Origin of the sequence: Amycolatopsis sp. M39 (genome assembly GCF_001651785.1) — a bacterium.
Taxonomy (GTDB): Bacteria; Actinomycetota; Actinomycetes; order Mycobacteriales; family Pseudonocardiaceae; genus Amycolatopsis; species Amycolatopsis rubida.
Window position 1 is genome coordinate 136,640 of sequence record NZ_LWSF01000013.1, and the last position, 47,320, is coordinate 183,959.

The window sequence follows — 47,320 nt, forward strand, 5'->3', positions numbered from 1 at the left end:
GATCGGGCTGGTCGCGCTGCTGAACCCGGAGATCCTGCGCCGCGTGCTCAAGGTCGCCGGCGGCATCGCGTTCAACCTGGTCGTGCTGTCGGTGCTGGCCGGTGTGCACGCGCTGCTGCTGCAGGCGATCTTCGCCGCGGGCGACGGGCTCAACCTGCTCACCAAGATGGTCCTCGCCGGGCTCATCACGGTGCTGCTGTTCCTCGTCGGCCGCCCGGTGCGGCGGCTGTGGCAGATGGTCGAGATGTCGGTCAGCATGGTCGGCGGCGCGGTGCCCTCGCCCGGCGGCGGGCTGTTCTCCCGGTTCCGCCGGAAGAACGACCCGACGCCGCAGGACCAGTTCTGGCAGAACGTCCGCGACACCGACGACGTCGTGGACGGCGATCAGCGCGGACCGATCGGCGCGACCGTCGGCGGCGGTCGGTACCGGCCCGAGGCGGCGGTTTTCGCCAGCTCGCAGCGGCTCGACAACGGTTCTCGGGCGGCTCGGCCCGCCGCGGCCTGGTCCGGTGCGCCGTGGCCGGGCGCGGTCGGTCCCGCGCAGTCCGCCGCGGGTGCGCTGCCCGCGGGCGGCGGGGGCGGTGCGCCGGTGTTCGGCCAGTACCACCCGGTCGCCGGTGCGCCCGGCGACTACGTGATGGCCGGCGCGCGGTGGCCGGTCAAGGAAAGCCGCCAGGTCGACACGTCGCCGGTGGCCGACCGGCGGTGGAGCGACGAGCCGGAACCGGTGGTCGTCCCGTCGCGGATGAGCGCGCCGGACCGCGGGTACTCGGCTCCGGCCCCGGACCAGCCGGGGTTCACCGTGCCGACGCAAGGCATCCGGGCCCAGCCGCGCCGGGTGGATCCCGAGGTCGTGGCCGGGAAACCGGTATTCGTGCTGTACCGCCCGTCGCGCGGCATCGAGGTCCGCGACACCGACCAGGCCATGGGGCGGTGACCGATGCCGATCCGCACCAACCGCGGCCGGACCGCGGTCTACCGCCGCCTGTGGGGGTTCCCGCTCCGCTCGCCCCGGCATCTCGTGGGCACGCTGGTGTTCCTCGCCGTGGTGATCACCGCGCTGGGCGTCGGCCTGCCCAAGATCCTGGGCAAACCGGCGTCCGCGCATCCGGGAGCGACTCCGCCGAACTCTTCGGCCGGGCCGCACACCGGCGTCGCGGCCCCGGTGCCGAGCACGGAAACGCTGCCGACCCGGTTGTCGCAACCGCTGGTCACCCCGACGTCGGCGGCACCGAGCCCGGAGGCGCTGAACGTCGCGAAGCAGTGGGCGACGGCCTGGGTGCGCCATCCGGCGGGAATCTCGAACGCCAACTGGCTCAACGGGATGCGCGGGCTCACCACCGACGAGTACCTCCCCGTCATGTCCACTGTGGATCCCGCGAACATCCCGGCGACCAAGGTCACCGGCGATCCGACAGTCACGCAGTCCTACTCCAGTTCGGTCAAGGTCGTGGTCCCCACCGACGGTCCGAAACTCAGCATCACCGTGGTCCTCACCAGCGCGGGGTGGCGAGTGTCGGACTATGACCAGGCGAGCTGACCGTGAAGCTGGCCATTCTCGTCTCGGTGGTGATCGCCGCCGTTTTCGCCACGGTGCTCACCACCAACGTCGTGCAGAAGGCGGTGACCGACCAGCAGCAGGCGGCGGCCGGCGGGATCGCGCTGACCTCGTGCGACGCCGCGATCGGCCCCACCCAGCCCGGGCAGCCGGAGCAGGGCGGGGCGGATGCCGCCGAGCTCGACCAGGAGTCGCGCAACACGGTTTCGCTGATCATTTCGATCGGCAAGCAGCGCAGCCTCGCGCCGCGCGCGTGGCAGGTCGCGATCCAGGCCGGGATGACCGAATCGCGGCTGCACAACGTGAGCTACGGCGACCGCGACTCGCTCGGCATCTTCCAGATGCGCCCGTCGATGAACTGGGGCAGCCCGGCCCAGGTCACCGATCCGAACTACGCGATCAACAAATTCTTCGACGTCCTGCTCGGCGTCCCGGACTGGGAAAACCTGCGCCCCGGCGACGCCGCGCAGCGGGTCGAGCGGTCCGGCTTCCCGGACCGTTACCACCGGTGGGAGGCCATGGCGGCCTCGCTGGTGCAGAACCTGGGCCAGATCGCCGACGTGGCCGGCTGCGGGCAGGGCATGGGAGCCGCGCTGCCGCCGAGCCAGGCCGCGGCGCAGGCGATCAAGTTCGCGCTCGGCGAGCAGGGCAAGCCCTACATCTGGGGCGCGACCGGCCCGGATTCGTATGACTGTTCCGGCCTGATGCTGCGCGCCTACGAGTCGGCGGGCGTGATCCTGCCGCGCGTGTCGAAGGACCAGTACAAGGCAGGCGCGATGCTGCCGGTGCGCGAAGCACAGCCCGGCGACCTGATTTTCCTCGCCACCGACCCGGCCGACCCGACGACCATCCACCACGTCGCGATGTACCTGGGAGACGGCAAGATCGTCGAGGCCCAGCAGACCGGCGTGCCGGTGCACGTGCGCCCGTTCTCGTTCGACGAGCACGAAGTCGTGCCGCAGGCGGTGCGCCCCGGCGTCTAGCATGGGTGCGGGAGGCACCGGCTCTTGACCCGCGGGCGCCCAGTACCGCGGGTCCGGATTCACCCCGAAGTCGCGGCCTGTCCACGAGCACGTGGCCGCGCGCTGGCAGAGGATGGCACACGTGGCACGGAAATTCGGCAAGCGAGGCAAGACCGGCCAGAGCGAGCCCCAGGACCCGGCGGCGCTGTTCGGCGCACCGCAGCCGCCGCGCCAGTCCGCGCACCCCGCGTCCAGCACCCCGCTGGCGGACCTGCTGAACCAGGGAATGCCCGGCGTCGACGGCGGGTACGTCGTCCTGCCGCGCTCCCTGGCCGAGGCCATGTCGCTCCCGTGGCAACAGCAGATGGCGGCTTTGCTGGCCCAGTTCCACGCCGAGCACGCCCGGTTGTCGTGGCCGGTGTACCGGGTGGTCCCGTCCCGCTACGAGCGCCTGGTGGATCTCGACGAGGAGCAGCTCGCGGAGGCGGGTTACCTGGTGGAGATGGACGCCGAGGGGGAGATGGTCTACCGGGAACGGAGCGGCCGCAAGGTCAAGGACCCGGACCGGACGACGGTGCTGGTGTCCTGCCTCGACCCGATCCCGCGGCCGGCTGCGGCCGGCCCGGCGCCTTCGGGGGAGGCGCCGCCGGTGGGGCCGTTGGCCGCGGCGGTGCCGATGAACATCGGACCGGCACCGGTGTGGCGGTCCTCGGCTCCTCCGGAAACCGAGGGCGCGGCACGCCCTTCAGAAGCCGTGGCAGCTCATGGCCAGACCAGCTCGACCCAGGCTCCGCCCGCGGTGCCTTCGCCGCCAGAAGAGCCGATTTCGCCCCCGGCGGCTGACCAGGTTCCGGAACCGGCTTCGATCTCCGCGGATGAGACCCCCCAGCCCGGCCCGGACCTGGCTGCCGAGGCGTCAGCCACCGCGGACTCGGTCGAGACCGCCCCTCAGCCCGCGGCGGACGAGCCAGCACCGGCCATTCCGGACTCTGCCGCGCCCGATGTCAACGTGACGGCGGCGGTGCCGCCACCCGGGCAGCCCAGCGCTCCCCGGCAAGCCCCCGCTGGCGGTACGGCCCCAGCACCGGTCGATCCGCAGTTGCAGGCGAGGCAGGCGTGGCAGCCGAAGCCGTACGTGCATGAGCCGCGTCAACCCGCACGCCCGGCGGAACCGTTGCCGCAGCAGGGAAATCCGGTGGCTCCGCCGCACGGCCGGCATGAGGCAGCCCCGCCGTCCGGATGGCATGGCCAGAACCCGGCGGTCCAGCAGAGTCAGGTTCCGCAGTCCGGGGCGCAGCAGCATGGCCCGGGTTCGCCCCCCGCGCAGCCCGTACCGGCGACCCGGCCGATGCCTGCGGCGCAGACCTCGCCCGTGCCGCAACCCCCGGTTCAGCCAGCGACGCCACAACCGGTCACTTCGCCGGTGCCCAATGCGGAGCCGGTAAAACCGCCTGCACCTGGTGTGGCGCAACCGGTTCCGCAGCAGCCTGCTCCTTCCGTGCCCGGTGCGGAGTCGGCGAGTCCGTCTGCCCCTGCCGCGCCGCAACCGGTTCCGCAGCAGCCGCCGGCGGCCCCTGTCGTGCCCGGTGCGGAGTCGGCGAGTCCGCCCGCCCCTGTCGCACCGCAACCACCCCCGTCCACGAATTCCCCGGCCCAGCCGCCGCCAGCACCTCCCGCGGCGGGTGCACCGTTCCAGTTGCCGCAGCCCAGCGGTCGCCGTCGGCCGGCCGAGACCGGGCCGGACGGGCGGCCGTTGCCGGTCTTCCCCGGGCAGGAGACCGGTCCGTCCGGGCTGCCGCCGTCGCGGACGTATCGGGATGATCGGCCGGTCTTTCCGGGCAAGGAATCAGCGGTGCCGCCGGTGCCGGATTACGGCGCTCCCTCCCCGGCGGACGACACGGCGACCCCGCCCCGCGGCATTCCGGTCGGGGACCCGCGCGGCTGGTTCGACGAGCACCCCGACCACGAGGACGACGGACCGGCCGACTTCGGGCCCACCGGGCATCCGACGGAGGTTCCGTTCCGCTGGCGCAAGTGAGCGGGCAGGTGTCAGGCTGAACCCATGTCTGACGACCCGAGCCCGGACCAGGGCTGGTACTACAACACCCGCACCCACGAAGTCGAGCACCTGGAACGCAGCCGAGGGGTCGACCTCCTCGGCCCGTACCCGGACGAGGCCACGGCCCGCCGCGCGCTCGACATCGCCCGCGAACGCACCCGGCAAGCCGACGCCGCCGACCGTTCCTGGGACGGCGACTGACGAACCGGGCCGGTCTGGCGAGGGGGCGGAGCCGCGGCTTGCTGCGGGGCTGCCCCCACAGCTGCAGCAGGCAGCCGGGATCCGCGGCGTGGAAGCGGATCCGGTAGTCGCCGTGCCCGGCGGGCAGCGGCGGCAGTTCCCGTTCCCGTCCGGCCAGCTCCCGCACGACGACGTTTCCGGAGTGAAAGCGGCAGCTCAGCTCAGCGATCCGGGGATAGGACCGGTCGGGGCCCGGGTCCGCGGGGCAGAGCAGCAGGGTCAAGGCAAGCTCGCCGTCGTGGATCGGGGGCCAGAACAGCGCCGCGCCGGGGACCGCGTCGATCAGGTCCGCGGACTCGGCCGACGGCGGTACCGGCAGGACGTCGCCGAGCGGACGGCCTCGGTCGAGGAGCATGAACTGGCCTGCCCGGACGTGCAGGACAAAATCGAGGCGTTCGGTCTGCGCGGTGGCGAGCCGGTAGAGGGCGAAGCCCTCGGGGACGCCGTCCGGGAAGCCGTTCTTGGCAAGGAATTCGGCGAGTTCGGCGTCGGTCACCTGGCGGGCGCGATCGGCGAGGCCGGGCACGTCTCCCGGCTCTGGTCGCTCGTATGTGCTGACGACCGCGATCTGGCCGGGGCCTTCGGGCAAGGGGCCTTGCCATTGGGTTACCGAGACGGTCCCGCAGGTTCGGCAGGCGACCCGCCTGAAGCAGACGGTTCCGCCGGAGGCGTCGGTCCGGGTTTCGGTCGCTTCCAGGGCGAAGTCGGGGAAGTCGTGGGGGCTGCCGCAGGCGCGCAGGATGCGTTCCATCGCGACGTCTTCCCGGGTCGGGACGGGTCTCATCGGTCACCTCGGGGCTGTGTCGGCAGTGCGCGGCCGCGCTCGGGGGTGAGCGTCGTGGCCAGCACCGGGTCGGCGAGCAACACGACCGGCGCGACGTGATCAGCGCTTCGCGGCCGCCAGCGCTCCATTGCCGCCAGCACGGCCCGCCACAAGGCGTCCGGGTCGCCCGCATGGTCGTCCAGGACCTTCCTGACCAGCCGATCGAACGCTGGGTCGCCGAAGTTCGGCCGCGGGCTTGGCCCTCGCCGATGGCGAGCTGGATCTCCGGCCGTTCGCGGATCATCGCCGTCCGCAGTACCGAGCGGCGGTAGTTCGTCGCCGAGCTGGCGTGCTCGGCGAGCAACCACGGCAGGAATTCCTCGGTGAACAGCGGATCGGCGAGAAAGCCTTCGGGCGCATCCGGCAGCAGGCCGCTGAGCGACTGGCTGGCTTGATACTCCCGGCCGAGAAGCGGGTAGAGCTGGGCGAGCAGAATCGCGGCCGAATTCCCCGGCCTCATCGAGAACCGCCGCGACGGCGTCGACTTCGCCGGCGAGCGCGTCGAGCCTGGCCTGCTCGCCCTTGGCGTCCCACGAGTCGCGAGTTTCGCCTCCCGGCCGACACCTCCGGTGAAATTCGGCGTACCGGCTTTCCCTCAGCTCGGCGAACGACACGAACCGGGTGGGCGGCTCAGCTCTCCAGGAGAACAAGCTGTAAGCCGCCCACTCGCCGGACTCGTCGACGTCGCCAGGATCGAGGAACAGAATCCCGGCGTCGGCCTCGCGCGAGATCAGCAGTCCTCGGCTGAATTTGCTGGTCTCGGCCGGTTCCTCGTCTCCGGAGAGGTCTTTTCACTGCTCCCAGTGCGGTTCGAGGTCCCGCAGCCAGCCGCGAGTGGCGGTGTCCCGCATGCGCCAGACGAACGATCCGGCGTCGCGCCAGCCGTCTGTCGTCAGCAGGAAATCCCGGTAGGACGGCGGCAGCGGCAGGCCCAGCCGCCGCGACCGCCGCCGCGCTCGCCGGGGCGAAGCCGAGCCATCGAGCGCGCAGCACCTGTGGGTCGAGGTCGGCGGGCTTTGAGCTTTGGACCCGCTCCGCGCTCCACCGAGACAGCCATGGTCCCCAGTCCATGGCCGCCATTACGTCGGCGCGTCTCCGCCTCAGGCGGCCAATTCGGCGAGGTTTCCGGTTATCCCGCCACCAAGGCCGGATCCAGTACGAATTCCGGATCCACCTGCTCCTCCAGATCCGCCCCCGTGCGCCCGTTGCCCCACGCCCGCGCGTTCCGCAGGTGGAACTCCACGCCCTGCCGCTGGTACCGCGCCCAGTCTCGTGGCGTCGTGTCCACCAGGTCCCGCATCGCGGCCAGTGTCGCCAGGTTGCGCGGTTCCAGTTCGCCGATCGGCCGGGTCGTGCCGCGTTCGGCGGCTCGGACGTGGCCGGACGTCGTCATCCAGCCCAGCAGTGCCGAACCCAGCTGCTCGGTCAGAAAGTCGACGTCGTCGCCGTCGGTGACCTTGTTTCCGACCGCTACCAGGTGAACTCCGAAATCCCGGGCGTGATCCGCGTACTGACGGTAAACGCCGACGCTGCGCAGGGTCGGTTCGCACACCAGGAACGTCACGTCGAAGCGCGTGAACAGGCCCGAGGCGAACGCGTCGGCACCGGCGGTCATGTCCATCACGACGTACTCGTCCGTGCCGTCGACCAGGTGGTTCAGCAGCAGTTCCGCCGCGCCGACCTTCGAGTGGTAGCAGGCCACGCCGAGGTCGTCCTCGTCGAACTGGCCGGTGACGCCCAGCCGGACGTCGCCGAGCGGGCGGAAGCAGGTGTCGAAGATCGGGTTGTCCTCAAACGGCCGCACGAGCCGCGAGCCGCGGCCGGGCGGGGTCGTTTTGATCATCGCGTCGGCTGACGGGATCCGCGGGTTGTCGCCGCGCAGGTATTCCTTGATCAGCGGCATGTTGTCGTCGAGGGTCGGCCACGCGAGCGCTTGTTCCTCGGTCGCGCCTAGGGCCACCGCCAGGTGCTGGTTGATGTCGGCGTCGATCGCCAGCACCGGTTTGCCCGCAGCGGCCACATAAGAGACGAACAGCGACGAGAGCGTGGTTTTCCCGCTGCCGCCCTTGCCGACGAACGCGATCTTCACCGATCCGGCCCCTTCTGAAAATGAAGACGATTATCAATGCCAGGCAGGCTACACCCGACCGGCCCGCGCCCGAACGGGCGATCACCGGCGGTTCGGCGGGATAGTGTTGGACCGTGCCGCCACTCGTGCTGAGGACGCCAGCGTCGGGAGGGGACTTCGGTCGTCTCCGGGCGGAGTTCGCGCTGCCGGAGTCGTTCGGGTCCGCGGTGCTCGCGGAGGCCGAAACGGCGGTGCTCGATCCGCTCGCGTCGGCGGGCGGTCGCGAGGACGCCACCGACCTGCCGTTCGTCACGATCGATCCGCCCGGGTCCAAGGATCTCGACCAGGCGATGGTGATCGAGCGCAGCGGCAGCGGGTTCCGGGTGCAGTACGCGATCGCGGACCTGGCGGCGTTCGTCCCGCCGGGCGGGGCGCTTGACCACGAGGCGCGGCGGCGGGGGCAGACGCTGTATCTCCCGGACGGCAACGTCCCGCTGCATCCGCCGGTGCTGTCCGAAGGCGCGGCCAGCCTGCTGCCCGGGGAAATCCGGCCCGCGGTGTTGTGGACGATCGACGTCGACGACGCCGGAGAAATCGTCGCCACCCGGGTCCGGCGGGCGCTGGTGCGCTCGACTGAGCAGCTCGACTACGAAGGGGTCCAGTCGTCGCTGGACGCGGGACGGCCGCATCCCTCGGTGGCGGCGCTGCCGGAGCTCGGCCAGTTGCGGCGCAGCCTCGCGGTGCAGCGCGGCGCGGTCGAGTTGCAGTTGCCCGAGCAGGAAATCAGCGGCGACATCGACGGCGGCTGGATTCTCGCCCGCCGCCCGCGGACGGTCGTCGACGCGTGGAATGCCGAAATCTCGTTGCTGACCGGGATGGCCGCGGCGCGGATCATGATCGACGCCGGGATCGGGGTGCTGCGAACGCTGCCGTCGCCGGAGCCGGACGCGGTGGAATGGCTGCGCCGGTCCGCGGCGGCGACCGGGCTGGCCTGGCCGGTCGAGCTGACGGTGTCCGAGTTTCTGTCTACTTTGGACCCTGGGCAGCCCGCGTCGATGGCGTTGTACGCGGATACCACGCGACTGTTGCGGGGTGCGGGTTACACGGCCTTCGCCGGGGAATTGCCCGCGGTCACTACGCACGCCGGGATCGGCGGGGCGTACGCGCACGTCACGGCGCCGATTCGGCGGCTGGTCGACCGATTCGGCACCGAGGTGTGCCTGGCGGTGACGGCTGGCCGCGAAGTGCCGGATTGGGTGCGTGAGGCGTTGTCCGAGGTGCCGGCACAGATGTCCGCTTCGGACAGTCTGGCCGCGCGGGTCGAGCGCGCGTGCATAGATCAGGTCGAGGCGTGGGTACTCGCAGAGCATGTCGGTCATGAGTTCACCGCGGTGGTGCTGCGCGCGGACGAGGCGCGGGCGGAGATCCTGGTCGAGAACCCGCCGGTGATGGCGAAGTGCTCCGGCGAGAAGTTCCCGGAGGGCGAGCGGATCGCGGTGCGGCTGACCGAAGTGGACGTCGAGCAGCGGAAGGTGTCGTTCGAACGAGTATGAGGAACGCGGAACTGGTCGATGATCTCGGCGAGCCGGTGCCGATCGAGGGCTCGCCGCGGCGGGTGGTGTCGCTGGTGCCGTCGCTGACCGAAGCGGTCGAGGTGAGCGCGCCCGGGCGGCTGGTCGGGGCGACGGATTACTGTACGCATCCGGCCGATCTGGACGTGGAACGGGTCGGCGGGTCGAAATATCCGAAGCTCGACCGGGTGCTGGCGCTCGAACCGGACCTGGTGCTGGCGAACTCCGAGGAGAACCGGCCCGACGACGTGGAAACCCTGCGTGCCAACGGGATTCCGGTGTTCGTGATGGCCGCGGCGGAGTCCGTGCCCGCCGCGCTCGGGTCGTTGCGGCGGATTTTCGGCCAGGTGTACGGCATCGACGAACCGGAATGGCTCGACACCGCGGACGAACTGTGGCGCGAAGTGGCACCGGTGCGCCACCGCGCGGTGATTCCGGTGTGGCGCAAGCCGTGGATCGTCCTGGGCCGCGACACCTTCGCCGGAGACGTGCTGCGCCGCGTCGGGGTCGAGAATGTCTACTCAGGACACTCCGAGCGGTATCCCCGGCCTTCGCTGGAAGAACTCCAGAAGACCGGGGCCGACCTGGTCGTACTGCCCGACGAGCCGTACGAATTCACCCAGGACGACGGCCCCGGCTTCTTCCCGGAGATGCGCCCGGTACTGCTCTCCGGGCGCTACCTCACGTGGTACGGACCGTCTCTCGTCGACGCCTACGCGGCGCTCAGAGAGTCAGTCCGGTAAGGACAGTCACGCGCTCCTCGGTGAAGTCCGCCATCGCCGCGGCCGGGCCTTCCCGGCCGACACCGGAGTCCTTCACGCCGCCGTAAGGCATCTGGTCGGCGCGGAAGCTCGGTACGTCGCCGACGAGCACGCCGCCCACCTTGAGCCGTGCCGAAACGTCGAACGCGGTCGGCAGGTCGCGGGTGAAGACGCCGGTCTGCAAACCGAAGCGGGACGCGTTGATCCGCTCGACCCCGTCGTCCACAGAGGACACGCGGACCAGTGAGACCACGGGACCGAACACCTCGTCCGCCATCACCGAAACGTCCTCGGGAACTTCGGAGAGCACGGTCGGCTCCACCGTCGCACCCGAACGGCCGCCGCCGGCCAGCAGCTTGGCACCGGCGACAACCGCGTCGGTGACCCAGGTTTCGACCCGCGACGCGGCCGCCTCGTTGACCAGCGGACCCACGTCGACGCCGTCCTCGCGCGGGTTTCCGGTGCGCAGCGCGGCGACCTGCTCCAGCACCTTCTGCTGCAGCTCGTCGTAGACGTCGGTGTGCGCGTACACTCGCTGCACCGAAATGCACGACTGTCCGGCCTGGTACATGGCGAACGTCGCGATCCGCTGCGCGGCGAAGTCCAGGTCGGTCCAATCCGGACAGACAAGCACCGCGCCGTTGCCGCCGAGTTCCAGCGCGACATGCTTGCGCGGCACGGTGTCGCGGATCGTCCAGCCGACCGGCACCGAGCCGGTGAACGACACGACCGGCAGCCGCGGGTCCTTGACCAGTTCGGCGGTGGCCTCGTTGCCCAGCGGCAGGATCGACCAGCTGCCCGCCGGAAGATCGGTCTCGGCGAGGATTTCGCCGAGCAGCAGCGCGGTCAGCGGCGTCGCCGGGGCGGGCTTGAGCACGATCGGCGCGCCGACCGCGATCGCCGGGGCGACCTTGTGCGCCACCAGGTTCAGCGGGAAGTTGAACGGCGTGATGCCCAGCACCGGACCGCGCGGCACGCGCCGGACGAGCGCGAGCCGTCCGGTGCCGCCCGGGTCGGTGTCGAGGCGCTGCAGTTCGCCGGAGAACCGGCGGGCCTCCTCGGACGCCCAGCGGAACGTCGACACCGCGCGGCCGATCTCGCCGCGCGACCACTTCAGCGGCTTGCCCGATTCGGCGGTGATCAGCTGCGCGATCTCCTCCGCCCGCTCGGAAAGCCGCCGCGAGATGTGGTCGAGCGCGCTTGCCCGGACGTGCGCGGGCAGCGTCGCGAACTCGTCGGCGACGTCGGCGGCGGCCTGGACCGAAGCCTCCACTTCGGACGGTCCGGGCACGTAGTGCGAACCGGCTTCGGAACCGTCGAACGAATGCCGAACGATGGTCGTTTCGCTGCTGGTTACCGGCTTTCCGGCCACCCAGAACGGAAAAGTCACTTGCGGGCCTCCGTGGCGATCGCGTACTCGAGAACGGCGAGGCCTTCGTCGAGCAACTCGTTGGACAGGGACAGCGGGGGAAGCAGCCGGACGACGTTGCCGTACGTGCCGCAGGTCAGCACCACGACGCCCTGTGCGTGACAGGTCGCGGCGATGCGCTTGGTGAGATCGGCGTCGGGCTCGTTCGTGCCCGGCTTGACGAACTCGGCCGCCAGCATCGCGCCGCGCCCGCGGATGTCGCCGATCACGCCGGTTTCCGAGGCCAGCGCCCGAAGCCGCGGCAGCACCAGTTCCTCGATGCGCTTCGCGGAACCGGTCAGGCCGTCACCCCGCATGGTCTCGATCGCGCCCAGTGCCGCGGCGCACGCGATCGGGTTGCCGCCGTAGGTGCCGCCGAGCCCGCCCGGGCCGACCGCGTCGAGCAGGTCCGCGCGACCGGTCACCGCGGCGAGCGGCAGACCGCCCGCGATGCCCTTGGCCGTGCACACCAGGTCAGGGATGACGTCCTCGTGCTGCGAGGCGAACCAGTTTCCGGTGCGGCAGAAGCCGGTCTGCACCTCGTCGGCGACGAACACGACGCCATTCGCCTGGCACCACGTGGAAATCGCGGGCAGGAAGCCGGGTGCGGGCTCGATGAACCCGCCCTCGCCCTGGATCGGTTCGAGCACGACGGCCGCGACCTGGTCGCCGCCGATCTGCTTCTCGATCCGGTCGATCGCCTGCCGCGCGGCCTCCGGACCGGCCAGCCCGTCGCGATACGGGTACGAGCCCGGCACGCGGTACACCTCGGGCGCGAACGGGCCGAAACCGTGCTTGTAGGGCACCGATTTCGCAGTCATGCCCATGGTCAGGTTGGTGCGGCCGTGGTAGGCGTGGTCGAACACGACGACAGCTTGGCGGCCGGTCGCGGTGCGGGCGATCTTCACCGCGTTCTCGACCGCTTCCGCGCCGGAGTTGAACAGCACCGACTTCTTCGCGTGGTCGCCCGGCGTCAGTTCGGCCAGTGCCTCGCACACCTCCAGGTAACCCTCGTACGGGGTCACCATGAAACAGGTGTGGGTGAACAGCGCCGCCTGCTCGCGCACCCGGTCGACCACCTCGGGCGCGGAATGCCCGACGCTCGTCACCGCGATCCCGGAACCGAAGTCGATCAGCACGTTGCCGTCGGCGTCGGTGAGCAGGCCGCCGCTGGCGGAGGTGATGTAGGCGGGCAGCGTCGACGCGACCCCGGCGGCGACCGCGTTCGCGCGGCGTTCTTGCAGCGCGCGGGAGACGGGCCCGGGGATCTCGGTCTGCAGCCTGCGCTGCCGGGGTGCCGGAGCCTGCGGCTCGGCGGCGGTGCTGGTGGTCACGGGCGCTCCTGCGTCGCGGGTCGTGAGTGCTGATCCCGGTTGGAACCGGCGTAGGCACTCACGAGCTTTCAGGTGGGTCGCCCTCAGGATGGGGCCTGCGCCGCCCGCCGTCAGCTGGCCATTCTGTCTAACTTGGCAGCTATACTTGGCCGTTATGGCACTCACCCTGCGCGCGCTGGCCGCCGAACCCGCGCTCGGCCTGCGCGTGGTCGCGGGCGAGGCCGGGCTGGACCGCCCGATCGGCTGGGTGCACCCCACCGAGCTGACCGACCCGCAGAGCTTCCTCGAAGGAGGGGAACTGCTGCTCACGACCGGTCTGACGCTCTACAGCGCCACGTACGCGGCGTACATCCGGAGGCTGGTCGACGCGGATGTCGCCGGCCTCGGCTTCGGTGTTGGGCTGAGCCACGCGAAGGTGCCGGATGCGTTGGTGGCGGTCGCCGACGAAGTCGGATTGCCGGTGCTGGAGGTGCCGCGGAAGACGCCGTTCATCGCGATCACACGCGCGGTCTCCCGGTCGGTCGCGGCTGACGAGTACGCCGCGACGGTGCGGATCGGCCGGGCTCAACAGGAGCTGACCCGCACCGCGGTCGGGAGCAGCGGTGCCGGGGGAGTGGTGCGTCGGCTCGCGCGGCTTATCGACGGCTGGGTCGTGTTGTACGACTCCGCCGGACGTGTGCGCGAGGCGTCGTCGGCCAAAGCGCGCAGTGTCGAACTGGACGTCACCAGTCTTCGCGCGGGCACGCGTGTGGTGTCTCGTGGCGACGACGAGGTCGTGATCCAGACTCTGCACACGCGGGGCGCGCTGGCGGTCGGTACCGCAGAACCGCTGGACAGCGCCGGACGGCACATCGTCAACACCGCGGTTTCGCTGCTTTCCCTTGCTCTGGAACAGGATCGCGCGCAGCGACGTTCGCTTTCCCAGCTGCATACCGGCGTGCTGGAGCTGCTCGCCGCCGGACACGACAAGCTGGCCCGCGAGGTGGTATCGGATCTTCCGCGGGAACCGTGGACGGTGCTGGCGGTAAAAGGGAGCAAGGCTGCCCGGAACACGCTGTACGAACGGCTGGAAACCCTTGCCGGGCAAGTGTTCCCCGCGCATCGCGGGGACAAGCTGATCGTCCTGGCGGAGAACGGCGAGGTGGGCGCGATTGTCGCGGAAACTGGAGAGTTCCACAGTGGACTGTCAACGGGGGAGTTCCCGGCGGCGTTAAGGCAAGCGGAAGAAGCGGCCGAGGCGGCACGGACCCAGCGCGTGCCGTTGCTGCGCTATGCCGACCACGCCGGGGCCGGATTGCTCGGCCTGGTCGATCATCAAGCCGCGCAAGCTTTTTCCGGCCAGCTGCTCGCTCCGGTAAGGGAATTCGACCGGACCGGCCGCGGCGACCTGGAGCTGTCGCTGCGTTGCTGGCTCGAACACCACGGCCATTGGGACCTCGCCGCGACGAAGCTCGGCGTACACCGGCACACCTTGCGCAACCGGGTCACCAAGGCCGCCGAACTGCTGGGCCGGGACCTCGGCGCACCAGGCGTCCGCGCGGAACTGTGGTTCGCTCTCCAGATCAGGTCGTGACCAGCAGCGTGATCGGCGAATCCCCGCACCGCCGCAACGTCATCCCGCCCGGCGCGGTATACGGTTCCGCGCCGGACGCCCACCAGGCAGGCACGTCGATCTCGCGCACCAGCGACCCGGTCGCCTTCCGCACGCTGTTCGACACGATCACCCGCCCCTGCGCGTTGAGCAACGCGGCGGTCCGGCCGAGCGCGCGCAGCCGGCGACTCACCGTGCGCTCGAACTCGCGCACATACACGTCCGCACCAACGACTCCGGCGAATTCCTCACCGCGGGTAACAGGAACGGTGAAGGTCAGCGTGTACTCGTCGGTGCAGAGATAGTCCACGTATGGCCCATTGACATGCCGCCGCCCGCTGTCGCGCGGGACGGTGAACCAGGATTGCCGCGTGTAGTCAAGGAAATTGGGGCTCTCCGGGTCGAGGCTGATGAACAGCTGTTCCGGCGAACCGTCGTCGGTGCGGCAGGAGGTCCACCATTCGAAGCCGAGCTCCTGATCGGCAAGGACATTCGGCGCGGTCACGAAGCCCGCGCCGACCACGAGGCCGCCGAGCGCCTCGACGACCTGCGGCCGGATCGTGTGCAGCGCCTCGGCGGACGGGTCGGCGGACTCGGCGAGCAGCGTCTCGGCGGCGGCCAGAACCGGCTTCAGGCGCGCGAAAATCTCCTCGACGAGGGCGGAAACCTGGGTCACTACCTCTTCGCCGGTCAGCGTGTGGGTGTCGGTCACGATGCTCACCTCGTGATGCGGGTCATCGGAGCTTACGGCGTTTCGAGGGTCAGGTGCAGATCTGCGAGCCGATCAAGCGCGCCGAGGAGGTGCTCTTCGGTCAGGGCGCGCGCCCGATCGCCGTCGGCCGAGGCGATCGCCGAGACGATCGCCTGGTGCTCAGCGTAAGACCCGCGGCAGGTTTCCTTGTCGCCGAGGGGCGCCCAGAGCAATACGCCGTGTTCGCTCTGCAGCTGAACTTCCTGGTTGGTGAGCCGCGGGGACTGCGCGGCGGCGGCGACTTCGAGGTGGAAGTGCCGTTCCGCGCGGGTCGCGTCGGGGCCGCTCGCGCCGAGGAGGTCTTCCGCGGTGAGCCGCAGCCGTTCGAGATCTTCGGGAGTGCTGCGTTCCGCGGCGAGTTTCGCGGCCGAGCCCGCGACGGCGAGGTAGTGGTCGCCGAAGTCGCGAAGTTCAGCCATTGAGACCAATCGCAGGCGTTCGGCCCAGGAACTCTGCGCGGGCCAGTCCGGGGTGCGCACGAAACTGCCGCCGCCGCGCCCGCGCCGCGTTTCGACGAGACCCTGCTGCCGCAGCACCGCGAGCGCCTCGCGCACGGTGACCGTGGAGACGCGGAACTGCGCGGCGAGTTCGGCCTCGCTCGGCAACTGCTCTGCGTCGTCGAGGAGACCGAGCGTGATGGCGTCGAACAGCCTCGCCGCGACTGCTTCCGCGCGCCCCACCTGTTCCAGCGGGGCGAACATCGCCAGTCGTGCGCTGTTCGACATCTCCTTGCGCATCGTTGGTCCACCCGTCTCGGCATCCGTTGGAGCCAATCCTGCCCCAGGGCCTTGTCATTTGAAATATGGAGTTATATGTTTCATCCTGCCACGGAGAGTCAGGAGGCGCACGCGTGCAGGAGTTGAAGCACTACGTCGGCGGGACCTACGTCGACTCGCTGTCCGGAAAGGTCGCGGAAATCGTCGACCCGGTTACTGGACGTGCGTACTGCACCGCGCCGGTGGCCGGCGCCGAGGACGTGGACCGCGCACTGAAGGTCGCCGCGGAAGCGTTCGAAAGCTGGCGCGAGACCACCCCGGCGCAGCGGCAGCTCGCACTGCTGAAGATCGCTGACGCGCTTGAGGCGCGCGGCGAGGAGATCATCCGCGTCGAAGCGCGGGACACCGGCAAGCCGTTCGCTCTGACCATGGAGGAGGAGTTGCCCGCGGTCATCGACCAGGTGCGCTTCTTCGCCGGTGCCGCGCGCGTGCTCGAAGGCCGCTCGGCCGGCGAGTACATGGAAGGCCACACGTCGTTCGTCCGCCGCGAGCCGGTCGGCGTCTGCGCGCAGGTGACGCCGTGGAACTACCCGCTGATGATGGCGATCTGGAAGATCGCGCCGGCGCTCGCCGCGGGCAACACCATCGTGCTCAAGCCGTCCGACACCACACCCGCCTCCACGCTGCTGCTCGCCGAGATCTGCGGCGAGCACCTGCCCGCGGGCGTGTTCAACGTGATCTGCGGCGACCGCGACACCGGACGGGCGTTGGTAGAGCACGACATCCCGGCGATGGTGTCGATCACCGGCTCGGTGCGAGCGGGCGTCGAGGTCGCCGGTTCGGCGGCGCACGACGTCAAGCGCGTGCACCTCGAACTGGGCGGCAAGGCCCCGGTGATCGTGTTCCCGGACGCCGATCTCGAAGCGGCCGCCGAAGCCATCGCCGCGGCTGGCTATTTCAACGCGGGCCAGGACTGCACGGCCGCCACTCGCGTGCTGGTGCACGACGACGTGCACGACACTTTCGTCAACGCGCTCACCCGGCAGGCCGAGGCGAACAAGACCGGCACGGACTCCGACGCCGCGTTCGGGCCGCTCAACAACGCCGCACAGCTGGAAAAGGTCTCCGGCTTCATCGACCGGCTCCCGGAGCACGCGACTGTCCACTGTGGAGGACGGCGGGCCGGCGACGAGGGCTATTTCTACGAGGCCACCGTGGTTTCCGGTCTCCGGCAGGACGACGAGATCATCCAGAACGAGGTCTTCGGCCCGGTCATCACGGTCCAGCGGTTCACTGAGGACGACGAAGCGCTCAAGCACGCCAACGGGGTTCCCTACGGCCTCGCCTCCTCGGTGTGGACCAGGGACCACCAGCGAGCCATGAAGTTCTCGGCGAAACTCGACTTCGGATGCGTGTGGATCAACACGCACATTCCGCTCGTGGCCGAGATGCCGCACGGCGGGTTCAAGCGGTCCGGCTACGGCAAGGACCTCTCGCTGTACGGCCTCGAGGACTACACCCGCGTCAAGCACGTGATGAGTGCGCTGTAGCCGTCGTGACCAGATTCATCGGAAGGCCTGTCATGCCCCATCAAGCCCCCGCCGAGACCCGGCCGCCGGGAAAGCGTCCGCAGACCGGACAGCCGGCGATCCGGCTCACCGGACTGGAAAAGCACTTCGACAAGGTGCGCGCCGTGGACGGGGTCGACCTCGACATCCCGCCCGGCGAGTTCTTCTCGATGCTCGGCCCGTCCGGTTCCGGCAAGACCACGGTGCTGCGGATGATCGCCGGGTTCGAACTGCCCACCGCGGGCACGATCGAACTCGAAGGCAAGGACGTGAGCCAGCTGGCTCCGTTCGACCGCGACGTGAACACGGTTTTCCAGGACTACGCGCTCTTTCCGCACATGACGGTGCAGCAGAACGTGGAGTACGGCCTGAAAGTCAAGCGGGTCGGGAAAACCGAACGCCGGGACCGCGCGAAGGAAGCGCTGCGCACGGTGCGGCTGGAGGATTTCGGCGACCGCAAGCCGACGCAGATGTCCGGGGGACAGCGGCAGCGCGTCGCGCTCGCTCGCGCTCTCGTAAATCACCCGAAAGTGTTGCTTTTGGATGAACCTCTTGGCGCACTTGACCTGAAGCTGCGCCAGACCATGCAGGTCGAGCTCAAGCAGATCCAGCGCGAGGTCGGCATTACCTTCGTCTTCGTCACCCACGATCAGGACGAAGCGCTCACCATGAGCGACCGGATCGCCGTGTTCAACGCGGGCCGCATCGAACAGGTCGGTACTCCGGTGGAGGTCTACGAACGCCCGGCTAGTGCCTTCGTGGCAGGGTTTGTCGGCACCTCGAACCTGCTCAGCGGGCGCAGCGCGGAGGCGGTGATCGGCAGGCCGGGCGTGTACAGCATCCGGCCGGAGAAGATCCGCATCGACGGAGACCTTGCGTCGCCGGCCGGTCCCGGAGAGACTTCGGCGACCGGTTCGGTCACGGATGTCGTTTATGCCGGTTCGACGGTGCGCTACGCTGTCGCGCTCGATGCCGGGGGCCAGTTGTCCGTTGTCCGCCAGAACACCAGCGAGCCGACCGAGTTCGCCGACGGTCGCGTCCGCCTGCGCTGGCGCCGCGAACACAGTTTCCGGGTCCCCGAAGCCGGCTAGTTCCTCACGGGAAGGTTTCTCTCGCTATGAAGAACAGGAAGACGCTGCTCGCAGGGCTGTGCGGCGTGAGCCTCCTGCTCGCTGCCTGCGGCACCTCGGGCTCTGACTCCAAAGCGGGGTCGGCGCCAGGCGCACAGGGCTTCACGCCGCCGAAGCTGAACGCGCTGACGCAGCTCGGTCAGCCGGAAGGCCAGCTGAACGTGCTCGCGTGGCCCGGTTACGCGGAAAACGGCTCGAACGACTCGAAGGTCAACTGGGTCACGCCGTTCGAGCAGCAGACCGGATGCAAGGTCAACGTCAAGCCGTTCGGCACCTCCGACGAGGCCGTGACGCTGATGAAGACCGGGCAGTACGACGTGGTTTCCGCCTCCGGCGACGCCTCGCTGCGGCTGGTCGCCTCGGGCGACGTCGAGCCGGTCAACACCGCGCTTGTCCCGAACTACAACGACATTTACCCGTTCCTCAAGAACAAGTCGTGGAACAGCGTCAACAACGTCGCCTACGGCATCCCGCACGGCTGGGGCGCGAACGTGCTGGCCTACCGCACCGACAAGGTGCAGCCGGAGCCGAAGTCGTGGTCGCCGATGTTCGACGAGAAGTCGCAGTTCAAGGGCAAGGTCATCGCCTACGACTCGCCGATCTACATCGCCGACGCCGCGCTGTACCTGATGGCGCACCAGCCGGACCTGGGCATCAAGAACCCGTACGCGCTGGACGACAAGCAGTTCAAGGCGGCCACGGACCTGCTCAAGAAGCAGCGCCCGCTGGTCGAGGAGTACTGGTCGGACTACCTCAAGGAAACGCAGTCGCTCAAGAGCGGCGACGGCGTGATCGGCACGGCCTGGCAGGTGACGGTGAACCTCGCGAAGAGCGAGGGCGCGCCGATCGCGGCCACGGTGCCGAGCGAGGGTGCGACCGGCTGGTCGGACACCTGGATGGTGTCCGCGAAGTCGCAGCACAAGACGTGCGCGTACAAGTGGATGGACTACATCACGAGCCCGAAGGTGAACGCTCAGGTCGCCGAGTACTTCGGTGAGGCCCCGGCGAACTCCAAGGCCTGTGCGGAGTTCAAGGACAAGTCGCTGTGCGACACCTACCACGCCAACGACGCCGCGTACGCCGCCAAGATCCAGTACTGGACCACGCCGATCCCGCAGTGCCTCGACGGCCGCACGGACGTCAAGTGCAAGGACTACGGCGACTGGACCCGGGCCTGGACCGAGATCAAGGGCTGAACTGGCTCTCGCGGATGCCGGTACCCACCGCGCCGGCGTCCGCGAGTCCGCCGGGGGCTGCGGGCCCTCCCCAATGTTCCCGCAGCCCTCGGCTTTTCTCCCCTCCACACCCGAAAGCGCTAAGACATGACCGCCGTGAGCCCGCCGAGCCACCGCATCTCGGCTTTCTTCCACCGCAAACCCAAGCTGCGCCTCGGACTTCTCCTTACCGCGCCGATGCTCTGGCTCGGCCTGGCCTACCTCGGCGCGCTCGCCGCCCTCTTCATCACGGCCTTCTGGTCCACCGACGTCTTCACCGGCAAGGTGGTCACCGACTGGTCCTTCGACAACTTTGTCACTCTTTTCAGTGATTCTGTTTATCGCACGATCACGTTCCGCACCGTCGGCATCGCGCTGCTGGTGACCGTGATCGACGCGGTGATCGCGTTCCCGATGGCGTTCGCCATGGCCAAACTCGCGTCGCCGCGGGCGCAGCGGCTGCTGGTGATCATGGTGATGACGCCGTTGTGGGCGAGCTACCTGGTGAAGGCCTACGCGTGGCGGACCCTGTTGTCCGGCAACGGAGTGCTGAACTGGCTGCTGGACCCGCTCGGCCTGTCCGGCCCGGGATACGGCGTCGCGGCGACCGTGATCACGCTGTCCTACCTCTGGCTGCCGTACATGATCCTGCCGATCTACGCGGGCCTGGAAAAGCTTCCGACGTCCCTGGTGGACGCTTCCGGCGACCTCGGCGCGAAATCGTTCCGCACGTTCCGTTCGGTGATCCTGCCGCTGACCTTCCCGGCGATCGTCGCGGGATCGATCTTCACCTTCTCGCTGTCGCTCGGCGACTACATCGCGGTGAAGATCGTCGGCGGCACCTCGCAGATGCTCGGCAACGTCGTGTACGACAACATCGGCGCGGCCAACAATCTGCCGTTCGCCGCGACCGTCGCGACGGTTCCGGTCGTGATCATGCTCGTCTACCTGGCCGCGGTGCGTCGCACCGGTGCGCTGGACAACCTCTAGGAGACCGCCGTGCGGATGTCGAAACCCGCCCGGGTGCTGTTGTGGACCGCGCTCGGCGCCGGATTCGCGGTGATCTATTTCCCGCTGCTGGTGGTCCTGCTGAACTCGGTGAACGCGGACACCACGTTCGGCTGGCCGCCCAAGAGCTTCACCCTGGAATGGTGGGGCCGGGCGATCACCAACGAGGGTGCCCTGCACGCCTTGTGGACCAGCGTCATCGCCGGGCTTTCGGCGACCGCGATCGCTTTGGTGCTCGGCACGATGGCCGCGTTCGCGTTGCAGAAGTACCGGTTCTTCGGGCGGAACTCGTTGTCGCTGCTGGTGATCCTGCCGATCGCGCTTCCCGGCATCGTCACCGGCATCGCGCTGAACAACGCGTTCCGGACGATCTTCGGCCTCGACCTCGGGCTGATGACGGCGATCATCGCGCACGCCACGTTCTGCATCGTGGTGGTGTTCAACAACGTGGTCGCCCGGTTGCGCCGGATGGGCGGGAATCTCGAAGAAGCGTCCATGGATCTCGGCGCGGACGGCATGACGACGTTCCGCCTGGTGACCTTCCCGATGCTGCGCTCCGCTTTGCTGGCAGGCGGATTGCTCGCCTTCGCGCTGTCGTTCGACGAGATCATCGTGACGACGTTCACCCTCGGCACCGGCATGGAAACGCTGCCGATCTGGATCTACAACAACCTGTTCCGGCCGAACCAGGCCCCGGTGGTCAACGTGGTCGCGGCGGTGCTGATCATCGTCTCGACGGTGCCGGTTTACCTGGCGCAGCGGCTTTCCGGAGGCGACAGCTCCAGCGGCGGCCGGATCTAGCTCCGCACAAGTCCGTGAGGGGAACCCTGAGGGTTCCCCTCACGGCTTTTAACGGAAGCTGTCGGTGGCCTCGCGGAGAGCGGCGAGGATGCCCGGATCGGTGACGGCGTGCCCCGCGGACTCGGTGAGCTTCAACGTTGAATCGGGCCAAGCCCGATGCAGCTGGTACGCCGTGATCGGCGGGCACACCGCGTCGTAACGCCCCTGCACCAGCACGCCCGGGATCCCGGCGAGCTTCTCCGCGTCCCGGATCAGCTGTCCCTCTTCCAGCCACGCGTTGTTCCGGAAGTAGTGCACCGCGAGGCGAGCGAACGTCAGCGCGAACTGCGGGTTCGCGTATTGGTTCACAAAGGACTGTCGCGGCAGCAAAGCCACCGTCGCGCCTTCCCAGACGCTCCAAGCGATCGCGGCCCGTTCGCGTACCGCCGGGTCAGAGGAGTGGAGCAGTTCGGCGTACCCGGCTAGCGGATCGTCCGGGTTGCCCAGCGGCTCCAGGAAAGCGTCCCACTCCGCGGGGAAGAGATTCGCCGCTCCGCCGCGATAGAGCCAGTCCAGTTCCCGCTGCCGCACGGTGAAAACCCCGCGCAACACCATCTCGGACACCCGCGAAGGATGGGTTTCGGCATATGCCAGCGCGAGCGTCGAGCCCCACGATCCGCCGAACAGCTGCCAGCGCTCGATGTTCAGCCGTTCGCGCAGCAGCTCCATGTCGGAGACCAAGTGCCACAACGTGTTCGCCGACAGGTCGTCGCCCGCGTTGGGTGTACTGCGGCCGGCGCCGCGCTGATCGAACAGAATGATCCGGTATGCCTCGGGGTCGAAATGCCGCCGGGTCATCGGGGCGGTGCCGCTTCCCGGCCCGCCGTGCAGCACCACCACCGGTTTTCCCTGCGGGTTCCCGGCTTCCTGGCAGTAGATCCGGTGGCCGTCGCCGACGTCCAGCATTCCGTCGGCGCGCACCGCGGTCGGCGGGTAAAGCTCGTCCATGCCGGACACTCTTCCCGAAGCCAGGTGCCGTCGCTCCACCTGGGGGTCGTGAGTGCTGGTGCCGGTTCCAATACTCCAGCACTGACGAGGAGGGTGGGTGGGGGCCCGCCCCCGCCGCCGGGCTGAGCGGGCCCCCGTCTGTGATCGCGGTCAGCAGCCTGGTGTCGCGGCTACGTTCGCGAAGCCCTTCCCGGCATTCGTCACCTTGTTGCTGGCACAGACCTTGTTCCCGGTGGCCGCCTTGACCACGTAGAACCCGTAGGCCGAGGGCGCCTGCACGTCCGCGGTGTTGTCGGAGAAGGTGTTGTCCTGGCCCCAGCCGTCGAGCTGCACGTGGACCTCGAACGAGCCGTAGGTCGCGTCGTGCGCGAAGACCTTGCTGCCCTTGTTGCCGGTGACCAGGTATCCGTTGCCCTTCACGTCGACCCAGCTGTCGGCGTAGTTCTCGCCGCTCTGCCCGGTGCCGTCGAAGGTGTTGCCGCGCAGTTCGCCGCCGGTGGTGCCTTCCTTGACGTCGATCGATTCCGCGCGCACGTCCGGCCCGATCTTGTTGCCGATCGCCTTGTTGCGGTCGCTGTGATCGGGCTTCCCGTCCGGCCAGTTGCTCTTGGCCGAACCGAAGTAGATGCCCTCGCCGAATCCGCCGTTTTCCTTGCCGGTGTCGGAGATCTCGGAGTTTTGCACCACGTTGTCGCTGCTGCCGTGCTGGAAGTGGATGCCCTCGTTGCCGATGCCGGTCACCTTGAGCCCGTCGACCAGGGTGTGGTTAACGCCCAGCGCCATCACGCCCTTCTGGCCGCCGGTGACGGTGAATCCGGACAGCGTCCAGTAGCTGCCGGTCAGCTCGATGGTGCGGCCGCCGGATGCCTGCACGACTGCGCTGCGCGGGCCGGTGAGGGTGATGCGCCCGTTCGCGGTGCCGCTGGCGGCGGCCTTGAAGTTGCCGGTGTAGGTGGTGTTCGCCGCCAGCTGGATCATGGTGCCCGGCTTGGCCGAGGCCAGCGCGGTCTTCAGCTCGGCGGAATTCTTCACCGGGACGGTCCCGGCGGACGCCGCGGGTGTGGCGAGTGCGAGCAGTGCTGCGGCTCCGGTGGTGGCCGCTAGAACTCGGTCGCGGACGCGCATTCCAACCCTCCTCGTCGAGGCTCGATGACTTCGGATGCGGCGTGCGCTCACGCTAAGACATCGAGGGAACACTGGTCAAGTACATGATTGATGTTCATGTATGTGAACGTCATGAACAACGGATGGCCGGAAAGTGTCGCCTGCGAGGTGTTCCCGCCCGGCTTGCCCGGAGTTAACCCGGTCCTCGGTAGCTTTTCCGCGGAATGCCCGAACTGCGGCGAGAAAGGCTTCGTGAATGTCCGCGGTCAGCTACCTTGAGTCCATTGTCGTCGGCGCTTTGCAAGGCGTGTCGGAATTGTTTCCGGTGTCCAGTCTCGGGCACAGCGTCCTGTTGCCCGCGCTCGTCGGCGGAAGCTGGGGCCGCGACCTGAGCATCGGGAAGGATTCGCCGTATCTCGCGGTGCTGGTGGCGATGCACGTCGCCACCGCGATCGCGCTGATCCTCTTCTTCCGGCGCGACTGGGTGCGCATCGTCGCCGGCCTGTGGACCTCGGTCCGCGATCGTGAGGTCCGCACGGCCGACCAGCGGCTCGCGTGGCTGCTCATCCTCGCCACGATCCCGGTCGGGATCGCCGGGCTGCTGCTGGAAAGCCTGCTGCGCGACGTCCTCGGCAAACCGGTGCCCTCGGCGATCTTCCTCGCGCTCAACGGCGGGGTGCTCTACGCCGCGGAGAAGTTCTCCCGGAAGCCCAAGACCGGGCTCGCGCGCGAGGAGGAGACCATCGACTTCAGTGCCGAGGAGACGATGGTGATGCGCGCGGTGACCGTCGACGAGGCCACCGACCTCCGGCTGTCGAAGCTGAGCGTGAAAGAGGCCGTGCTGATCGGTTCGGCGCAGATTTTGGCTCTGTTGCCCGGAATCAGCCGCTCCGGCATCACCATGGTGGCCGGGCTGCACCGCGGGCTCGACCACGAGGACGCCGCCCGCTTCGCCTGGCTGCTGGCGACGCCGGTGATCCTCGCCGCGGGCGCGCTGAAGATGCCGTCGCTGTTCACGCCGGAGAACAAGCCGTCGCTCGGCCCGGCGCTGGCCGGCAGCGTGGTGGCGTTCCTCGCGTCCTACATTTCTGTCCGTTTTCTGACGAAATACTTTGAAACGCGCACCTTGACCCCCTTCGCCATCTACTGCGCGGTCGCCGGAATCGGCAGTCTGATCTTCTTCGCGGTGTCAGGGGCGGCGTAAGGCGCAATTTCGCCGGGTGCACACTGAACGCATCGAAATCGTGCCTGACCTGCCGCCGCTGAGCGGATCGACGCTGTTGACGGCCTGGACCTTCGACGTCCCGGCCGTGCTCGTCGCGCTCGCGCTCGGCGTCGGATACGTCGCCGCGGCCCGCCGTCAGGAGTGGCCGGCAGGGCGCACCACGGCGTTCCTGGCCGGGCTGGCCACGCTTGTCCTCGTCACGTGCTCGTTCCTCGGCGTGTACGACACGACACTGTTCTGGGTCCGCGCCACGCAGAACACCGTGCTCCTGATGGTCACGCCGCTGCTACTCGCGCTCGGCGCGCCCGTGACGCTGCTGATGCGCACCGCGCCGCCCAGGCTCGCCACGTGGCTGCGTACGCACGGCCGTGGCCGCTTCGCGCAGTTCATCACCTTCCCGCTGTGCGTCACCGTGGTGCTGATCGTGCCGTTCCTGCTCATCTACCTGACACCGCTGTACGAGCTTTCGCTCGACTCAGCGGTCGTCGGTGGCCTCGTGCGTGTAGCGCTCGTGCTGGCTGGCTTCCTGTACTTCTACAGCCGTGTGCAGCTCGATCCGACGCCGCGCAACGGTTCGCACCTGGTATCGGTGTGGATCTCGTTCACCGAAGTGGTGTTCGACGGCGCGCTCGGCCTCGTGCTGTGGCTCGGCCCGTTACTGGCGCCCGTGCACTACGACGCGGTGCACCGAGACTGGGGACCGGACCGGCGCACGGACCAGATCATCGGCGCGGGCGTGCTGTGGATCGGCGGAGACGTCGCCGGGCTGCCGTTCGTCGGCGCGCTCTTCATCAGGTGGGCGCGCGACGACGAGAAACGGGCGAAACGGCTCGACCGGAAATTGGACGAGGAGGCAGCGGCAGGCGAGGCGCCGGCGAAGGGATTGTGGTGGGAGAACGATCCGGAACTCGCCGAACGGTTCCGCCGCTCGTGAGTGCTGATCACGGTTCTCACCGTGATCAGCACTCACGACGCCACCGCCTAGTGGAACGCGTGCTCGGCCGCCGGGAACTCGCCGCGCCGGACATCCTCGGCAAACGCCGCCGCCGCCCCCTGCAGCACCCCGGCGACGTCGGCGTACCGCTTCACGAATCGCGGTGCCTTGCCGCGGCGCAGCCCTGCCATGTCCTGCCAGACCAGCACCTGGGCGTCGCAGTCCGGACCGGCGCCGATGCCGACCGTCGGGATCTTCAGCTCGTGCGTGACGCGCTTGGCCGCCTCGGCGGGCACCATCTCCATCACGACCGCGAACGCGCCGGCTTCCTGCAGCGCCAGCGCGTCGGCGAGCAGCTTCTCCGCCGCTTCGCCGCGCCCCTGCACCCGGTAACCGCCGAGATTGTGCTCGCTCTGCGGGGTGAAGCCGATGTGGCCCATGACCGGGATCCCGGCCGAGGTGAGCGCTTCGACGTGCGCCGCGAACCGGTGCCCGCCTTCGAGCTTGACCGCGTGCGCGCGGCCCTCCTTCATGAACCGGACGGACGTGGCCAGCGCCTGTTCCGGGGAAAGCTGGTAGGAGCCGAACGGCAGGTCGGCCACCACGAGCGCCCGTTTCGCCGCCCGGGTGACCGAGCGGACCAGCGGGAGCAGCTCGTCGACGGTGACCGGCAGCGACGTGTCGTACCCGAACACGTTGTTCGCCGCGGAGTCGCCGACCAGCAGCACGGGGATGCCTGCTTCGTCGAAAAGCTCGGCGGTATACATGTCGTAAGCGGTGAGCATCGGCCACGGTTCGCCGCGGTCCTTCAGCTCGCGCAGATGATGAATCCGGACTTTTCGCGGTTTGCTCGGTCCCGCGCTGGTCGCGGGGCCGGTTCCGTAAGGCGCGGCCACCTCGCCGGCGGCGCCGTCGGGTTGGGCAGACTGGGCAGACATCGTCGTCGACCGTCCTTCCCTCGAGGCCTCGCAGAGGTCCCCGGGTCGTGGAGTCAGTACCGGAGACAGCGTGACACGCGCGCGGGAGGGCCCCAAGGTCGTGCGACCAGCTTCACACGGCCGAGTAGCGACAACCGTTTTGCCTCCTGTGACGTCTTGATAGGCACCGGGCCGATTTGCGCCCGGCGGGTGAGAAGGTCCGGCGCGTCGCGCCGCAAGAAAGGTACCCATGGGAACCGCAGTGAGCGCCCGTCCGCGCAGCCTCGGCTGGAAGGCCCGCGCCGGTGGCCTCGTGGCCACTGTCGTGCAACTGGCGGCGCTTTTCTCGGTCGTGCTGCTGCTCGCCGGCGGGCGGCACGGGCACTTGCTGAACGGCATCGACATGGCGTTCGGCGTGCTGAGCGTGCCGACCAGCTCAAGCCTGGTGATGGTGCTGCTGCTCGTCGTGCTCGGTGCGGCCCTGCGCAGGCGCAAAAAGGCCGCGCTGTACGTGCTCGTGCTGTTCCAGGTCGCCGGCCTGGTGACCACGCTGGTCCTCCAGGGGCTGCTGCTGTGGGCTCCCGATCTGCTCACCCTCAACGCCCGGCAGATGCGGCACATCCCGACCCAGGTGGGCGCGCTCGCCATCGCCGACGTGATCTCGATCCTGCTGATCGTGTTCCTGCTGTCGCTGCGGCCGGCGTTCCCCGCCCGGCTCGCCCCCGGTGCCTGGTGGAACGGGCTCACTGTGCTGTTCGTCGGGTTCCTCGGGGTGATCGTGCTCGGCTGGGCGCTCACCGAGGTGTTCCCCGGCCATCTCGGCGACACGTGGGAGCGATTCGCCTGGGTGGTCAACCACGCCACCGGCGAAAACCTGCAACTGCGCCGGATCGGCGTCGGCGAAGGCCCGGCGTGGATTGACGTCGTCCTCGACCTCGGCGCGACCTTCGTGTCCACAGCCGCGCTGTACACGCTCTTTCGCGGCGTACGCAGCCGTCGCATTCGGACAGACGACGAAGAGCTGCGGTTGCGCCGTCTGCTGGGGGAGTTCGGCGAGGACGACTCTCTCGGCTACTTCGCCACGCGTCGCGACAAGAGCGTCATGTTCGCGCCCAACGGCCGCGCCGCGGTGACGTACCGGGTGCTCGCCGGGACCACAGTGGCGAGCGCGGACCCGATCGGCGACCCGGACGCGTGGCCGGACGCGGTGCAGGCGTGGCTCCACGAAGCGCGTACGTACGGCTGGACGCCAGGTGTGCTCGGCGCGAGCGAGAAGGGCGCGAAGGCGTACGCCGCCGCGGGGCTGCGCGCGCTGCAGATCGGCGACGAAGCGGTCCTCGACGTCCGCGAGTTCTCTCTCACCGGCCCCGAGCGGAAGTCTGTGCGGCAGGCGGTGAAACGGATCCAGCGCGCCGGGTACACCGCGCAGGTCCGGCGGCACAGCGAAATCCCCGAAGACGAGATGGCGCAGCTGCTCGCTCGCGCGCAGCAGTGGCGCGTCGACGAGACCGAACGCGGCTTCTCGATGGCGCTCGGCCGGCTCGGCGACCCGAGCGACGGCCGCAGCGTGATGGTCGAGGCGTACGACGCGCGCGGCGAACTGCGCGGCCTGCTGTCGTTCGTTCCGTGGGGGCGCCGGGGCCTTTCTCTTGACTTGATGCGCCGCGACCGGGACGCCGAAAACGGGCTCAACGAGTTCATGGTCGCCGAGGTCGTTTCGGCCGCCCAGCACATCGGCGCACAGCGGATCTCGCTGAACTTCGCGATGTTCCGCGCGGTGTTCTCCGAAGGCGAGCGCATCGGCGCCGGCCCGGTACTGCGCGCGTGGCGGGCGGTGCTCGGTGTCGCGTCGCGGTTCTTCCAGCTGGAATCGCTGTACCGGTCGAACGCCAAGTACGGCCCGGATTGGGAACCGCGGTTCCTCTGCTACTCGTCGGCGCGACGGCTCCCGCGGGTTGGCATAGTCGCGGGCGCCCTGGAGGGCTTCGTGCCCACCGGACGCGCGCGGTCGCTGCGGCTGGAGAACGTGGGGGAGGACTTCGTCGCCCAGGTCCGGCGGATCGACGAAGAAGCCGCGCAGGTCGTGCCGCGCGCCAAGCGCCGTCCGGAACAGGTCCGCGTGCGAGTGGCCAAAGTGGGCAAACTGCGGGAACTCGGCGTGGACCCGTACCCGGTCGGCTTCTCCCGCGAGGACCACCTCGGCGACATCGTGCACGCGTTCACCGGACTGGAACCGGATTCCCGCACCGGAAAACGCGTTCGGGTGGCGGGTCGGGTGCTCGCCCTGCGCGCTCTCGGCGGGCTGTGTTTCGCGCGGATCAAGGACTTCTCCGGCGAACTGCAGCTGATGCTCGACGCGAAGATCCTCGATCTGACCGGCTGGCGCACCGGCGTCGATCTCGGCGACCACGTCGGCGTGAGCGGCGAGGTCATCACCTCCCGCCGCGGCGAGCTGTCGGTGCTCGTGGACGAATGGACCGTCACCGCGAAGTGCCTGCACCCGTTGCCGGACAAGCGAAAGGGCCTCACCGACCCCGAGACGCGCGTCCGTCAGCGCTACCTGGACCTGGCGGTCAACCCCGACTCCGCGAACATGCTCCGCCTGCGCTCGACGGTCGTCCGCGCCGTCCGCGAACGCCTGCACCAGGGCACCTTCCTCGAAGTCGAAACCCCGATGCTGCAAACCATCCACGGCGGCGCCAACGCACGGCCGTTCGTCACGCACATCAACGCGTACGACATGCGGATGTACCTGCGCATTGCCCCGGAGCTGTACCTCAAGCGCCTGTGCGTGGCCGGCGTCGAGCGGGTCTTCGAGCTGAACCGGAACTTCCGCAACGAGGGCGTCGACGCGACCCACAACCCGGAATTCACGATGCTGGAGGCGTACCAGGCGTACGCGGACTACAACGCGATGCGCCACCTGATGCGCGACCTGATCCAGTACGCCGCCGAAGCCGCGTACGGCGCACAGATCGTGCGACGCCCAGACGCCGACGGCCGCATCGTCGAACACGACATCTCCGGCGACTGGCCCGTGATCCCGGTACACAAAGCCGTGTCGGAGGCCTTGGGCGAGGAAGTCGACTCGGGCACGCCGGTCGCGACGTTGCGAAAACTCTGCGCCGCCGCCGGAGTCCCGGTGCCGGAAGAGGCCAGCGCGGGCGACCTGGTCCTGAAGGCACACGAGCACCTGGTCGAGGGCTCGACGGTCCTGCCGACCTTCTATACGGACTACCCGACCGAGGTCTCCCCGCTGACCCGCCAGCACCGGACCGACCCGCTCCTGGCCGAACGCTGGGACCTGATCGCGTTCGGCTCGGAAGTAGGAACCGCGTACACGGAACTGACCGACCCGCTGGAGCAGCGCCGCCGGTTGGAAGCACAGTCGCTGCGCGCCGCGAGCGGTGATGTCGAGGCGATGGAGTTGGACGAGGACTTCCTCCTGGCACTGGAACACGGAATGCCCCCGACCGGCGGACTGGGCCTCGGAGTGGACCGGCTGCTGATGATGCTGAGCGGGACGTCCATTCGGCAGACCGTGCTGTTCCCGTTCGTTCGCCCGCAGGGGTGAGGACTGGTTCTGGCCCCCTGCCGGCTGCTTGTGCGGCGAGGCCGCGGCTTGTGCACAGTTTGCGGGTCCGGGCCGATCTGCTCGCACGAGCGGCGTCGGCAACCGCGGATGCCGTGCCAGCTTGTCGCGGACTGTGGTCGGTGGAATCTGCTGCTNCGAGTTCGCGGCCCAGCTGCTCTCGCTGACCTGCGGTGGTCGGCGTCTGCGAGACGCCGCGCCGGTTCGTCGCGGAACTGCGGCCGCGGGAGTCTGCTGGCCCGGGTTGTTGGCGTCTGTGGATGCCGTGCCAGCTTGTCGCGGACTGTGGTCGGTGGAATCTGCTGCTCTCGCTGACCTGCGGTGGTCGGCGTCTGCGAGACGCCGCGCCAGTTCGTCGCGGAACTGCGGCCGCGGGAGTCTGCTCGCCCCGGTTGTCGGCGTCTGTGGACGCCGTGCCAGCTTGTCGCGGCCCGCGATCGCAAGAATCCGCTGCTCCCGCTAACCGTGGTGGTCGGCATCTGCGGACGCCGCGTGAGCTTGTCGCGGCACCCCACCACAGGAATCCGCTGCTCTCGCTAGCCCGCGGGTGTCGGCGACTGCGAGACGTCACGCCGGTTCGTCGCGGAACCGCAGTCGCGGGAATCTGCTGCCCCGGTCGCCCGCGGAGGCCGGCGCGGCCAAGCTGCTGCGGCCGATCACCGACCGCCTCGGCCGTCTCCCGCCGCGAGCAGCTCCGAGCAGCGCTCGCGGCAGCCGCACCGGCCGTTCCCGCGACCAGCCGTAGTCGGCTGCCGAGACTCGCCACCACCTTCCCTCCCGGCCCGGCCGAAGCCGAAGCCCGGCACCGAGGCGGGTATTGGCCGTCCGCCAACCATGATCCGGTAACCTCCACCAGGGATTCGGTGCGTGAGTTCGTGGTAGCGGATGGTGTCCGAAACCTCCGGGAAGTCACGGGTGTGACACCATCCGGCACTTCGTCGCAGAGATTCGCTTAGGGTGGGCAAGTGCGTGCTGCGCGGGTGGCTTTGACAGTCCTGCTCGGACTCGGTTTGGCGGGGTATTCCGCGTGGCTGCTGGAGTTCTTCATGCAGACCGGGGTTTCGCCGACCGAACAGCCGGTCTGGGATCTGTTCTACGCGCAACCGGTCTTCTCGGTCGCGACGGGCCTCGGCGGCCTGGCCTTTTTCTTCACCGGACCCGCCCTCATGCGGCTCGCGCCAGCACGCTGGAGCGGGCGGCTGACGTCGGTTTCGGTGTCAGCGTTCGGGATCATGCTGATGGTGTACGCCGGGGTCCCGGAGACCGTGGTGACGCCGAACCTGCTGAGCGCGGCCGTCGCGGTCGGGGCGCTGAGCCTCGTCTTCTGGTGGCCGCCCGGCTGGCGGGCCTGCGCGGTGGGTTGCCTGGTGGCCGTGCTGGTCGCGTGGGCGCTGGTGGTGGTGTCGACGCTGGCCGGGCATCTGGAAGGCGTGTTCACCCGGGTGCAGCTCGTGGTGCACGCGGTGCAGGTCGTGATCGGCGGCGCGTACGTCGTGCAGACCCCGGTTCCGGTCAGCGGCCGCAAATTGTCGGTGGCGGGTGCGATGCTGCGGAGCACCAGACACCGGAAGTGAGGCCACCATGGCTGGCAAAGTCTCCCCGACTCCCGACGAGCGCGGCGGGTTGCTCGGGTTCCTGGCACAACAGCGCCAGGCGATGAAGGTCGCCGCGTATGGCTTGACCGACGACCAGGCGCGCGCCGCGCCCAGCGCGAGCGCCCTGAGCGTAGGCGGCCTGCTGAAACACGTGTCGTCCACCGAAAGCGGCTGGATAGACCTGGTGCTGAAAATCGAGCCGAAGCCCTTCGCCGAAAGCGTGGCGGCCTATCAGGAGAACTACCGTCTCGGTCCGGACGAAACGCTGGACTCGGCGATCGCCGCCTACGACCGGGTCGCCGCCCGCACCGAAGAGGTCATCGCCGGGATCGCGGATCTGAACCAGGAAGTCCCCATCCCGAAGGACGTGCCCTGGTACCCGGACGACGCGTCCGTCTGGTCCGTTCGCTGGGTGCTGCTGCACCTGATCGAGGAAACCGCCCGGCACGCAGGCCACGCCGACATCGTCCGCGAATCCCTGGACGGAGCCACCGCCATGCCCTTGCAGGCCGCGGCAGAGGGCTGGCCGGAGACGAACTGGCTGAAGCCGTGGAAACCCGGCGTAATGAGCTGAGTATCGCGCCAGGGTCGGTCGCCGAGCTGTGCCGGAGTCGTCCGGGGCGGGTTTTCTCGGACAGCCGTTGGCGAGTGCGGGCTCGTTTGGCTGCCGGGCTGGGCTGGACCGTGGCTGCTGGGCCGGACCGGCTCGGCTGGGTGGCGGACTGGCCGATCGCGTAGCGGTGCCCGAGCCCGTCCGGGGTGAGTTTTCCGGATGACTGCTGGCGGTCGGGCTGGCTTGGCCGCTGAGCAGGCTNGAGCAGGCTGGACTGGTTTGGTTGCTGAGCGGGACTGGTCCGGACGGCTCGGTCGGCAGGCTGGTCGCTCGGGCAGCCGCGCCGGAGTCGCCCGGGCTGGGTTGCTCGGACGGCTGTTGGCAGTCGAGGGACCTGGCGAGGCTGCCCAGCGGGGCGGACTGGAACGGCTCCGTCGGTCGGCGGGCCGCAGCGGCCACCCGCTTGATCCGGGAGTGTGGAGTGGCCCTCGGCGGCTGTCGGTTCGGCTGCTCCGGCTGCCTGCCGCCGTTCGGCCGAGATCGCCGGATTAGGCGGCCTGGCCTGGCCGCTCTCGGGAGGCTGGCGGCTGGGGTTGGGCGGCCGGGTCGTTCGGCTGCCTGGGACAGCCGGTTGGGGTGGTGCGCTCGGCCGGCGTCCAGCGGCACTGGGGGTGCCGCTGGACGCCGGCCGAGCGCGCCAAAGCTTCGGGCAGGCCACGACATTCGCCGAGATTTCCGTAGCCGACGCGTCAGAACAGCGTCGGTTCCTCCGGAAACGCCCCTTCGATCACCAGCATCCGCCGTTTGGTCTCGACCCCGCCCGGTGCCGAAAAGCCACCGGTGTTCTTGCCCGCGCCCAAAACCCGGTGGCATGGCACGATGATCGGAAACGGATTGCTCCCCATCGCCTGCCCGACAGCCTGAGCGGAGCCCGGCGCGCCGAGCTGATGCGCGATGTCCCCGTACGTCAGCACCTTCCCCGGCGGAATAGCACGCGCGACGTCGTACGCGCGCCGGTTGAAGTCCGGCACATCCCGGTAATCCAGCGGAGCCGCGCGCAGATCGCGAGCCTCACCCGACAGCAGCGCGACGACATCGTCCACCACCGCACGCAACTCGTCCGGCACCGGTGATTCCACCGCGTCCGGGAAACGCTTCGCGAGGTGCGCGCGCGTCCGCTCCGCCGTGCTCCCCGGCAGCGCGGTTCCGATCACCGCACCGTCTCGCCAGGCGAGTCCGCACGCCCCGATCGGGGTGTCGAACACCGTGTACCCAACTGTCATACGGCCAGCGTACGAGCTGGCACCGACAGAAACTGGCGAGAAAACGACACGACCCTGGAACGGCGGTGAACTCGCCCGGCCGCAGCAAGGAAAGCCGCGGACCGACCCGCGGAGCAGCCGATCGCCATCGTGGCCGAAGGCGAACATCCGCTTGCGGTGCCCGGAGACCGAGTGAGCCGTGTCGAGCCCGCGGTCGCCACTGTCAGCAACGCGGCGGATCGTCGTCGTGGCCGAAGGCGAACATCTGCTCGTGGCGAGCGGAGACCGAGTGAGCCGTGTCGAGCCCGCGGTCGCCACTGTCAGCAACGCGGCCGATCACGCCCGGCGAGACTGATGACGCCTGAAGCCTCAGCCAACCGACCCGAACCTAGGCCGTCGAACCGGAAATCCCGGTCGGCTGGGGTTCGTGCAGCCAATCGCGCCAGGCAATCGCCCATCGCGCGGCTGATCCAGGCGGCCGGAGCCCGGCAGCTTGGCAAAGGAGACTCCGGTCGCCTAGCCGAGCGCGCCTGGCGCTCCCGCCCATCGCGGGGGAACCCAGCCCTCTGCCGCGCGGCAAACCGCCAAGGCATGCTCGAAGCCCAGCATCTCACCCGGCAGCCCTCGCCGGACCACCTCGCCAGAAACCCCGATCAGGACTTCCGTTCCCGCCACCCGTTGGTCATCGGGAGCCGCCGGTCCCGCCCAAATGCCTTGAACGTGATCTTCGTGCCCGGCGGGTACTGCCGCCGCTTGTACTCCGCCCGGTCGACCATCCGCACCACCCGGTCGATCGTCTCCGGGTCGAACCCCGCCTCGATCAGATCCGCGTACCCGCGGTCGTTCTCGACGTAATCGTCCAGGACGTCGTCCAGCAGTTCGTAGTCCGGCAGCGAATCCGAGTCCTTCTGGTCCGGCCGCAGCTCCGCCGAAGGCGGCTTCGTGATCGAGTTTTCCGGGATCGGCGGCGTTTCCCCTCGCTTGGCCGCCTCCTCGTTCCGCCACCGCGCCAGCTGCCACACGTGCGTCTTGAACAGGTCCTTGATCGGCGCGAACGCTCCGACCGCGTCGCCGTAAATGGTCGAATAGCCGACGGCCAGTTCGGTCTTGTTGCCGGTCGCCAGCACCAGGTGTCCGTCCAGATTGGACAGAGCCATCAGCAGCATCCCGCGCACCCGCGCCTGGATGTTCTCCTCGGCGAGCCCGGTCAGCCGCAGCTGGTTGACATAGACATCGACCATCTCGCCGATCGGCTCGACCCGGTAGTGCGCGCCGATCCGCTCCGCCAAGTCCGAAGCGTCGTCTCGGGAGTGCGAGGACGAGTACTTCGACGGCATCGAAACGCCGTACACGTTGTCGCCGCCGAGTGCGTCCGCCGCCAGCGCCGCGCAGACCGCCGAGTCGATTCCGCCGGAGAAGCCGAACGTGACCGTCGAGAAGCCGTTCTTGTGCACGTAGTCGCGCAGCCCTACCACCAGCGCCGACCACACCTCGGCCTCGTCCGACAGCGGTTCGCTGATCGTCGGAGCCGACAGCGGTTCGTACGCGGGCAGTGGGGCATCGTCGAGCACTCGCCGGTGCACTTCCAGCCCGTCGAACGAGCCCGTGGCGGCCGCGCTGTCAGCGGGCAGGTCCAAGTCCAGCACCAGCAGATGCTCCACGAACTGCGGCGCCCGCGCGAGCAGCGTCCCGTCCGCGCCGACCACCAGCGAGTCGCCGTCGAAAACCAGGTCGTCCTGTCCGCCGACCTGGTTCGTGTACACCAGCGGCGCGCCCGCCTCGGCCGCCCGGCGGGCGATCAGCGGCAGCCGCTGTTCGTCCTTCGACCGTTCGTACGGCGACGCGTTCGGCGCGACCACCAGGTCGACCCCGGCCTTGCCCAGTGCGGAGATCGGGCCGCCGTCCTGCCAGATGTCCTCGCAGATCACCATGCCGATGTCGACGCCGTGCAGCCGCAGCACCTCGAGTTCGGTACCCGGTTTGAAGTACCGGTGCTCGTCGAACACGCCGTAGTTCGGCAGGTGGTGCTTGAACTGCCGGGCCACGACCTCGCCGCGGTAGAGCGCCGCCGCGGCGTCGCGCGGGCCGATCTCGTCGTGGTCGAGGTAGCCGACGTACGCGAGCACCTCGCCGCAGCCCGCCTCGTCGAGCCGGCGCGCCAGTTCGGTCACCGAGCGCCGGGACGCGTCGGCGAACGTGCGCCGGAGCGTGAGGTCCTCGACCGGGTAACCGGTCTGGGACATCTCCGGGAACACGACGACGCGCGCGCCCGCCTCGGCGGCCTTGCGGGTCCACTCGACGGTGAGCGCGGTGTTCCCGTCGATGTCGCCGACGGTGGTGTTGACCTGGGCCAGTGCGATGCGCAGTTGCGGCATGCCGCCATTCTGTCCCACCGCACCGACAGAAACTACGCAGAGGTGAGCCAGGGAACGGCGAAGGGCCCCTCGCCCGAAGCGAGGGGCCCTTCGGACGAAGGAATCAGGATTTCTTCATCCGCATCATGCTGCGCACCTTCTTGACCGTCTGCTCGAAGTCCGAGTCGAACGGGTTGTCGTGCACCAGGTACGTCCACGTCGTGTTCGCGCGCCGCACGCCGACCTCGGCGAGGTCGAGGCCGTCGTCGGTGATCTCGGCTTCCTCAAGCGTCTTCGCCGCGCGCGAGGCGGATTCGGCGATGATCTTGTGGAACTCCGGGATCGCCGCGCGGTGGAACTCGTCCAGCGGCGTCTCGCGGGCCAGCGCGCGCAGGTGGATGCTCTCGCGCACGTCGGTGAGGTACGCCAGGTGGTCCGACCACAGCTGGTCGAGGTGGAACAGCCGGACCTCGCGGCACACCTGCTCAAGCCGGTCGGAGTCATCCAGCTTTTCCTTCAGCTCGGCGAACTTCTCCGGCTGCGCCTTCTCCAGTTCGTCGGCCGCGAGCCCGGTGTGCAGCACCTTGTCGCGGTGTTCCAGCAGCTCGGCGCGCTGCCGCTCGATCAGCCGGGTGTAGCGCCAGGTGTTGCGGTGGATCTCCAGGTCGACGCCCTCGGCGACGCGCTGGGCGTGGTTGAGCTGCCGGTGCGCGGCCGGGTCGGTGATCTCGCCGGTCTCGGTGTCCGCGTCGATGCCGTCCGGCAGGTCCGGCGCGTTCGACAGCACGAGGTCGTCGTTGAGGCTCGCGAAGAAGATCGCGCTGCCCGGGTCGCCCTGTCGCCCGGACCGGCCGCGCAGCTGGCCGTCGAGACGGCTCGACGGATACCGCGCGGTGCCGATCACGTGCAGGCCGCCCAGCTCGGCGACCTCTTCGCGGGTCGTGCCGTCGCTGCCGCCGAGCCGGATGTCGGTACCGCGACCGGCCATCTGCGTGGACACGGTGACCGCGCTCTTCTTGCCCGCCTCGGCGATGATCGCGGCCTCTTCGGCGTCGTTGCGCGCATTCAGCACGACGCACGGCAGGTCGGCCTTCGCCAGCTTTTCCGCCAGCTCCTCGGACTCGGCGACGTCCTGGGTGCCGACGAGGATCGGCCGCCCGGTCTCGTGCACCGTGCGGATCTCCTCCTCGATCGCGCGCAGTTTCTGCGACGGCGAGGCGAAGACGCGGTCCTGCTGGTCCTCGCGGACGTTCGGGGTGTTCGGCGGGATGACCGCGACTTCGAGCTGGTAGAACTCGCGCAGCTGCTCGGCGACCGCGACGGCGGTACCGGTCATGCCCGCGACCTCGGGGTAACGCGCGAGCAGCGCCTGCACGGTGATCGAGTCGAGGATTTCGCCCCGGTCGGTGGCCGTGACCTGCTCTTTCGCCTCGACCGCGGCCTGGAGGCCGTCCGGCCAGCGCTGCAGTTCGGCGACGCGGCCGCGGGCGGCGTTGATCAGCTGCACCTTGCCGTCACGGACCAGGTAGTCGACGTCCCGGGTGAGCAGGGCGTGCGCGTGCAGGGCGACGTTCACCGCGGCGAGCCGGTCCGAACCGGACTCGTCGTACAGGTCGACGCCGCCGAGCGACTTCTCCACGACCGACGCGCCGGCGCTGGTCAGCCACGCGTTGCGGCCCTCGGAGTCGGTTTCGTAGTGCAGGCCGAGCCGCAGCCGCCGGACGATCTTGGCGACCTCCTCGTCGGCGTCGTTGTGGTCGATCGAACCGGCCATGACCAGCGGCACGCGCGCCTCGTCGACCAGCACCGAGTCGGCCTCGTCGACGATCGCCACCTCGGGAGCCTTCTGCACCAGATCGTCGGGGTGGGTGACCAGGCGGTCGCGCAGCACGTCGAAGCCGATTTCGGCGACCGCGCCGTAGGTGACCTCCTTGCCGTAGGCCTCCTTGCGCTCCTGCTTCGAGTGCGCCGGTTCGACCCAGCCGACGGTGACGCCGAGCAGGTCGTACACCGGGCCCATCCACTCCGCGTCGCGGCGGGCGAGGTAGTCGTTGACCGTGACCACGTGCACGCGGCGGCCGCGCAGCGCGTACCCGGCGGCGGCCAGCGCACCGGCGAGCGTCTTGCCCTCACCGGTCTCCATCTGCACGACGTGGCCGGTGAGCAGGCCCATCGTGCCGAGCAACTGCACGTCGAAGGCCCGCTCGCCGAGCTCGCGCCGGGCGGCCTCGCGGCCGAGCGCGCAGATCTCGATCAGCTGGCTGTCGGTGAACGAGGCGGCCCCGCCGATGGCGTCCCGCAGCTTGCCCGCGCGCTCGGTGAGCTCGGCGTTTTCGAGTTTTTCCAGCTCCGGTTCGAGCTTCTCGACGGCGGGCAGCAGCGCTTCGTAGCGGGTCAGCTCGACGCTGCCCGGCCGCTGGATGATCCGGCGGAGCCGTTTGCCCACTCGGCTGATCAGTGCCACCCCTGGTCTCCTCGTGTCGATGTGTCTCCGGTCGCACCCGCACTGCCCAACGCGCCGACGGTGCGTTCGAGTTCCGCGCCCGGATGGCACGATCAAACCGTGTCCCGTCATCCCAGCGCCAGCCCGAAAGTCCATCCGATAGTCGTGTTCGCGGCTGCCGGCCTGCTCGCGACCACGCTCGCGGCGTGCACGTCCAAGCCCGACCAGGCCGCGTCCGCGCCGACCGTCGAATCGCACGCGCCGGTGGGTCCGGTGCCCGCCGGACTGGAGCGCTTCTACGGGCAGAGCATGACCTGGTCCGCGTGTGCACCCTACGCGACCTCGGCCGACGCCCGGTCGGCGTTCAAGGCGCAGGGAATCGAGTGCGGACGCCTCACCGTTCCGTTGAACTATGACAAACCGGACGGGCAGACGATTACCGTCGGCGTGCTGCGGCATCGTGCGAGCGATTCGGGCGAGAAAATCGGTTCGCTCGTGGTGAACCCGGGCGGACCGGGCGCTTCGGGCATGGTCGCCGCGGCGGGCCTGCTCGACCAGGTGTCCAAGTCCGATCTCGGCGACCGGTTCGACCTCGTCGGCTTCGACCCGCGAGGCATCGGTGCGAGCGAACCGCAGATCAAATGCCTGACCGGGCCCGAGCGTGATGCGGACCGTGCGGACGACAGCGAGACAGACGGTTCTCCCGCGGGCGTCGCGAAGCAGGAAACGGAGCAGAAAGACTTCGCCGCGAAGTGCACGCAGCGGACGAAGTACGGCGACGACATGCTCGCGCACGTCGGTACGCGCGACGTCGTCAAGGACATGGACGTGCTGCGAAGCGTCCTCGGCGACCAGAAGCTCACGTACCTCGGCTACTCGTACGGCACGCGCATTGGGTCCACGTACGCGGAGACCTTCCCGAAGAACGTGCGCGCGCTCGTCCTCGACGGCGCTGTCGACCCGACACAGAGCCCGGAAGACTCGCTCGTCGCGCAGGGCCAGGGCTTCGGCGGCGCGTTCAACGAGTTCGCGAAGTGGTGCGCGGCGCGTCAGGACTGCGCGCTCGGCAACAACCCGGCCGACGCGACGAAGCAGTTCCAGGACCTCACGCGCCGGCTGATCGACTTCCCGGTTCCGGTCGGCGACGGCCGCAAGCTGTCGTACGACGACGCCACCACAGGTGCCATACAGGCCCTCTACCAGCAGAATCTCTGGGAGTACCTGAACACCGGGCTGAACGAACTGAAGCTGCAGCGCGGTGCCACGCTGGAGAAGCTGGCTGATATCTACAACGAGCGCAATCCGGACGGCAGCTACGGCACCACGCAGGACGCCTTCGTCGCGATCCGCTGCGTCGACGACCCGCGAGTCACCGATCCGAAGCAGATTCTCGAAGGCCAGGAGAAATACGAAAAGGCTGCACCCTTCCTTGACGACGGTCGCCAACCCAGCTCTGCCCGTGACGCGTGCGCGTTCTGGCCGGTGCCGAACACGTCGAAGCCGCACGAGCCGAACGTCGAAGGCCTGCCGAAGACGCTGACGATCTCGACGACGAACGACCCGGCTACGCCGTACCAGGCGGGCGTGAACCTCGCGAAGGCGCTGAAGGGGTCACTGCTCACCTTCGAGGGGACGCAGCACACGGTGTTCTTGCAAGGCAACGCGTGCGTCGACAAGGCGGGCACTGCCTACCTGATCGACGGCACGACGCCTCCGGACGGCACTCGCTGTAAGGCCAGTTGAGATTGCGCTGGCTCGCGACGGTTGTGGCAGTGGTGATGCTCGCTGCCACGGCTTGCGCGAGCCAGCGGGCAGCGCTCGACTGGGGACCGTGTGCGCCGTACGCGCAGACCCCTTCCGAGAAGGGCTTGTACGCGGACGAGGCGGTCGACTGTGCTCGGTTGACGGTGCCGCTCGACTACGCGAACCCGCAGGGCCGGACAGTGTCGATCGGTTTGCTGCGGCATCGGGCCACCGATCCGGCACACCGGATCGGGTCTCTCGTGCTCAACCCCGGTGGGCCGGGCAGTTCAGGGATGACTGCGGCGGCCACGTTGGCGAGACCTGCCGGAAAGCTTGCCGAGCAGTTCGACTTGGTCGGCTTCGACCCTCGCGGTGTTCACGCGAGCGAGCCGCGCATCCGCTGCCGGTCGGATGCCGAGCAGGACGCCGCTCGTACGTCAGACGTCGGAAGTGCGGTTGGCTGTCTCAAGAAGACCGGCGCGGAGTTCCTCGCGCACGTAGGCACGCGAGAGGTCGTACGCGATCTCGACGCGCTTCGTGCCGCCCTCGGCGACGCGAAGCTCACGTACCTCGGCTACTCGTACGGAACGCAGATCGGTTCGGCGTACGCAGAGGCGTACCCGGACAAAGTGCGCGCCATGGTCCTCGACGGTGCCATCGACCCCGCACAGGACTTGCCGCAGACACTGATCGCCCAGACCGCCGGGTTCCAGGACGCTTTCACCCGCTTCGCGCAGTGGTGCGCGAAGCGAGCTGGATGCCCGCTAACCGGCGACGCGACCGCAGCTTTCCAGCGAATCGCGCGTCCTTCGGTCTCTGCACTGCCCGGCCGCGCACTGGCCTTCGCCGACGCTGTCACTGCGACAGAAGCCGCGCTCTACTCCCGCGCGAAGTGGCCGAATTTGCGGCAAGCACTGGAAGAACTAGCGACCACGCGTAGCGGCGCGAAGCTGCTTCAGATGGCCGATGACTATTACCAACGCGATCAGAACGGCCACTACAGCGGAGCCTTCGACGCCTACTACGCCATCCGCTGCGTCGACTACGACCGTGTCACCAACCGCACGACCATCGACGCCGCGCATCGCCAGATGCTCACCGGAGCACCCTTCCTCGCCGGCAACTCGCCCGACGCGCACGAACTCGACACCTGCTCGACCTGGCCGGTACCGCCAACCTCACGGTCGCACCGTCCATTCGCACCCGGCCTGCCGAAAACGCTCGTCATCTCGACCACGCATGACCCGGCTACGCCCTACCGCCAGGGCGTAGCGCTCGCGAAAGACCTCAACGCCGCACTGCTGACTGTCGACGACGTACAGCACGCAGCGTTCCTCAAAGGCAACGCCTGTGTCGACAAAGCCGCAACGACCTACCTCAGCAGCGCCATCGCCCGAGACGGCAGCTGCTAGGGCTGCTGATCCGTCAACAGCACCTCGTACATCACCGGGCTGTCGCGTTCTGTCGCAGGCGGCACTTGCAGCCACATCCGCGCGAAGCGGCGCGGTTCGGCGACCGTCACCCAGATCTTCACGTTCACGTCTGCGTGGATCTGCGGCACCAGCTTCGCCGCGACCGCTTGGGGCACGGTTCCGCCGACGCGGTAGCCGTCGACGTGCTGGATGGTCTCGCGGATTTCGGTTTTCGGCTGCTGGAGCGAGTCGAGGAGCCGGGTCAGGCCGCCGCGCGGACCGAGGAACCGGTCGACGGTGAAGGGCGTGGGGCCGTTGGTTTCGCGACCCTTCGTGTCCTTCGTAGTCGCGGTGTGCCCGGCGACGGTGAACGAGAACGACCGATCAGTGAATTCCGCGCTGCCGCTCGCCTGTCCGCCGCGCTTGAGGGTCGCGTTGCCGACGAGCTTGGTCATCGGCAGGCCGGGCAGCACCCCGTTGACGCCGACCGAGAAGTGCAGGCTGGCGACTTTGGCGAAGTTCGCCCTGGCGGCGGCGAGCAACCCGTCCGCCGCGGGCAAGGGGGGTGCCGCGGTGCAACCGCCGACCAGCCAGAGGAGCAGCAGGGCCGGCAGGACACGTCGGCTGAGCATGGCCGAGAGCCTACTTGGCTGGCCTGATCCTTACGCATAGTGTCCTTCCGGCCACTGTCGACTCCGCTCCTGGTCCATCAGACTGACTGCTCGTGACCGTTGAGACTCGTCCTGCCCGCCGCCTGCATCGCGCCTGGTTCGTCGCCGCGGCCGCGTTCGTCGCCCTCCTCGCCGCCGCCGGCTTCCGCGCCGCGCCGGGCGTACTGATCGATCCGTTGCACGAAGAGTTCGGTTGGTCCCGGGCCACGATCGGGTCCGCCGTCTCGGTCAACCTCGTCCTGTATGGCCTCTTCGCGCCCTTCGCCGCCGCGCTGATGGAGCGGTTCGGTATTCGCCGAGTCGCGGCCACCGCGCTGTGCGTCGTCGCTCTCGGCGCGGGCGGCACCGTCTTCATGAGCGCCAGCTGGCAGTTGATCCTCTGCTGGGGTGTGCTCGTCGGCCTCGGCACCGGCTCGATGGCGATGAGCTTCGCCGCGATGGTCGCGACGCGCTGGTTCATCCGCCACCGCGGCGTCGTAACCGGCGTGCTCACCGCCGCCGGGGCGACCGGACAGCTGATCTTCCTGCCCTTGATCGCGTCGCTCGCGGCGGGCGACGGCTGGCGGACAGCGTCCATGGTCATCGCCATCGCGGCTCTCGCGGTGGTCCCGGTCGTGCTGTTGGCCGTACGCGACCACCCGGCCGACATCGGCACTGTCGCGTACGGAGCGCCCGAAGACGCCGAAGTGGCGCGTCCGGCACCGAAGGTCGGCACGGTCCGGCGCGGGCTGTCTGTGCTGTTCCAAGCCGCGCGCACCCGGACGTTCTGGCTACTCGCTGTCGGGTTCGCGATCTGCGGGGCGACCACCAACGGGTTGGTCAGCACGCACTTCGTCCCGGCCGCGCACGACCACGGCATGCCGCAGACGACCGCGGCGAGCCTGCTCGCGCTGGTCGGCGTCTTCGACGTGGTGGGAACGATCGCGTCGGGATGGCTCACCGACCGTGTCGACCCGCGGATCCTGCTCGGCGTCTACTACGCGTTGCGGGGAGTTTCGCTCGCCCTGTTGCCGCAGCTGTTCACGAACTCGGTCCAGCCGAGCATGTGGGCGTTCATCCTCTTCTACGGTCTCGACTGGGTGGCGACCGTTCCGCCGACGGTCGCGCTCTGCAGCCGCTCCTTCGGGGAAGCCGGTCCGATCGTGTTCGGCTGGGTTTTCGCCTGCCACCAGCTGGGCGCGGCGTTCGCCGCCTCCGCCGCCGGCGCGGTGCGGGACCAGTTCGGCGATTACGCGATCGCCTGGTACGTCGCCGCCGGGCTCGCGGTCATCGCCTCGGTCGCGTCGTTGTCGATCACCCGGTCGAGGAAATCCCAGCTCGCCGTCGCGGCGTGAATCGAACTCCCACGGGGGTGACCCGTGAAACATGGCGTTAACACGTGCTGGTTAGGGTTCGGCCATGGATCGCCAGCAGGAATTCGTGCTCCGCACCTTGGAAGAGCGCGACATCCGTTTCGTCCGCCTGTGGTTCACCGACGTGCTGGGATTCCTGAAGTCCGTCGCGGTCGCGCCCGCCGAACTGGAGGGCGCGTTCAGCGAGGGCATCGGGTTCGACGGCTCGGCCATCGAGGGCTTCGCGCGCGTCTACGAGTCGGACATGGTCGCCAAGCCCGACCCGTCCACGTTCCAGGTGCTGCCGTGGGAAACCCCCGACGGCGGTCCGTACTCCGCGCGGATGTTCTGCGACATCGCGATGCCCGACGGCTCGCCGTCCTGGGCCGACCCGCGGCACGTGCTGCGCCGCCAGCTGTCGAAGGCCAGCGAAGCCGGGTTCACCTGCTACGTGCACCCGGAGATCGAGTTCTTCCTGCTCGCCAACCTCCCCGACGACGGCAGCGAGCCCGAGCCCGCCGACAACGGCGGCTACTTCGACCAGGCCAGCCACGCCACCGCGACGCACTTCCGGCGGCACGCGATCGAGACCCTTGAGGCGATGGGCATCTCGGTCGAGTTCAGCCATCACGAGGGCGCGCCGGGGCAGCAGGAAATCGACCTTCGCTACGCCGACGCCCTCACCATGGCCGACAACGTGATGACGTTCCGTTACGTCGTCAAGGAGGTCGCGCTGACCCAGGGCGTGCGCGCGACCTTCATGCCGAAGCCGTTCACCGGCCAGCCCGGCTCGGGCATGCACACCCACGTGAGCCTGTTCGAAGGCGACCGCAACGCGTTCTACGACGCGGAGGATCCGCACGAGCTTTCCGAGACCGGCAAGGCGTTCGTCGCCGGTGTCCTGCACTACGCCAAGGAAATCTCCGCCGTCACCAACCAGTGGGTCAACTCCTACAAACGGCTGATCAGCGGCAGCGAGGCGCCCACGACGGTGTCCTGGGGGAGGGCGAACCGCTCGGCGCTCGTGCGCGTGCCGATGTACTCGCCGGGCAAGGCCTCGTCGCGGCGCGTCGAGATCCGGACGCTCGATTCGGCGTGCAACCCGTACCTTGCCTACTCGGTGATACTGGCCGCGGGGCTGAAGGGCATCGAAAAGGGCTACGAGCTGCCGCCGCCCGCCGAGGACAACATCTGGCAGCTGTCGGACTCCGAACGCCGCGCCGCCGGTTACTCGCAGTTGCCGCAGAACCTCGGCGAGGCGCTCGCCGAGATGGAGAAGTCGGAGCTGCTGCCGGAAGCGCTCGGCGAGCACGTTTACGACTTCTTCTTGCGCAATAAGCGGGTTGAGTGGGACAACTACCGGAGCGCGGTCACCCCGTACGAGCTCCGGACCCTGTTGCCGATGCTCTGAACCGGACCCCGGGCCGTGCTCCGAGGTTGGGGAGGCATCGGAACATGGGAAAAAGACTGCCCGCCGTACTCGCCGCACTGGTCGCGGCGGCGGGCTTGGCCACCGCGCCGCCGGCGGTCGCGATGCGAGGTGACCACTCCGACCCGGCCGAGCTGCACTTCGACCTCGACCGCGCCGACATCCCGTCGCTGCAGCACCGGATGGCGACCGGTCAGCTCACCGCGACCCGGCTGACCAGCGCGTACCTCGCGCGGATCCGGGTGCTGGACCCGAAGGTCAACGCCGTCCTCGCGCTCAACCCAGCCGCGCTCGCGCAAGCCGCCGCCAGCGACGTCCGGCACCGGACCGGCCGCACCCGCGGTCCGCTCGACGGGATCCCGGTGCTGGTCAAGGACAATGTCGACACCCACGACCAGCAGACCACCGCCGGTTCGCGCGCGCTGCGCAGCCGCCCGGCCAAGGACGCCACGCTGATCACCCGGCTGCGCGCCGCGGGCGCGGTGATCCTCGGCAAGGCGAACCTGTCGGAATGGGCCAACTTCCGCGCCGCGAAGCCGACGTCCGGCTGGTCCGGCGTCGGCGGGCAGACCCACAACCCCTACGTCCTGGACCACAACCCGTGCGGTTCGTCCGCCGGATCCGCCGCAGGCGTCGCAGCCTCGCTCGCGCAGGTCGCGATCGGCAGCGAGACCGACGGGTCGATCGTGTGCCCGGCCGGGATGACCGCGACTGTCGGGCACAAACCGAGCCTCGGGCTCGTCAGCCGCACCGGCGTCGTGCCGATCTCCGCGGAACAGGACACGGCGGGACCCATCGCGCGCAACGTCGTCGACACCGCGCTGACGCTCTCGGTACTGCAGGGCCGCGACCCGTCCGACCCGGCGACTCTGCGCTACCCGTCGACCCAGCCGGCCGACTACGCGAAACTTCTCCGCCCCGGCGTCCTGCGCGGTGCCCGGATCGGCCTGTGGCGGCTGCCGGTGCTCGGCCCGGACACGGACGCCGTGGTCAGCAAGACGAAAGCTTCGCTGGAACGCGCCGGCGCGACCGTCGTCGAGGTCAACCTGCCGTACCAGGACCGGCTCTCCGCGCTGGAGTTCCCGGCGCTGCTGACCGAGTTCCATCGCGACATCGACGCGTACCTCGCCACGCGGCCCACCGGCCCGCGGAACCTGGCGGACCTCGTCGCGTACAACCGCGCTGACCCGCTGGAACGCACCTGCTTCGCTGGTCAGGAGCTGTTCGAACAGGCGCTCGCCGCGCCTGGCCCGCAGGACCCGGCCTATCTGAAGAACCGGGCGGAGCTGACCGATTTGTCGCGCCGGTCGCTGGACGAGACCCTCGCGAAGTACGACCTGGACGCCATCGCGTCGCCGACGAACCCGCCGGCCTGGAAGACGGACTGCGAGACCGGCGACAACGACGTGATCCCGTCCGCGACACCGGCCGCGGTGGCGGGCTACCCGGACGTCACGGTCCCGGCCGGTTCGGTCGGACCGCTGCCGGTGGGGATTTCGTTCATGGGCGGGCAGTGGACGGACGGGAAGATGCTGGCGCTGGCCGCGGACTACATGCGGGTCGCGCCGGTCCGGGTTCCGCCCCGGTATCTGCCCAAGTTGCCCGGGTGAGCCGTTCGGGGTTGCCCGGAGCGGGCGAAGGTTCGTGGCGGCCCCCGGTCAGCGCCTCGCGACGGCCGGAGGGCTTGCGTTGCAGGCGGGCTGGCTTGCGGCGGGATGGCCGGGCAGTGCGCTGACCTGCCGCATTGGGCCGGGTGCCCGGGTCTTCGACCGCAAGAGGGTCGTCCGATGGGGGAGACCTGGGTCACTCGGGGCCTCTCCAGTGCGCCTCCGAGCACCGTCCGCGGCCCCCGAACCGGTCGAATCAGTCCGCTGTCAACGCTCTGACCAGGGGCGATGCCGTTAAGTGACCCCCCTGTTTTCGGGTGGTTGGAAGGCATGTAATCTTCTCTTCGTCGCCAGGAACACCGGGTCGGCGGGGCCGAAAGCCTCACCGACCAGGAGCCAGGGCCGAGCGGGTTGACACCGCGAAACGGACCAGGTAATGTTCAGCGTCGGCCCACGAGCGGCCGCCGACTCCCTACGACTAGCCTTGTAGGTAGCGGCATGCTCGACCAAAAGCTTGAAATAACGCATCGAGCGTGGCCTGGTTGGTTCTGGGTGTGGTTCGGGGTGTGTTGCTTGAGAACTCAACAGTGTGCTAGTG

General features: G+C 69.1%; 35 protein-coding genes and 1 pseudogene. 24 read left to right on the forward strand and 12 right to left on the reverse strand.

The annotated features are described in order from the left end of the window. The 6 genes and pseudogenes from A4R44_RS50750 to A4R44_RS26050 form a co-directional block, all read left to right on the forward strand. Positions 1-937: pseudogene (locus A4R44_RS50750) on the forward strand (magnesium transporter); the annotation flags it as partial. Between the two features lie 3 nt (positions 938-940). After that, on the forward strand, positions 941-1,540 hold the full coding sequence (locus A4R44_RS26030) for a hypothetical protein (RefSeq protein ID WP_067586013.1): 600 nt from the start codon (positions 941-943) through the stop codon (positions 1,538-1,540). Positions 1,541-1,542: 2 nt separating this feature from the next. Next, a complete protein-coding gene (locus A4R44_RS26035) occupies positions 1,543-2,541 on the forward strand; it encodes a C40 family peptidase (RefSeq protein ID WP_093576696.1) in 999 nt (332 codons plus the stop codon). Between the two features lie 121 nt (positions 2,542-2,662). Beyond that, positions 2,663-4,558 carry a hypothetical protein gene (locus A4R44_RS50755; RefSeq protein ID WP_232791779.1) on the forward strand — a complete coding sequence of 632 codons (1,896 nt, stop codon included), beginning with the start codon at positions 2,663-2,665 and terminating at the stop codon, positions 4,556-4,558. Positions 4,559-4,582: 24 nt separating this feature from the next. Beyond that, positions 4,583-4,780: a hypothetical protein gene (locus A4R44_RS26045; protein ID WP_067586015.1), complete on the forward strand. Its 198-nt coding sequence runs from the start codon at positions 4,583-4,585 to the stop codon at positions 4,778-4,780. A gap of 88 nt (positions 4,781-4,868) precedes the next feature. Further along, positions 4,869-5,702, forward strand: coding sequence for a hypothetical protein (locus A4R44_RS26050; protein ID WP_067586018.1), 834 nt, complete (start codon positions 4,869-4,871; stop codon positions 5,700-5,702). 1,069 nt (positions 5,703-6,771) lie between these two features. Here A4R44_RS26050 and A4R44_RS26055 read toward each other — a convergent pair. Further along, on the reverse strand, positions 6,772-7,731 hold the full coding sequence (locus A4R44_RS26055; RefSeq protein WP_067586020.1) for an ATP-binding protein: 960 nt from the start codon (positions 7,729-7,731) through the stop codon (positions 6,772-6,774). 113 nt (positions 7,732-7,844) lie between these two features. On the opposite strand from A4R44_RS26055, the gene A4R44_RS26060 reads away from it, so the two are divergent. Together A4R44_RS26060 and A4R44_RS26065 are read left to right on the forward strand one after the other, a co-directional pair. Further along, complete coding sequence (locus A4R44_RS26060) at positions 7,845-9,263, forward strand: RNB domain-containing ribonuclease (protein WP_369805938.1); 1,419 nt, start codon at positions 7,845-7,847, stop codon at positions 9,261-9,263. Next, entirely contained in the window at positions 9,260-10,024 is a 765-nt protein-coding gene (locus A4R44_RS26065; RefSeq protein WP_067586026.1) for a helical backbone metal receptor, read from the forward strand. Before A4R44_RS26060 ends, A4R44_RS26065 begins: the two co-directional genes overlap by 4 nt. On the opposite strand, the gene A4R44_RS26070 is transcribed toward A4R44_RS26065, so the two are convergent. Both A4R44_RS26070 and gabT read right to left on the reverse strand, forming a co-directional pair. Next, positions 10,005-11,432 carry an aldehyde dehydrogenase family protein gene (locus A4R44_RS26070; RefSeq protein ID WP_067586029.1) on the reverse strand — a complete coding sequence of 476 codons (1,428 nt, stop codon included), beginning with the start codon at positions 11,430-11,432 and terminating at the stop codon, positions 10,005-10,007. The two genes, A4R44_RS26065 and A4R44_RS26070, sit on opposite strands and share 20 nt — an antisense overlap. Beyond that, positions 11,429-12,784: a 4-aminobutyrate--2-oxoglutarate transaminase gene (gene gabT, locus A4R44_RS26075; RefSeq protein WP_067586032.1), complete on the reverse strand. Its 1,356-nt coding sequence runs from the start codon at positions 12,782-12,784 to the stop codon at positions 11,429-11,431. Before gabT ends, A4R44_RS26070 begins: the two co-directional genes overlap by 4 nt. Positions 12,785-12,938: 154 nt before the next feature. Between gabT and A4R44_RS26080 the strand changes: the two genes are divergently transcribed. Then, positions 12,939-14,357, forward strand: coding sequence for a PucR family transcriptional regulator (locus tag A4R44_RS26080; protein WP_067586035.1), 1,419 nt, complete (start codon positions 12,939-12,941; stop codon positions 14,355-14,357). Here A4R44_RS26080 and A4R44_RS26085 read toward each other — a convergent pair. Next, complete coding sequence (locus A4R44_RS26085; protein WP_067586148.1) at positions 14,347-15,087, reverse strand: cache domain-containing protein; 741 nt, start codon at positions 15,085-15,087, stop codon at positions 14,347-14,349. The genes A4R44_RS26080 and A4R44_RS26085 overlap by 11 nt on opposite strands. A gap of 32 nt (positions 15,088-15,119) precedes the next feature. Continuing rightward, a complete protein-coding gene (locus tag A4R44_RS26090) occupies positions 15,120-15,863 on the reverse strand; it encodes a FadR/GntR family transcriptional regulator (RefSeq protein ID WP_037815737.1) in 744 nt (247 codons plus the stop codon). A gap of 113 nt (positions 15,864-15,976) precedes the next feature. Here A4R44_RS26090 and A4R44_RS26095 point away from each other — a divergent pair, with 113 nt between their 5' ends. The 5 genes from A4R44_RS26095 to A4R44_RS26115 all read left to right on the forward strand — a co-directional run bounded on the left by A4R44_RS26095 (position 15,977) and on the right by A4R44_RS26115 (position 21,563). Further along, positions 15,977-17,392 carry a gamma-aminobutyraldehyde dehydrogenase gene (locus A4R44_RS26095; RefSeq protein WP_067586038.1) on the forward strand — a complete coding sequence of 472 codons (1,416 nt, stop codon included), beginning with the start codon at positions 15,977-15,979 and terminating at the stop codon, positions 17,390-17,392. A 32-nt stretch (positions 17,393-17,424) separates the two neighbouring features. Further along, on the forward strand, positions 17,425-18,501 hold the full coding sequence (locus A4R44_RS26100) for an ABC transporter ATP-binding protein (protein WP_067586041.1): 1,077 nt from the start codon (positions 17,425-17,427) through the stop codon (positions 18,499-18,501). A gap of 26 nt (positions 18,502-18,527) precedes the next feature. Then, positions 18,528-19,736: an ABC transporter substrate-binding protein gene (locus A4R44_RS26105; RefSeq protein ID WP_067586043.1), complete on the forward strand. Its 1,209-nt coding sequence runs from the start codon at positions 18,528-18,530 to the stop codon at positions 19,734-19,736. 126 nt (positions 19,737-19,862) lie between these two features. Next, the gene (locus A4R44_RS26110) at positions 19,863-20,744 is read left to right on the forward strand and encodes an ABC transporter permease (protein WP_067586046.1); all 882 of its coding nucleotides are present in this window, start codon (positions 19,863-19,865) and stop codon (positions 20,742-20,744) included. 15 nt (positions 20,745-20,759) lie between these two features. Further along, a complete protein-coding gene (locus A4R44_RS26115) occupies positions 20,760-21,563 on the forward strand; it encodes an ABC transporter permease (protein WP_202506820.1) in 804 nt (267 codons plus the stop codon). Between the two features lie 48 nt (positions 21,564-21,611). On the opposite strand, the gene pip is transcribed toward A4R44_RS26115, so the two are convergent. Continuing rightward, positions 21,612-22,550: a prolyl aminopeptidase gene (gene pip, locus A4R44_RS26120; RefSeq protein ID WP_067586051.1), complete on the reverse strand. Its 939-nt coding sequence runs from the start codon at positions 22,548-22,550 to the stop codon at positions 21,612-21,614. Positions 22,551-22,700: 150 nt separating this feature from the next. Then, positions 22,701-23,675 (reverse strand): right-handed parallel beta-helix repeat-containing protein, encoded by a 975-nt coding sequence (locus A4R44_RS26125; RefSeq protein WP_067586054.1) that lies wholly within the window; start codon positions 23,673-23,675, stop codon positions 22,701-22,703. Between the two features lie 235 nt (positions 23,676-23,910). Here A4R44_RS26125 and A4R44_RS26130 point away from each other — a divergent pair, with 235 nt between their 5' ends. Both A4R44_RS26130 and A4R44_RS26135 read left to right on the forward strand, forming a co-directional pair. Then, the gene (locus A4R44_RS26130; RefSeq protein ID WP_067586057.1) at positions 23,911-24,858 is read left to right on the forward strand and encodes an undecaprenyl-diphosphate phosphatase; all 948 of its coding nucleotides are present in this window, start codon (positions 23,911-23,913) and stop codon (positions 24,856-24,858) included. A gap of 16 nt (positions 24,859-24,874) precedes the next feature. Continuing rightward, positions 24,875-25,813, forward strand: a complete 939-nt coding sequence (locus A4R44_RS26135; RefSeq protein WP_095213599.1) for a cytochrome c oxidase assembly protein — start codon at positions 24,875-24,877, stop codon at positions 25,811-25,813. 47 nt (positions 25,814-25,860) lie between these two features. On the opposite strand, the gene panB is transcribed toward A4R44_RS26135, so the two are convergent. Then, on the reverse strand, positions 25,861-26,751 hold the full coding sequence (gene panB / locus A4R44_RS26140) for a 3-methyl-2-oxobutanoate hydroxymethyltransferase (protein WP_067586060.1): 891 nt from the start codon (positions 26,749-26,751) through the stop codon (positions 25,861-25,863). 229 nt (positions 26,752-26,980) lie between these two features. Here panB and lysX point away from each other — a divergent pair, with 229 nt between their 5' ends. The 3 genes from lysX to A4R44_RS26160 all read left to right on the forward strand — a co-directional run bounded on the left by lysX (position 26,981) and on the right by A4R44_RS26160 (position 32,491). Next, a complete protein-coding gene (gene lysX / locus A4R44_RS26145; RefSeq protein ID WP_067586063.1) occupies positions 26,981-30,304 on the forward strand; it encodes a bifunctional lysylphosphatidylglycerol synthetase/lysine--tRNA ligase LysX in 3,324 nt (1,107 codons plus the stop codon). Positions 30,305-31,287: 983 nt separating this feature from the next. Then, positions 31,288-31,896 carry a hypothetical protein gene (locus A4R44_RS26155; protein WP_067586069.1) on the forward strand — a complete coding sequence of 203 codons (609 nt, stop codon included), beginning with the start codon at positions 31,288-31,290 and terminating at the stop codon, positions 31,894-31,896. A gap of 7 nt (positions 31,897-31,903) precedes the next feature. Continuing rightward, positions 31,904-32,491 (forward strand): DinB family protein, encoded by a 588-nt coding sequence (locus tag A4R44_RS26160; protein ID WP_067586072.1) that lies wholly within the window; start codon positions 31,904-31,906, stop codon positions 32,489-32,491. A gap of 728 nt (positions 32,492-33,219) precedes the next feature. On the opposite strand, the gene A4R44_RS26165 is transcribed toward A4R44_RS26160, so the two are convergent. The 3 genes from A4R44_RS26165 to secA2 form a co-directional block, all read right to left on the reverse strand. Further along, entirely contained in the window at positions 33,220-33,753 is a 534-nt protein-coding gene (locus A4R44_RS26165; protein ID WP_067586075.1) for a methylated-DNA--[protein]-cysteine S-methyltransferase, read from the reverse strand. Between the two features lie 632 nt (positions 33,754-34,385). Next, the gene (locus A4R44_RS26170) at positions 34,386-36,107 is read right to left on the reverse strand and encodes an NAD+ synthase (RefSeq protein WP_067586079.1); all 1,722 of its coding nucleotides are present in this window, start codon (positions 36,105-36,107) and stop codon (positions 34,386-34,388) included. Between the two features lie 103 nt (positions 36,108-36,210). Continuing rightward, a complete protein-coding gene (gene secA2 / locus A4R44_RS26175) occupies positions 36,211-38,550 on the reverse strand; it encodes an accessory Sec system translocase SecA2 (protein WP_067586081.1) in 2,340 nt (779 codons plus the stop codon). A 144-nt stretch (positions 38,551-38,694) separates the two neighbouring features. On the opposite strand from secA2, the gene A4R44_RS26180 reads away from it, so the two are divergent. Both A4R44_RS26180 and A4R44_RS26185 read left to right on the forward strand, forming a co-directional pair. Then, complete coding sequence (locus A4R44_RS26180) at positions 38,695-40,272, forward strand: alpha/beta hydrolase (RefSeq protein ID WP_067586084.1); 1,578 nt, start codon at positions 38,695-38,697, stop codon at positions 40,270-40,272. Positions 40,273-40,307: 35 nt separating this feature from the next. Beyond that, entirely contained in the window at positions 40,308-41,684 is a 1,377-nt protein-coding gene (locus A4R44_RS26185) for an alpha/beta hydrolase (RefSeq protein WP_095213605.1), read from the forward strand. Here the strand turns inward: A4R44_RS26185 and A4R44_RS26190 are convergent. Beyond that, positions 41,681-42,316 (reverse strand): LppX_LprAFG lipoprotein, encoded by a 636-nt coding sequence (locus tag A4R44_RS26190; RefSeq protein WP_067586089.1) that lies wholly within the window; start codon positions 42,314-42,316, stop codon positions 41,681-41,683. The two genes, A4R44_RS26185 and A4R44_RS26190, sit on opposite strands and share 4 nt — an antisense overlap. Positions 42,317-42,408: 92 nt before the next feature. On the opposite strand from A4R44_RS26190, the gene A4R44_RS26195 reads away from it, so the two are divergent. The 3 genes from A4R44_RS26195 to A4R44_RS26205 all read left to right on the forward strand — a co-directional run bounded on the left by A4R44_RS26195 (position 42,409) and on the right by A4R44_RS26205 (position 46,725). Further along, entirely contained in the window at positions 42,409-43,689 is a 1,281-nt protein-coding gene (locus A4R44_RS26195) for an MFS transporter (RefSeq protein WP_067586092.1), read from the forward strand. 64 nt (positions 43,690-43,753) lie between these two features. Next, a complete protein-coding gene (gene glnA / locus A4R44_RS26200; protein WP_067586095.1) occupies positions 43,754-45,097 on the forward strand; it encodes a type I glutamate--ammonia ligase in 1,344 nt (447 codons plus the stop codon). Between the two features lie 44 nt (positions 45,098-45,141). Beyond that, entirely contained in the window at positions 45,142-46,725 is a 1,584-nt protein-coding gene (locus tag A4R44_RS26205) for an amidase (protein ID WP_067586098.1), read from the forward strand. Positions 46,726-47,320: the final 595 nt, after the last annotated feature.

Bases quoted from the DNA above. Each gene is read 5' to 3' on its own strand.
- A4R44_RS26030 (WP_067586013.1), top strand. From the start codon at position 941: ATGCCGATCCGCACCAACCGCGGCCGGACCGCGGTCTACCGCCGCCTG.
- A4R44_RS26045 (WP_067586015.1), top strand. From the start codon at position 4,583: ATGTCTGACGACCCGAGCCCGGACCAGGGCTGGTACTACAACACCCGC.
- A4R44_RS26065 (WP_067586026.1), top strand. From the start codon at position 9,260: ATGAGGAACGCGGAACTGGTCGATGATCTCGGCGAGCCGGTGCCGATC.
- A4R44_RS26080 (WP_067586035.1), top strand. From the start codon at position 12,939: ATGGCACTCACCCTGCGCGCGCTGGCCGCCGAACCCGCGCTCGGCCTG.
- A4R44_RS26090 (WP_037815737.1), bottom strand. From the start codon at position 15,863: ATGCGCAAGGAGATGTCGAACAGCGCACGACTGGCGATGTTCGCCCCG.
- A4R44_RS26100 (WP_067586041.1), top strand. From the start codon at position 17,425: ATGCCCCATCAAGCCCCCGCCGAGACCCGGCCGCCGGGAAAGCGTCCG.
- A4R44_RS26105 (WP_067586043.1), top strand. From the start codon at position 18,528: ATGAAGAACAGGAAGACGCTGCTCGCAGGGCTGTGCGGCGTGAGCCTC.
- A4R44_RS26110 (WP_067586046.1), top strand. From the start codon at position 19,863: ATGACCGCCGTGAGCCCGCCGAGCCACCGCATCTCGGCTTTCTTCCAC.
- A4R44_RS26115 (WP_202506820.1), top strand. From the start codon at position 20,760: ATGTCGAAACCCGCCCGGGTGCTGTTGTGGACCGCGCTCGGCGCCGGA.
- pip (WP_067586051.1), bottom strand. From the start codon at position 22,550: ATGGACGAGCTTTACCCGCCGACCGCGGTGCGCGCCGACGGAATGCTG.
- A4R44_RS26125 (WP_067586054.1), bottom strand. From the start codon at position 23,675: ATGCGCGTCCGCGACCGAGTTCTAGCGGCCACCACCGGAGCCGCAGCA.
- A4R44_RS26130 (WP_067586057.1), top strand. From the start codon at position 23,911: ATGTCCGCGGTCAGCTACCTTGAGTCCATTGTCGTCGGCGCTTTGCAA.
- panB (WP_067586060.1), bottom strand. From the start codon at position 26,751: ATGTCTGCCCAGTCTGCCCAACCCGACGGCGCCGCCGGCGAGGTGGCC.
- lysX (WP_067586063.1), top strand. From the start codon at position 26,981: ATGGGAACCGCAGTGAGCGCCCGTCCGCGCAGCCTCGGCTGGAAGGCC.
- A4R44_RS26160 (WP_067586072.1), top strand. From the start codon at position 31,904: ATGGCTGGCAAAGTCTCCCCGACTCCCGACGAGCGCGGCGGGTTGCTC.
- A4R44_RS26165 (WP_067586075.1), bottom strand. From the start codon at position 33,753: ATGACAGTTGGGTACACGGTGTTCGACACCCCGATCGGGGCGTGCGGA.
- A4R44_RS26170 (WP_067586079.1), bottom strand. From the start codon at position 36,107: ATGCCGCAACTGCGCATCGCACTGGCCCAGGTCAACACCACCGTCGGC.
- A4R44_RS26185 (WP_095213605.1), top strand. From the start codon at position 40,308: ATGCTCGCTGCCACGGCTTGCGCGAGCCAGCGGGCAGCGCTCGACTGG.
- A4R44_RS26190 (WP_067586089.1), bottom strand. From the start codon at position 42,316: ATGCTCAGCCGACGTGTCCTGCCGGCCCTGCTGCTCCTCTGGCTGGTC.
- glnA (WP_067586095.1), top strand. From the start codon at position 43,754: ATGGATCGCCAGCAGGAATTCGTGCTCCGCACCTTGGAAGAGCGCGAC.
- A4R44_RS26205 (WP_067586098.1), top strand. From the start codon at position 45,142: ATGGGAAAAAGACTGCCCGCCGTACTCGCCGCACTGGTCGCGGCGGCG.